Below are 57,671 nucleotides of genomic sequence, written 5' to 3'. Positions count from 1 at the left end.
GTTATCCATTGCAATACCGTGTTTCAGGTGAAGATCAGAATTTAGTCCGTCAATGGGCACACAAAGTGGCAGCAGTGGTGGGAGATAATCCGAATACCAAGAATGTGCATTTGGATTGGGGAGAGCCAAGCAAAATCATTCATTTAAATATTGATCAAGATCGTGCCCGTCAAATGGGGGTATCCAGTCTGGATCTGGCAAATTTCCTGAATAGTTCAATTAGTGGTGCCACCATTAATCAATACCGTGAGAAGCGTGAATTGATTGAAATTCGTTTGCGTGGTGACCAAGCCGAACGGGTCGATGTTGGATCATTATCCAGTTTGGCCGTACCGACTGCAAGTGGTGGATCTGTACCGTTGGCGCAAATTGCTAAAATTGAATATAGCTTTGAAGATGGTTTGATTTGGCATCGTAACCGCTTACCGACCATTACGGTACGTGCAGATATTCGCAGCAAATTACAACCTGCGACAGTGGTGGGCGAGCTGGCAGAAAAAATGGATCAATTGCGTGCCGAGCTACCTAGTGGTTATTTGATTGAAGTGGGCGGAACAGTTGAAGAGTCAGCACGTGGACAAAACTCGGTCAATGCCGGTATGCCATTTTTCTTGGCTGTGGTGATGACCTTATTGATGATTCAGCTGAAAAGTATGTCACGCGCCACGATCGTTTTATTAACTGCACCTTTAGGCTTAATTGGAGTGGTGTTGTTCTTGTTATTGTTCAATAAACCTTTTGGTTTTGTCGCGATGCTGGGAACGATTGCGCTGTCGGGTATGATTATGCGCAATTCTTTAATTCTGATTGATCAGATTGAACAAGATATTCAAGCAGGACATGATCCTTGGTCGGCAATTATTGATGCGACAGCACGTCGTTGTCGCCCAATTGTGCTGACTGCATTGGCTGCAGTCTTGGCTATGATTCCGTTATCGCGCAGTATTTTCTTTGGTCCAATGGCCGTTGCGATTATGGGGGGATTGATTGTCGCCACCCTGTTGACGCTGTTCTTTTTACCTGCATTATATGCACAATGCTTTAAAGTGAAAAAAAATACTCAGAGTACATAGTTTTTGATAATAATAAGGTGCGAAATATTGAAAACTTCAATATAGTAGCACCTTATATTCTTATACATTTCTATAAAGCAATTTACTGCATATTAAAAAACTAAACATGCGAGTAGATGGGGTTGAAACACACATGAAGCGAGATAACTTAAGCCGACTTCGCCGCTCTATTGCGATTTCTTATGTCTTCATGTTTTTTGCTTTATTTACTGTGATTAGTGGTGTATTTGCATACTGGTATGCGCGTAAAATCACACAAGTAGATAATGCCGAAGTTTGGTTACAAGCCCAAGCACTTTGGATTATGCGTAATATTGTGATTTATTCTATTTTGGTTCTTTTTGCTGCACTTTGGTTTATTCCACTCATTTTCTTTTATTGGGATAGCGCACTTTGGGTAACAGGTTGTACCGTTGCTGGTGTGGTCTTCTCATTTATCGCCTTTTTGTTTTTGCTTAATGCGTGGCTGAAAGGTCTGTCTCGCTTTTTCAAAAATAAAGCCGTTTTCTAATCAAACTCAACTTTTTTACACTGTCCCCCTTGTAAAATTTGGATTGACCCCCAATTTCAGTCCACAGTTAAGTATTATCAAAATTCCGTGAGGAGCATCGCCAGACATGGCTAAACGTGATTATTATGAGGTTTTGGGTGTCGCTAAAACCGCTAGTGATGATGAAATTAAGAAAGCCTACCGTAAGTTGGCGATGAAATATCATCCAGATCGTAACCCAGACAATCCTGAAGCTGAAGATAAATTTAAAGAAGCTGCTGAAGCTTATGAAATTTTATCGGATGGCGAAAAACGCAGTATGTATGACCGTATGGGGCACAGTGCCTTTGAAGGTGGTATGGGCGGCGGTGGCGGCTTTGGTGGTGGTTTCAGCGCAGAAGATATCTTTAGCCAATTTGGTGATATCTTTGGTGGCGCTTTTGGTGGCGGTGGTGGGCGTGGTCAACAACGCGCTCGTCGTGGATCAGACCTTCGCTATGTAATGGAGCTGACCCTTGAAGAAGCGGTTAAGGGCGTGAAAAAAACCGTTACTTTTACCGCACCAGCACCGTGTGATGCTTGTGATGGTAAAGGTTCAAAAAATCCTAAAGATGTTCAAACTTGTCCGACCTGTCATGGTGCGGGCCAAGTGCGTATGCAACAGGGTTTCTTCTCTGTGCAGCAAACCTGTAGCAGCTGTCGTGGTCAAGGCACCATGATTAAGAATCCATGTACTAAATGTCATGGTTCTGGTGTGTCTGATCGTCAACAAACTCTTGAAGTAACGATTCCTGCAGGCGTAGACAATGGCGACCGCGTCCGTTTAACGGGCAAAGGCGAAGCCATTCGTGACGGTCAGTCAGGTGATTTGTACGTCGAAGTTGTAGTACGTGAGCATGAAATTTTCCAACGTGATGGCGCAGACCTATATATGGATGTGCCAGTCAGTATTGCTGATGCTGCGTTGGGTAAAGAAATTGAAATTCCAACACTGGAAGGTCGTGTTAGTTTGAAAATTCCTGAAGGAACTCAAACTGGCAAAATGTTCCGCTTACGTGGTAAAGGGGTTAAACCTGTACGTACCAGTATGCAAGGTGACTTACTCTGCCGTATCGTGGTTGAAACACCAGTGAATTTAACCGCCCGCCAACGTGAGTTGTTAAAAGAATTGCAAGAAACCATGGATGATGACAACAGCAAGTCATCACCGAAGAAAAAATCATTCTTTGGCTTATTTGATTAATTCAAATTATCAAGATGTAGAGTAAAAAGGGGGAATATTCAATATTCCCCCTTTTTTATGCGCACTTAACTTGGCTAAATTAGTTATTCAATTTAGTTATTCAATCATGGGCTGATCAATCGCATTGACATCCACCATTTGCGCTGCTGCTTCAGCAGTCGATTCTTGCTTGGTCGTTGCCTGATTATTGTCAGCTTGATATGGTCTAGTGCTACGGGTCTGAATACTGATTTTGACTTGTGACAGGCTTTCTAAAGTATCTCCCGTTTGGATTGCCGGTTCTGCCCAAGCCGTGCTGACGAGGGTTGCTATAAAAATAGTTAACGCGATTTTTTTCGAATGCATCCTGATCTCCTTATAATTCATCTTTTTATCATTCGTGATGCGTAGTCTGCGTCGCGATGTTTACAATCAGATGAAAATAAGTAGCTAAAAGCATTTATTTTTCAGGCTGAAATTTGCATACCTCATCTGTTTGGTTTATGTCGCTCTTGCTGTATTTAATTGGGTATTAATTTCAAAATAAGTAGGCTGAGCTGATCTATTTTTGGTGAAATATTTTGCCTTGTAACTTAGTCTCCGTACAGAGTTTTGCTATAGTAAGGACAATTTAGAAGCAAGATTAGGAATATGTTATGTCAGCAGCTCCACGCATTGGTGTATTGGGTGCAGGCGGTCGTATGGGACGCATCCTTATTCAGGCAGTCCATGAGGCAGGTTACCAGCTTGCAGCCGCAGTTGAACGCCCTGAAAGTAGCTTGATTGGTGCAGATGCAGGCGAGCTTGCAGGTATTGGTGCTGTGGGTGTCAAGGTGGTGGGGCATCTACAAGATGTCTTAAAAGACTGCGATGTGGTGGTTGATTTTACTGCACCCGTAGCGACTCAACAGCATTTAAAATTGTGCCGTGAAGCGGGTGTTGCAATTGTGATCGGCACCACGGGTATGGACGATGAACAAAAAGCCTTCCTGAATGAAAGCGCAATGCAAACCCCTGTAGTGTATGCAGCAAATTATTCAGTCGGTGTAAATGTATCGATTAAACTGTTAGAGCTTGCGTCTAAAGTCTTTGGCGACACGGTTGATATTGAAGTGATTGAAGCACATCACCGTCATAAAGTTGATGCACCATCAGGTACTGCACTGATGATGGGCGAAGCGATTGCGGGTGCCTTGGGGCGTGATCTTAAAGAAGATGCCGTGTATTGCCGTGAAGGTCATACTGGTCCGCGTGAGCGCAAAAGTATTGGTTTCCAAACCATTCGTGGTGGCGACATTGTTGGCGAGCACACAGTAATGTTTATTGCAGATGGTGAACGTGTTGAAATTACCCATAAAGCGACCAATCGGATGAACTTTGCTGCGGGTGCTATACGTGCTGCTGCATGGGTGGTGGGTCGTGAAGCGCGTAAATATGATATGAAAGATGTACTTGGTTTTAATGATATTCAAGTATAAAAATTCAGCAAAATCATTTATAACAAGATAACAAAACTAAAATAAGCAGTTCAACGGAATGAAAAAAGTGATCTTGATGGCTTGTGCTGTAGCAATATTCGCTACAGCACAAGCTAAACCGCTTGATAATGCCAAGCTCAGTATGAATAAAAATAACATTAAAGTTTGGACCTATCAAAATAGTCAAAACCCAGTCTTTTTATACAAAGCTGAAACTACTTACGATACGCCTTTAGAGAAAGCCGTTGCGCTGATTTTAGATGTTGATCATGCGGTACAATGGGTGCCGTATATGGGCAGCGTCAAAGTCCTTTCGCGTGATGATAAAAAAGGCGAATTTTTGTTGTATATGGTGCTCGACTTTCCTTTTCCATTGAAAGACCGTGATTTAGTGGTACAAGGCAAAATGGTCAAAGATGCCCAAGGCGTGATTAGCATTAAAAATAAAGCCATCGATAAAGGCTATGCCAAAAATCCAGATTATGTCCGTTTGACCCATTATGAAGGGGATTGGAGCTTTCAAAAATTAGCCAATAATAAAGTTAAAGTCTCGACTTATGGCTATGCGAATCCTGAAGGCTCGATTCCTTTAACCTTTGTGAATATGTTTGTACAACAACAACCGTATCAGATGCTACAGAAGATGAAGATGGAATTGGCTAAACGGAGCAGCATTCCTGCTTTGCCCGAAGCTTTGCGTTAAGGTTAAAAATTAAAAAAGTCCGCAGCATGCGGACTTTTTTCTCACAATAATGCATCAGCATTGTTGATAGTTCAAAGTTTTGTTGGCTACAAGTTTCATTTGTATCAGTACCAAAATTAATGCAAGCATGCTTAATCCTGCGCCGACAAATGAGACCGCTGTATAGCTCAGCCCCATATTCAATACACTTGCGCCCGCTATGGCACCTAAAGCATTACCTAAGTTAAAGGCACCAATATTTACCGAAGAAGCCAAGCCTGGTGCATCATGGGCGACTGACATGACACGCATTTGTAAGGCTGGAACCACGGCAAAAGCTGCTGCTCCCCAAATAATTAATGCCAGTGCCGCCCCTAGTGTGGTACTTGCTAAAATAGGGAACAATAACATCATCACAATAAGCAGTAATAAAAAGCCAATCAAGGTTTTATCTAAGGACAGATCGGCACATTTCCCGCCTAAATGATTACCGATAGAAAAGCCAACCCCGATGAGAACTAACATAAAGGTAATCAGTTCAGGTGAAGCATGGCTAAAGGCTTTTAAGCTTGGTGCAATATAAGTGTATAACGTGAACATTGCACCTGCACTCATCACCGTGGTCATTAATGCCAGCACAACGGGCAAACGGGTTAAAACTTTTAACTCTTGTTTTACATTGGGTTGATGACTGGCTGTACTTTCAGGTAAGGCTTTCCAGAGTGCAAACATGGTGATTAATCCCAGTAGAGAGATCCCCATAAAGGACATACGCCAACCGATATTTTGTCCAATCCAAGTGGCGAGGGGAACACCGCCAATATTGGCAATGGTGAGTCCCATAAACATCATGGCGACAGCACTGGCTTGTTTATCTTTAGGAACAATACTGGCAGCCACCACTGAACCAATGCCAAAAAATGCACCGTGGTTTAAACTAGTAATGATTCGTGCACCCATTAGTCCCAAATAACTGGGTGCAAGCATGGCCAAAATATTACCAATGGTAAAAATAGCCATCAATAAAATTAAGGATTGACGTTTTGGGTAGCGACTCAGCCACAAGGTCATGAGGGGTGCACCCAACATCACCCCCAAAGCATAGGCACTAATCAGCATGCCAGCGCGTGGAATGGAAATGTCGAAGCCTTGAGTAATTTCAGGCAAAAAACCCATCGGTGAAAATTCGGTGGTGCCAATGGCAAAGGCACCGATTGCAAGTGCTAGTAACGGGAAATTAATTTTCATCAGTGAGTCTTAATCCCATAGCGGTACAAGTTGTTCAGGATCGACTTCACGTGCATTTCGATCTAGTGTTGCAATAGCCATCATTTGCTCTGCTGTTAATTCAATCTCTTGCGCGCGCAAATTCGCGATTAAATGCTCACGTTTGGTTGAAGATGGAATCACGGCAAAGCCTTTTTGTAATGCCCATGCTAAAGCAATTTGTGCACTCGAGGCTTGATGCTGTGCAGCAATATCTTGCAGTATTGGATCATTCAGCACTTTGCCATAAGCTAAAGTCATATAAGAAGTGACATCAATATGCTGTGACTGTAAAAAATTGACGAGACGCTGATTTTGTAAATAAGGGCTGAGTTCAATTTGATTGGTCGCAATATGCTCTAGACCAATGCTCTCGATCGCTTGCTTAGTGAGTTCAATATTAAAGTTAGAAATGCCTATGTGTTCGGTCAATCCTTGTTTTTTTGCTTCCAAAAGGGCTTGCATCACCTCTGGTATAGATACCCCCATTTTAGGTGCAGGCCAATGAATTAAGGTCAGATTGACCGTATCAGTACGTAGCTTGTGTAAACTGTCTTTTAGAGTGGGAATGAGTTTTTCTGGGGCATAATTTTCTGTCCAGATTTTAGTGGTGATAAATAAATCTTGACGATTGACTTGGCTTTCAACGATTGCCTGACCCACTTCAGTTTCATTGCCATAAATTTGCGCTGTATCTACAGCACGATAACCGACCTCAAGTGCTGTTTGGACTGAATTAATTAGGGTTGGTCCAGACAAGCGAAATGTACCAAGACCAAATTGGGGAACAATCATGTTTTACTCAATATTTAAGTTTTTAAGATCGTGCTATTTTGGTGATTTTATTGTTGCTAAAAAATGCACTAATTTGCAAAATATTATTGATTAAAAATCAATAAATGGACTGAAGATGAAGTCAACCATTGAAGAATTACATGCTTTTGTCACGATTGTGGATAGCGGCTCGATTGTGATGGCAGCAGAGCGTTTAGCACAAACCACATCAGGGGTAAGCCGTGCTTTACAACGTCTTGAGAATAAGTTGCATGTGACCTTACTCGAACGCACCACGCGTAAACTGAAACTCACTCAAGAAGGACAATTATTTTTAGATAGAGCACGCAAAATTTTAAATGATTTAACTGAAGCAGAAGATGCATTATTAAAATCAGATACCGATACTTCTGGGCTCATTCGAGTTGATTCAGCGACACCATTTGTCTTGCATGTGATCGTGCCATTGATGCGTGAATTTACACAGCTTTACCCCAATATTGAAATCGAATTGAATAGTAATGATCAAATTATTGACTTGTTGGAACATAAAACGGATGTTGCAATCCGCTTTGGGCAGCTGAATGATTCAAGTTTACATGCCAAATTATTATGTAAAAGCCGTTTGTATATTGTCGCAAGCCCTGAATATTTAGAAAATCACGGCTATCCCAAAATGCCTAGCGATATTTTGAATCATGCCCAAATTGGCTTTAGCAAAGTGAATCATTTAAATACTTGGCCCATTCTTGTGAATGGAGAACAGCTGACAGTTCATCCAAAAATTAAAGCATCCAATGGGGAAACCGTACGTCAAATGGCATTGGATGGTTTAGGCATAACCTGTTTGTCTGCTTTTTTAGTGCAGCAAGATCTGGAACAAAAACGACTGGTTGCTTTATTTGAAGATCAAATTGAGCACTATGAACAGAGCATCCATGCTGTTTACTATCAACAAGAACATTTGCCAAAGCGTGTCCGTTTATTTATTCAGTTTTTAGTGCAAAAGCTGTCAAATCATCAATAGTTTGCTGTGGTAGCAAATCTAAAGTGAGCAAGCTTTGTATTTCCTGCTGTTCATGATTCAGTAGCTTTAATTCAAAATGTTGTGCAGAGGTTTGATTGCATTGAAAGTTTAAATCCTGCTGCTGTGGCATATTGATCCGCATCTGCTGATCTGAACTGATCTGATATTTATACAAACGTTGTGCTGATGTTTGGTGTAGTGTGGGTTGAATATGCAGCAATTGGTATTGTCCCAATAGCTGTGTTTTTAAAAATCCTTCTATTAAAGACTTACACACAAAGTTCTGTTTTTGTGCCAATGTATTTCTTGCTTGAGGTTGGCACGCCATTAATAAAAAACTGATACTCAAGATGACTATACTGAGTTTAATTATTTTCATGCATGACTCCTTTTTATGATGATGGACTGTGAATGCAGCATAAATCTGTTATGTTGATAGATACAGATACACAAAATTCTAAAAAATGAGTACAGATGTATGGCATTTCAATATCAAGTTTTGGCTGAACAAATTGCCGATAAAATTAAGCAAGGTGAATTAGAAGCAGAGCAACGACTTATTTCGCTACGGCAATGTGCCGAACAGCAAAATGTCAGTATCAATACGGTCAAAAAATGCTATGAATTATTAGAAGCGCAAGGGCTGATCTTTGTGAAAAATAAGTCAGGCTATTTTGTCAGTGCGGAAAAATCGGAGGTACAGCACACTCAGTGCCCGACCCATCCAGATTTTCAATCTCAGCCGAGGGATGTGTCTAATTTAGAATTACAAATTAAAATTCAAGAAGCCTCGATCAATAATAAATTGATTCAGTTGGGGGCTATTCAAATTTCCCCTCATTTAGTGCCAACCGAAGCTTTACGCCGTTCAATTCAGCGTGCTTTAAAGCATAGCAAGCCTGAAGATTTTTTATATAGCGATAAGCAGGGACATATTCGCCTTCGAGAAGCCTTATCTGAACATTGGGCAGAAGATGGTTTCTACATTGGCAAAGATGATATTTATATCAGTAATGGTTGTATGCCTGCACTATCGGTGATGATTCAGAGTCTGACTGAAATAGGCGATAGTATTATTGTACCCACGCCTAACTTTAATGGTCAGTTGCAATTATTGGCGACTTTAAAGCGTAAAATTGTAGAAATTCCAGCGGATACTCATGGTTTTGATTTAGCACGTTTAGAACAGGCTATGCAAAGCTCTGGTGCAAAGGTGTGTTTGCTGACGGTTAATTATCAAAACCCTTTGGGTTTTTGTTTAAGCAATGCACAAAAAGAAAAAATTGCACAGTTGGCAGCGCAGTATCAATGTTATGTGATTGAAGATGATATCTATGCCGAATGTAGTTTTAGTTTAAAACGACCACTGCCGATTCAATATTGGGATCGACAAGGCTATGTGATTTTTTGTGGTTCAGTGTCCAAATCATTGTCGCCGGCGTATCGTGTCGGTTGGTTCTGTATTCATTCACGTTTACAGCATCTCAGAGCAAAAATCATGATGCTGAATGTTTCGGTGAATACGCCTTTGCAATTGGGTTTAGCCGATTTAATTTATAGTCGTGCTTATCGCGAGCATTTAACGTCGCTAAAACCGATTCTTATGGCGCAGGTTGAACAGTATCGACAATTCGTGATGACCGCTTTTCATCAGGTTGAAATTCGGTTAAATCAACCGAGTGGTGGTTATGCACTCTGGATTCAATTGCCTGCCCAGATTGATGGTTTAGAGATGTATCATTTTGCGCAACAGCAGGGGATTAACATTGTACCTGGTGAGGTCTTTGGTGAAGATGGACGCTATAAGAATTGTATTCGCTTAAATGCGGGGCATGAATTGTCAGATGAAATTCGTGATGCGATTGTGCTCTTGGCGGATTGGAGTAGAGAACAATTAACGTCGGCACAGGTTGCTTAAATTTCCCAGAAGAAAGTGTTGTGCGGCTTAACTGATTTTGAGTGATAGCGTTGTCAGTTGATGAGTCTTACCTAAACATAGGGTATTTTTCCAAATCCAAACCAACAAAGTATTTTGTTGATTTGGATATCATTTTATTTTAAAAATCAGCTTTTAATACGATTCGGTAACGGGCTTTGCCAGAATGTAAATGTTGCAGTGCGACATTTAATTGTGACATTGGAAAGACTTCAATTTGTGGTGCAAAATTTTTACGTGCCGCAAATTTTAATAATTGACGTAACGCAGCAGGCGAACCCGTTGGTGAGCCTGTAATGGATTTCGAACCGCCAATTAAACTACCCGCATGAATTTTTAGTGGTTCAAGGACTAAGCCTAACATGTGAATACTGCCATTAGGTGCCAGTGTACTGATAAAGGCAGGCCAGTTGAGTGTGACGTTGACGGTACTGAGCAGTAAATCAAACTTTCCACGTTGCGCTTTGATGGCATCTATATCGCGGCTATTGACCACATGGTCTGCGCCCATGGCTTTAAGCTCGTCAGTTTTATCTAAACTTGAAGTAAATGCAGTAATTTCACAGCCCCAAGCTTTGAGTAATTTAATCGCTATATGCCCTAAACCACCAATCCCAATCACGCCTACATGGTGAGTGGCTTGAATCTGATGTTTTAACAGTGGATCAAAAACAGTAATTCCACCACAGAGCAGCGGCCCCGCACTTTCTGGATCTAAATCTTCGGGTAAGGGAATAATCCATTGCCAACCAGCACGAACTTTGTTGGCAAAACCACCAGCATGCCCGACAATCGTTGCAGTTGAACCACCTGTGCAAAGGACTTGTTGTCCTGAAATACAGGGATCACAATATTGACAACTTTCTGCTGTCCAGCCAATGCCAACACGTTGCCCCACTTTTAGTCCTTTGGCTTCTGAACCCAACTGTGTGATGATGCCAATAATTTCATGACCTGCAACAACAGGATAAACAGAAGAATTCCATTCGTTATTAATCACAGAAACATCGGAATGGCATAAACCGCAGTATTCAACTTTGACTTCAACTTGGTGGGGAAGGAGTCCTCCAGCATCAAATTGATAAGGTTCAAGTGCTGCGCCCGCTTGCATAGCGGCATAGGCATGGATGATGTTGTCATGCATGGTGGAACCCTCTTATTATCATATTGAAGTATTAATTTGATTTAAAAGCACAGTGATTTTCATGATCATTGACCATACCGACTGCCTGCATAAAGGCATAACAGGTGGTCGGTCCAATAAATTTAAAACCGTTCTTTTTTAATGCTTTGGACAGTGCCAGGCTCAGGTCAGTTTGGGCGGGTGCTTGACGATAATCAGCAACATCATTATCTAGGCTTTGATGTTCGACAAACCCCCATAGCCAATCCACAACATCAATGTTTTGTTGTTTTAAATGTTGCCAAGCAATGGCATTGTCACGGATGGCTTTAAGTTTACCGATATGTCGAATTAAACCAGCATCTTGTAGCATTTGTTCTAATTTGAGATCACTAAATTGGGCAATTTCTGCAATGTTGTACTGAAAAAAATGCTGCCGATAGCTGTCACGCTTTTTCAGTACTGTAATCCAAGATAGCCCTGCTTGTTGTCCTTCTAAGCACAACATTTCAAATAAGTGTGCTTCATCATGGCTGGCTTTGCCCCACTCATGATCATGATAGGCCATATACAGTGGGTCGTTGGAACACCAACCACAACGTTGAATTGACATTTTTGGTGCTCCTGAAGTGATTAAAGTTTAAATTCTGCCCACTGATCTTGTTGATTATCCCAATAAAACAGTTCAGCTTGTGGCAAATCTGTGAATTGAATCCACATGTCTTGTCCCGTTTTTTCTGCAAAACCCGTGCTAATCAAAAGCGCTTCCTCAGTGATTTCCATCACCCAGCCTTGGTGGCTTTGTCCAGCCAAAACTATTTTTTGTTGATTGCCTGATTCAGCAAATTCGACCAAACGATTGATCAGCGCTTCTGACATGAATAGTTCCTAAAAAATTAACGTAAATAAGGATAAGGGTTGACCACACCACGACCTTTACCGTCAAGGTAAATACCATAATGTAAATGCGGTGCCGTATGACGTGCATTGCCGGTATTGCCGACATAACCAATCAGATCACCTTTTTTGACATAATCTCCGACATTTAAGCCGCGTTTATGCTCATCAAGGTGGGCATAATAATGCCAAGTTGCAGCAGGCCCCATAATCCAAACCACTTTACCACCCAAATTGTTATTGCGTAAGTCAGCAATGATGCCTTCTGTGGCACTTAACACTTTTGTTCCACGTGGAGCCATGATGTCAATGCCTTCATGCTTGCGTCCATGACTACGCGCGGCAGCCCAAGTATCACGTAACTGTTTGGCTTTTATATTATGCACTGGGATAGGCAGCGAAGATTTTAGCTGCATATTTTTCAGCTTTTGCACTTGATTCAGCGGGAGTGGGTTAGTGGCAGGCTTTTTAGGCGTTGAAGTACATGCTGCCATCCAGAGGATGCTAAAACTCAATAATAATGTAGCAATAAAACGCAGCACTGTTCATCCTTTTTTCATTCTAATAGGCGTGAAAATTCTTTGAATCACAGTGCCTGACTATGTCATAAACTAAGGGCAGAGATCAATTTTTTCATTGCCGTTGGAATTCCGATTTCTGTTGCAATTTGTGTCGCGAGCCATGTGCCATTTAGTTCAATCGCAAGATGTTCCTGTTGATCCACATCGACCTCAAAACAAATGGCTTCAAGTTGCCAAGTGAAATGGGTAAAGCTATGGCTGATTTCAGTCCGTTGAATGACTTTTTTCAGTCCTAAAACTTGGCACTGTATTTCAAATTCAGTGGGATTTTCAATAACAGGTAAACACCATAAACCACCCCATAAGCCACTATTTGGACGTTGTTGCCATAACCATTGTTGATTCGATTGAATCACTAAAACCTGTGCTGATTTGATGGGTACGGCTTTTTTCGGTTTTTTAAAGGGCAACTCTGTTTCCAAACCTTGCTGATGCGCTTTGCAGTGTTGTTGCATTGGGCAATATAAACACAGTGGTTTTTTCGGTGTGCAGACTGTTGCACCTAAGTCCATAATCGCTTGGGTATAATCATGATTACGTTCGGTTGGGCACAATGTTTCAGCCAATTGCCACATGGCACGTTCATGAATAGGTTTAGACAGATCATCTTCAATGGCAAAACAACGTGCTAAAACCCGTTTCACATTGCCATCCATAATCACGCCATATTGACGTAAACCCAGTGACATCAATGCGCCACCCGTTGAAGGGCCAATCCCCGGCAGCTCAATCCATTGTTCTAATGTACTTGGGAAATGTCCTTGTTGGCTAACGATGCCCGCAGCTTTATGCAAATTGCGTGCTCGTGCGTAGTAGCCTAGACCTGCCCAATAAGGCGCAACATCATCCCAGCTAGCTTGCCCTAAATCTTCAACGGTTGGGAATCGGGAGATAAAGCGTTCAAAATATTGCAGCACTGTTTTAACTTGGGTTTGCTGTAACATAATTTCAGATACCCAAACCTGATAGGGGTTATCGACCACTTGCCATGGCAAGTCATGACGACCATGAACATCGAACCAAGCAAGCAGGGTTTCGGCAAAAGAAAACTGTGACATACGAACCGCATATTTGGAATAGATGAATAGTATAGCGAAAATGGGGTGGGACTGTGGCTTAGGACGGCGATAAAAATAAAGACATAAAAAATGATGCCGAAGCATCATTTTTTAATGGGCTTTGAGTCGAATGTTTTATTCGCTGATCATACCCCAGCGCTCGTCTAGCTTTAAGCTTTGGCCTTCATAGCGCGGAATAATATGTAGGTGTAAGTGTTCAGATGCTTCACCAAATACAGTTCCATCATTAAATCCAACATGGAAGCCTGAGGGCTGATGACGCAACTGAAGTTCATTACGCGCAAGCTCAAGTAAAGACATTAAGCTTTTACGTTCTTTGTCGGTGATATCAAAAAAAGAGCTCGCATGGCGTAGCGGGACAATCACACAATGACCTTTAGATAATGCATTTGGCTCAGGTAAAATTACACCAAAGTCATTTTTATCAATGATGTCATATTCATCAAAGTTGCAATATGGGCAGTTGTTTTCAGTCATTGTTGTATCCTCTTCAAAAATATAGTTTTTAAAATATTCATGTCATTGGATTGGTCAATATAGCACAACCATATTAACCTCGTTGTTATTCACCAAGTCGGTCTTTTAATAAAGCGTACATGGCAGATAAACCTTTTTGTTCTGCATCGACGTTATAGCCTAAATCAACACCATTGGCTTTAGCACGTTCATCTGCAAGTGGGTTACTAAAACCATGCTTTGCATCTTCAAAGATAATGACTTCATGCTCAACCTGAGCTGCGTACATTTCTTCTTTAAAGCGAGCAACATCATCTAAGCTGACCATGCTGTCGAGTTCGCCGTGAAGGACTAAAATCTCAGCTTTGACTGCTCCCAGTTGAGCTGGTGCTTTCGGAGTTAATGTGCCGTGGAAAGTGATTACTGCTTGTAAAGGTGCACCAGAACGGGCCAGATCAAGCACCACTTTGCCACCATAACAGAAGCCTACCGCTGCCAGTTTATCTGCATTTACTTCTTCTTGCACAGCTAATGTTGCTAAACCCGCAGACGCACGAGTCACAATCGTTTCAGGGTCATTAAAGGTTTGCATCATCCATTCACTGGCTTGAGGGACAGTGGTGGTGACTTTTTTATCACCATACATGTCAATGGCAAGGGCTGCATAGCCGTGTTCAGCAAGTTCACGCGCACGCTGTTCGGTATACTCATTTCGCCCCCACCATTCAGGCGCTACAATCACCCCCGCGACAGGTTTTTCTGATTCAGGTGCTGCAAAATATCCAATTAAAGTTGTTCCATCTTGAGCAGTGTACTGAATTTCGCGAGTTTTGATGGTGAGCGCCATTTATTTTATCCTTGTATTTTATGTTGAGTGAAAAATATACTGATTAAAGCATAGCAATTAACGTATTTGCTGATTGTACAAGATTGCTCTATTTTGACTGTACACTATTCTAAATAAATTGAAATAGGCTTTTAATGAGCGGTTTTTGAAGTTTAAGTGATTCATAAATATTAAATATATTTTTATTATATTAAGCAGAAAAAGCAGATGATTTATACACTTCAATGAACGAATGCTGTTGATATTGCAAGCAAGAGTTACCGTGGAGTAGATTAGAGTATAAAAAATAGCGAGTCGAAATCAGTATGATCATTGCTCTATTCGCTATTCTTATATATGTGCTTAATTGATTATTTACTCGGTTTGGCTAAAATTTCAATCAGTTCTACATCAAAAATTAAAATACTATTCGGTTCTATTACATCACCCGAGCCAATTTGACCATAGCCAAGTTGTGCTGGAATGAAGAAGCGATATTTAGCGCCTTCTTTCATCAGTTGTAGGCCTTCAGTCCAACCTTGAATGACTTGGCTTACTTGAAATTCAGCTGCTTGATTTCGTGCAATTGAACTATCAAAAACAGTACCATCAATTAAACGACCTTCGTAATTCACTTTAACAAGAGAATTGGCCTTAGGTAATTTACCTGTACCTTGTTGGAGTATTTGGTATTGCAAACCAGATTTAGTGGTTTGAACGCCTTGTTTTTTTGCATTGGCTGCTAAAAATTCAGCTCCAATTTTTGCATTGGTATCTGCTTTCTTTTTTAACTCAATGAGTTGTTTTGCATCACTTTGTTTTTTATGTTGGGTCAGGACACGTGCCATTTCTTCATCAGTAAGTGCAGATTTACCGCCTTGAGCTGCTGTTTTCAAACCCAGTATAAATGCATCTAAGTCCAAATCTTTGACCGATTCGGCATTGCTGCGCCCCATTAAGTAACCAAAACTGTAGCCGACTTGTTCATTCAAACTGCTACTGTTGGTCACAGTTTTTGCAAAACTTGTTGTAGTAAACATGCATAAACAAAGTAATGTAATCGGTGTTTTCATACGCTTATCTCAAGATAAATCAGGAGAGCAAAAGCTCTCCTTCAATTTTTATTTTACTTTGATCAGTTCAACATCAAAAATAAGGGTGCTGTTTGCAGGAATCATGCCGGGAACACCTTGTTCACCATAGCCTAATTGCGAAGGGATATAAAGTGTGGCTTTGCCACCCTCTTTCATCAATTGCAGACCTTCTGTCCAGCCCGGAATGACTTGATTCAATGGGAACTCAATCGGTTCACCACGCTCAATTGAGCTATCAAATACTTTGCCGTCAACCAGTTGACCTTTGTAATGTACGGTCACCATAGAGGTCGCAGCAGGTTGTTTGCCTGTACCTTCGGTGATGATTTTGTACTGTAATCCAGAAGCCGTTGTTTTTACACCCGGTTTTTTTGCATTTTCAGTTAAGAAAGAATCACTCGCAGTTTGGACTTGTTGTTCTTGTTGAACTTGCTTTTGCTGCATTTCTTTTTGGAACTGCTCATATGCTTTTTGCAATTCTTCTTCATTATAAGCCGGTTTATTTCGGGCATGGCCTTCGCGTACGCCTGTAACAAAGCTATTAATATCTAATTCAGGAGGTGTTTGATGTGCAACTTCATAGCCCAGTGCATAACTAATTTTTTCAACAGCAGAAGCATTTTTTGAAGCTTTTGATGTCACAGTAGCAGGATTTTGAGTTGCATAGTAAACAGGTACAAGTGCAGCACCGCCTAAAAGAACAGCGACAGCGATGGGTAAGGCTTTACTCATAGGTTTTCCCAAATTCATTTTATATAAAAAAAGTTGCAGTAATTTTAGCAGACTTTTCTATCCAACACGTTTCGAGCGACTGGTATTGTATAGAAATCCAATATATTCTGATTAACCTCATTATTCTATAATTGGCTGAATAATAAAAACATTTTTAATACATTAAAATAGCAAATTTTTATTGATTTAGATAATCAATGATAAACTTTTGTTTTAAATATTATTTATAGATCAAATCCTTTTTGCCGTAAATCAAATTAAAAAAGTCAGAGAAGATCTCTGACTTTTTTTAATTACAATTTATTAATCATTGTCTTTCGCAGCTGCATAAGCATAAGCATAGTTATAGCCGTATCCACCAATGTCGCGTTGAATATCATTCAGAATAAAGCCATTAACTTTAACACCTGCTTGCTCAAAACGATTGAGTGTAATTTCAAGCTCTTTCATTTGTGTCTTCGCATAACGTGCAATCACGAGATTCACGCCAGCATATTGGGAAATGATAATCCCATCAGTCACTGCAAGTATAGGTGGTGTATCAACCAAAATATGATCATATTGAGCTGATAATTGTTCCAGCACCTCTGCAAATTTAGCAGTACTTAATAATTCAGATGGGTTTGCTGGGCTTTTACCACGAGACATACTGTCTAAACCTGAGACTTCAGTTGACTTAATGACTTGGCTTAATTCGGATTGACCATTTAAATATTCAGCTAAACCGGGTTGATAGTCTTGGTTAAAATATTTATGTAAATAACCACGACGTAAATCGGCATCAATAATCAGTACACGCTTATTACTTTGCGCCAAAATAGTCGCTAAGTTAGTTGAAATAAAAGATTTACCGACTTCTGGAGCAGGTCCTGAAATCATAATGATATTGTTCTTGGCATTACTGAGTGCAAAGTGAATGGCTGTACGCATACTACGCAAGCTTTCAATAGCAATATCTTCACTATTTTTAATGGCTAAAATAGGAATCTGTTTTTTCTTTTTCAATAATTGAATGCGGCTTTCCTGAGCAGGTGAGCGAGGAACAGTGGCATATACCGGTAAACCTAACTCATTTTCAATCTGATTTGAATCTTTAATCCCTGAACGCATCATATTACGTAATAAAGCCAATAAGGTTCCAAGGAAACCACCCAAGAACATGGCTGCAATTAATACAATTAGTTTTTTGGGTTTGATCGGTTCAATTGGCAGTACCGCTGTATCGACAATGCGTACATTACCAATTTCACCTGCTTTGGCAATACGTAATTGTTGGTACGAATTCAGTAAAGTAGTATAAAGCTGCGTTTTTACTTCGACTTCGCGGTACAGTTGTAAATAGCGACGTTGTAAGTCTGGAAGTTGTTTAAGCGTACTATTTAACTCGCCAATTTTTTTATTGATAGCACCCAGTTGAGCATTCATTTGCTGCATTACTGGATGTTCACCAGTATATTTTGCCGCAACTTCTGCAAGCTTTTGCTCCAGTTCCACCTTAGATGTTTCCAGCGTAATACTTTGCTTCAAATACAATTCAGATTCTTGGGTTACATCCACTGTATTGTATTGTTGGCGGAATTTATTAAATTCACGCTCTGCAACATCTAACTGTTGTTTGAGTTCTGGTAATTGTTCATCTAAAAAATTCAGTGTTTGCGCTGTTTCAGCCGAGCGGCGTTCAATATTTTGCTGGCTATAGGCGACTAGAATAGAGTTAAGAACCTTCGTAATATGCTCTTTATCTTCACCTTGATAACTTAATCCTAAAACACCAGACAATTTACCTTTTTCCACCACAGAGTAATTATCTGTGATTGATTTCACTGCAGCAGGCAAGGACATTTTTTCAATATTATAGGTATCTTGAAGTTGATCTTGCGTATAGAGAGCAATGTTCCAAGTACCATATTCCGATGTATGCTGGCTTTCCTGGTTGGTTGCTGCACTAAAAATGATTTGCTTGGTTTTTTCATCAGTTAATGTGAATTTATTGCCATTAAAGTTCAGCAGTAGATTCTTATCTAAATAATACGTTGGAACTTCAAATTTACGTACTTCAAAAGATTTTGAGTCATCTGTAAAAGAGATAAATTGGGGACTATAAGTCGTTTGATAATTATGTGGATTGAATAAACGATCAAAAAAACCATTTTCAGTACTAGAAATTTTGATATCTAGATTTAATGTTTTAATCACAGAACCAAGTACTAAACGGGAGTTAAGAATTTCGATTTCGGCTTGAGCAGGTTGTTTCTGCTCAATCATGCTCGACAGTTCACCCAGTAATGCTGCAGAGGTTCCTTTGCTTTCTTCGACTTGTACTAAGGCATCGACAGCGTAAGTATTTGGCGTGGTTCTTAAATAAAGTAATGCACAGACTAAACTTAAAATTATACAGAGTGCAATGAGTTTCCATTGTGCAATGAGTGAAAAAAATAGTTCTTTTAAATCAATTGTATCTTCAGTATTGGTATTTTGGCTCATAATTTTGCTATCAAAAAGTTAAATATGTTGTTTCCAATCAGTCACACAAGCTTGTATTAACTGACAAGTTTCATCGAATACAGTTTGGTCATGTTGAAAAGGGTCAGGTACATTTTTGCTTTGCCAGTGCCCTAATCGGAACGTTTTTCCTTTCGCAAAAGGCCAAGTCTGTTCTATATGCTTTTGCTGATTTTGACTCATAACCAATATTAAATCAGCCTTTTTTATCAAATCATTATTCAGTTTTTTTGCAATATGGGGCTGCATATCGATGCCTAAACGTTGCATACAAAGTACAGCTTTTTGATCTGCAGCATGGCCGATTAAACCAGAAATACCAGCAGATTCAATATGCAGTTTTGGATACTCTTGTTTTAAAAAGTATTCAGCCATTGGACTGCGACAGATATTTCCTACGCACACTACCAGAATATTTTGAATTTGCATTATTGTCCCAAGTTATCCAACTGATAAAGCACGCTAGAGAATGGAATCATTTGATTTACAACACGTTGCCAGCGTGCTAATCCAGAAGCATCTACATAAACAATATCGTTACTGCGCATTTTAAACTGATTGGCTAAGCCAAAGTCGCCAATACTGGTTAAATCTAAATGATACACTTCTGTACCATTGTCATTTGGATTGCTACGCACGACATAAATTTTACTGCGGCTTGCAGAGAGAGGGTTTAAACCTAAACTTTCACCCAACACATCACTCAGGCTCATGCTTTGGTCACGTAACTGGACTGGTTTATTCTGACCTGACTCACCCATGACATAAATTTTTTGATTTTCTTTAGAGTTGATATACAGGGTGTCATTCGGCTGAATGAGTAGGTTGTGTAAAGAATAACCAGATTTTTCTAATTCAATATTATTTAGATTATAGGTTTTGCCTTGGCGCACCAAGGTAATAGACGTATTATCGCCCTTGTCTGTATTCACACCACCAGCAAGACCTAAGGCAGTATAAATACTGGTTGGTTGGTCACTTAAGAAGAATTGACCACCCTTCATAACGTTACCTTGTACCGAAAATCGTTGTCCTTGATAAGAAAGGACTCGTGCAATCACATCGGGTGTTTTTAAATAACGCGAAAGATGACTGCGTAACTCTTTATTGATTTGTGAAAGTGATTTTCCTGCCGCTTTATAGCGACCAATCATAGGGAACTGAATATATCCGTTTTGATCAATTTGATAGCCATTGGCTAGGATAGACTGTTCACTACTAACAGCACTGGTTGGAGGCGTTATATCGGGATAGGCCCAAAGATAAATAGAAAGAATATCACCAGCACTCAATTTATAATTTTTATGAGAGGTATTAAACAAATGTGCATAGTCTTGTCGGATATTAATTTGTGCAGGTTGTACAGCAGGGAGTGATTCTTGAGTCAGTTTGACAACATTGACCGATGTTCCGAGTTCAGTTTGATATATCCCCTCACTTGGTAAATCATAAGTTTGTAGCCCTGATGTAATGGCACATCCTGTTGTTCCTACACTCAGCGCACAAAGTAGAAAATATGGGTAATATTTCACTCGAAATCCTGTTTATAAAAATAATTTGATTTTAAAAATAATCGATATTTTACCTTGTAATAGGTAAAGAATAACAGCAAATCGTTGCTTTTTATATTATACCGAGGCAGGGTAGCTATAGCTATTATTTGTGTGATTTTTGAATGTAATTTAATGTATGCTTATTTTGATAAAATAATTCATAAATTAAACCGTAAAGATGCAATTTTTTTAAATCAATCGTTAATATTTAATAATGAAAATGAAAAAATTCTTTCTTAAAGTTAATAGATATCAATTTCTTACTTTATTTGCCTTTGAGTCTTGTCAGAGGGGGCTCATGAGTGGACTTGTTTATTTATTTAAATGGTAAGAAGGGGGGCACTTTTTCATCAAAATAATTTTTTTCAAGATTTGGGTCATTAAAAAAAAATCTTTTCTGGTAATATTGGCTTCGGCTAAATTTAGCTCATTTTTATTAACACACAAATAAACAAGATAAGGCTTTGGAATGTTACAGCTCTCTGAACTAAGAATTGCAATTATTGGACTAGGGTATGTTGGACTTCCATTAGCAGTGGAATTTGGCAAACAAGTACCTGTGGTTGGTTTCGATATTCATCAAAAACGTATTGATGAATTAAAAAATGGTCAAGATCATACTTTGGAGGTTTCTCCTGATGAATTGGTAGAAGCCTGTCATTTGAGTTATTCGGCAAACTTAGAAGAATTAAAAGACTGTAACTTTTTTATTGTGACGGTACCTACTCCTATTGATGACTTTAAACAGCCAGATTTAACGCCTTTGGTGAAAGCATCGCAAAGTATTGCTCAAGTGCTTAAAAAGGGGGATGTTGTAGTATATGAATCGACAGTTTATCCTGGCGCAACAGAAGAAGTGTGTATTCCTGTTTTAGAGCAAATATCGGATTTAACGTTTAATCAGGATTTTTATGTAGGGTATAGCCCCGAACGTATTAATCCAGGTGATAAACTACATCGTGTAACCAATATTTTAAAAATCACATCAGGTTCAACCCCTGAAGTTGCTGATTTTGTGGATCAGGTCTACAATTTAATTATTGAAGCGGGTACACACAAAGCACCAAGCATTAAAGTCGCTGAAGCTGCAAAAGTGATTGAAAATACGCAACGTGATGTAAACATTGCCTTAATCAATGAGTTAGCAGTGATCTTCAATAAAATGGGGATTGATACTGAAGCGGTACTTCAAGCGGCAGGGACGAAGTGGAATTTCTTGCCGTTTCGTCCAGGTCTAGTCGGGGGTCACTGTATTGGTGTGGATCCTTACTACCTTACTCATAAAGCACAATCGATAGGCTATCATCCCGAAATTATTCTAGCAGGTCGTCGTTTGAATGATGGTATGGGGGTCTATGTGGTGACTCAGCTTGTGAAAGGCATGGTGAAGAAAAAGATTCAAGTTGAAGGTGCTAAAGTTTTAGTGCTTGGATTGAGTTTTAAAGAAAACTGTCCTGATATTCGGAATACTCGTATTATTGATATTGTCAAAGAACTTGAAGAATATCATATTGATGTAGATGTCTGTGATCCATGGGTAGATGCAACAGAAGCTCACCATGAATATGGAATTACCTTAGTCGATACACCAAGTGAAGGCATTTATGATGCCGTAATCTTGGCTGTTGCACATGAGCAATTTAAAGCGATGGGTGTAGATCAAATTCGTGCACTCGGTAAAGCCAATCACGTCTTGTATGACCTGAAATATGTGCTTACTCAATCTGAATCTGATCTTCGTTTATAATAGGATATGCCCTTATGAATCAATATCAACAGGTATGTGCCAATTTAAAAACTGAACCGAAAACATGGTTGGTGACAGGTGTTGCTGGCTTTATTGGGTCTAACCTTTTAGAAACTTTATTAAAGTTAAATCAAACAGTGGTTGGTTTAGATAACTTTGCTACAGGTCATCAGTATAACTTAGATGCCGTGCAGCAAGCTGTAACACCTGAACAATGGTCGAAATTTAGCTTCAATGAAGGTGATATTCGTAAACTTGAAGATTGTCAAAAGGTGTGTACTGGCGTGGACTATGTATTGCATGAGGCAGCGCTTGGCTCTGTGCCGCGTTCAATTGCAGATCCCATCACGACTAATGACACCAATATTAGCGGTTTTTTAAATATGTTGATGGCTGCGCGTGATGCCAGCGTATCAAGCTTTACTTATGCAGCCAGTAGTTCCACGTATGGTGATCATCCTGCCTTGCCTAAAGTCGAAGAAAATATTGGCAAACCACTTTCACCGTATGCAGTAACCAAATATGTGAACGAGCTATATGCCGATGTGTTTGCTCGCAGTTATGGTTTTAAGACAATCGGTTTACGTTATTTTAACGTTTTTGGTCAGCGCCAAGATCCAAACGGTGCTTATGCGGCGGTCATTCCTAAGTGGACCGCAGCCATGATTGCCAACGAAGATATTTTTATCAATGGTGATGGTGAAACCAGTCGTGATTTTTGTTTTATCGATAACACTGTGCAAGCCAATATTTTGGCAGCGACTACGACGAATGAAAATGCCAAAAATCAAGTTTACAATGTGGCAGTCGGTGATCGAACCACATTAAATGATCTATTTCGTACCATTCAGGCCGCACTTGCAGACAATACCGTGAACTATGACAAAGCTGCGATTTACCGTGATTTTCGGGCGGGTGATGTGCGTCATTCACAAGCCAGTATTGTCAAAATTCAGCAAAATTTGGGTTATGACGCGAAATTCAAAATTGTTGAAGGAATTCAGTTGGTCATGCCTTGGTATATTGCCCACAAGCATTTAGGATAAATATTTTGTGGCGCTCAAGCTCAATCTAGCTGTTAATTACCTTAGCCAAATTTATAGTGGTCTTATTGGTATTCTGGTAATGCCGATGTACTTGGCTTATTTGGGCGGCGAAGCTTATGGCTTGATTGCTTTTTTTACGCTAATGCAGTCTTGGTTTTATTTGCTGGATGTTGGTTTAAGTCAGACTTTGGTTCGTGAAACAGTGCGTTATAAAAGTGGGCAGCTAAACACATATTCCTATCAAAAACTTTATCGTACTATCCATTGGATTTTTTTAGGCCTATCTATTACTGCTGTCAGCTTACTATTGCTGATGTCACAACAAATTGCTTTTTCTTGGCTCAAAATTTCTACTTTAGTACTCGATGATGTAATTAGCTGTTTGCAAATCATGTTTGTCAGCATTGGACTGCGTTGTCTGGGCGGAATTTATCGCGGTGTACTACAAGGTTTCGAAAAAATTGTCTGGATTAGCAGCTTTAATATCATTATTAACACGCTACGTTTTGTTGTCGTATTACCAGTAATGTATTTTACTGAGTACAGTATTCTGGTGTTCTTTCAATATCAATTGCTGATCGCAATACTGGAATTTACCGTATTATTATTTGCACATCTGCGTCTGCTTAAGATCACGGAAATAATATCGGATAAACACCAAGTCATTGAAGCGGGTTATTTAGAAACAGTGCTCAAGTTCATGCTGTTTTCTGGAGCGAGTAGCATGTTATGGGTATTCGTATCGCAATCAGATAAAATGCTACTGTCCGGTATTCTACCTTTAATAGAATATAGCTATTTCTCGATTGCTGTTTTGTTGGCGAGCGTCATTTATATGGTGTCGACTCCAGTCAGTAATGTGATTTTACCCCGCCTTACAGCACTGTATGCTGAACAGCAGCTTAATAAGCTAAACCAGACCTATCTGCAGATAGCTCAATTCGTAACTGTGCTGGTCAGTGCGATTACAATGACCGTATTCTGGAATGCTGAAAGTATCATTACATTGTGGTCAGGAAATCCACAGTTAAGTCCACATGTTGCAGATATATTGCGGCTATATATGATTGGCAATACTTTTCTGATACTGAATACTTTTACTTATTATATTCAATATGCTTTCGGCCAGATTAAATATCACTTTTGGGGGAATGTCATTCTTGTCAGTCTGATGTTGCCAGCTATGTATTATGCAGTGCAGCATTATGGTGGAATCGGTGCGGCTTATGTCTGGATGGGATTGCATGTATTATGGTTCTTTAGTTGGACCATTTTGATTAACCGGAAGTTTCTAGAACAGCCTTTATATTGGACTTGGTCGGTATTCAATATTCTGCTAGGTAGCTTTGTTTTTTCTTATCTTTTATATCATGCAACTGCTTGGTTACAACCTTTGCTGGTGAATAAACTTATGCATCTTGTCCAGTTGATGGTTTTTGGTGGGCTAGTCCTGCTGTGTGCACTGTGTTTTCTTGAAGTCTTCAGGAAAAAAATAAAAATCTGGTTGAAGCTGGGACACTAAATGAAAGGGCAAAAACTGGCATTTTTTATGCGTTGGGCGCAGGGTGGAGGTGCCGAGCGCGTTATGATCTCATTGGCCAATCAGTTTGCTGAAGCTGGCTATATTGTAGATTTTGTTTTTGTGAATGCTCAAGGTAAGTTTATTCAAGATATTGATCCTCGTATCCAGATTATTGATTTAAAAGCACATCGGGCAGCATTTTCCAGTTGGCATTTCTATCGTTACCTCCGCAAGGAACAACCGCATACCGTAATTTCTGCCTTGAACTATATTAATATTTTTGCAATTTTGGCTACTTTATTGATGCCTTCACATAAACCCAAGCTGATTGTTACCGAGCATGGGACTTTGGGTGCGACCAGCCAAAATTTAAAAGGTCGGGCGCGTTTGGTGCCGAAACTGATGCAATGGTTATATCCTTTTGCTCAACATGTGATTGCTGTTTCTGATGGGGTTGCAGATGACTTGGCTCAGCAAATTGCTTTACCACGTCAAAATATTATGACCATCTATAATCCAATTAATTTTACAAGTATTGAGCAGTTAAAAGTACAGCCCTTACAGCATCCATGGGGTGAGCAGAATATTCCAATTGTATTGGGTGTAGGTCGTCTAGTAGAAGTAAAAAACTTCCCTCTGTTGATTCAGGCTTTTCTACAGGTACGCAAGACCATGCCTTGTCGTCTGGTTATTCTGGGTGAAGGGGAAAAACGTAATGAACTAGAGCAGCTGGTACAAGCCAGTGTGTATGCTGAAGATATCTGTTTGATGGGATTTAGTGAGAACCCTTATCCATGGATGGTACGTGCTGATGTATTTGTGTTGAGTTCAGATAGTGAGGGTTTACCTACGGTGCTGATCGAGGCGATAGCATGTGGGGCATCAGTGATAAGTACGGATTGTCCACACGGACCTCGGGAAATCTTGCAAGATGGCGCTTATGGAATACTGGTGCCAGTCAATGATGTGCAACAAATGGTGCAGGCGATGACTAATATTTTACAACAGCCCACACAATCTCAAATCAACGTTCAGCCGTTATTGGAAAAATTCCAGCAGAAACGGGCCTTTCAGGCATATCAGCAATTACTGGATTAATTACACTCCAATACCGTTGGTAGCGTAGATTTTGTTTTATAATATGCTGGTGATTACATTGTCCCAATGAGATTGTACCGTGAAGAAAGTTTTGCATATTATTACCAGTTTTGCAGCGGTAGGCGGTGCAGAAATGATGCTTTCACGATTAATCCAGACTCAGCCAGATTACAAACATTATGTGGTTGCACTCATTGATATCAATGACACATATCAATCCGCATTACAATGCTGTGAAGCGTATTATGCACTGCACTGGAATGGTGTTAATACCATACAGAGTATTTTAAAACTTCGAAAAATTATTAAAGCTCTTCAGCCTGATGTTATTCAGGGCTGGATGTATCATGCCAATGTTCTGACCAGCCTGAGTGTGATGGGTCTACACAATAAGCCGAATATATTTTGGGGCATTCACCATTCATTGGCTTCGCCAAAAGATGAATCAATCAGTACCAAAATTGCTTTGGTGCTCAGTAAAATTTTGGCATCACAGCCGACAGGCATTATTTATTGTGCTTATTCATCTTTAGAGCAGCACCAGAACTTTGGCTTAAACAACGCGAATTCACATGTGATTGCCAATGGTGTTTTTCTTGATAAATTTCAACCGAATTTTGAGCTTAATAGTCCAACAGTCATTGGTTTTGCTGGGCGTTATCACGCGGCCAAAGGCTATCCTTATTTATTTGAGGCGATGGCCAAACTGAAAGATGAGCCAATTATTTTCAAGATTGCAGGACGGGGTGCGAGCGTAGAAAATCCCGAAGTGAAAGCGCTATTTGAGCAATATCAACTGAGTACAAATAAAGTCCAATTGTTGGGTCAAATCTCAGATATGCCTGCTTTTTATCAGTCTATCGATGCTTTTTTGATGACATCTATTACTGAAGGTTTTCCGAATGTGCTGGTTGAAGCCATGGCTTCTGGGCTACCTTGCATTAGCACTGATGTTGGCGATGCCCGATACATTGTGCAGGAATTTGGTTCGATTGTTCCACCACGGGATGCTGATGCACTAGCAACCGCCATTCTTAATTATGTCAATTTATCGGTAACTGAAAAGCTAGAATTGAAACAATTAACCCGCCAGCGAGTGGAACAAAATTTTAGTATTGGAAATGTCAGTCAGCAGTATGCGGCAACGTGGAGACAGCAGGCATGAAGTTTTTAATGATCAGCAGTTTTCTGCCATCTGCTTTGAACTTTCGTGGCAAACTGCTGGAAGCGGTGCGTGCTCAAGGTTTTGATATTCATATTTTTGCGCCTGATATACAGGAATTTCCAGAAGAGCTGAAACAATTGCAGGCGCTTGGCTATCAGGTGCATGAAATTCCAATGCAGCGCACGGGTACTAATCCTATTTCTGACCTAAAAACATTAAAATCCATGTATCAGTTGATTTGCAGCATACAGCCAGATTACGTATTGTCTTATACCATTAAGCCCGTAATTTACGGCACATTAGCGGCGTGGCTGGCCAAAGTGCCGCATCGCTTTGCATTGATTACTGGACTTGGCTATGCTTTTCAAAATATTGAATGCGGCAAACGCAGTTTTTTCCAAAAAATGGTGCATGGTCTCTATGCGCAGGCATTGAAACATGCTGGAAAGGTTTTCTTTCAAAATCCAGATGATTTAAAACTGTTCCAAACGATGCAATTGCTAGATCCGCAAAAACCAGCAGTCGTAGTGAATGGTTCAGGTGTGAATGTGCAGGATTTTGAGGTTATGCCATTACCGCTGAACCAAAAAGGTGAAGTCAAAGCATCCTTCCTTTTGATTGCCCGTTTGTTGGGTGACAAAGGCGTACGTGAATATGCAAAGGCAGCTGAAATCATTAAAGCGCAGCATCTTGATGTCGAATTTCATTTGGTTGGTTGGATTGATGATAATCCCTCTGCGATTTCTCCGCAGGAATTAGATCGCTGGATAGCAGATAAAACCCTAAATTATTGGGGTAAGCTAAGCGACGTTCGTCCTGCGATTGCAGCGAGTTCGGTCTATGTGTTGCCTTCATACCGCGAGGGTACACCGCGTACGGTGCTAGAGGCAATGGCAATGGGCCGTGCAGTGATTACCACAGATGCACCGGGTTGTCGTGAAACAGTAGTGAATGGCAATAATGGTTATTTGGTTGCAGTTAAATCGGTGGATGAGTTGGTAGAAGCAATGCAATACTTTATTGCAGATCCGAAACTGATCGTCTATATGGGGCAGCGTTCACGTGAAATGGCTTTAAATAAATATGATGTGCATCAAGTGAATAAACACATGATGACTGAAATGGGGATGTTGTGATGTTGAAACGCGCCTTAGATATCATGATTGCAACCGCTGCTTTGGTGCTGCTTTCGCCTTTATATGCCATAGTAGCTTATAAGGTGAAAAAGAACCTAGGTTCACCTGTGCTATTTCGTCAGGTGCGTCCGGGTTTAAATGGTAAGCCTTTTGAAATGATTAAGTTTCGTAGTATGAAAGATGCTATGGATGCACAAGGCAATTCTCTTCCAGACAGTGATCGTTTGACTGCTTTCGGTAAAATGCTGCGGGCTTCGAGTTTGGATGAAATGCCAGAACTGTGGAATGTGATTAAAGGTGATATGAGTATTGTTGGGCCACGCCCACTGCTCATGGAATATTTGCCTTTATATAATCAAGAACAAGCTAAGCGTCATGATGTACGCCCAGGCATTACGGGACATGCACAAGTAAATGGTCGAAATGCCATTTCATGGGAAGAAAAATTTAAACTGGATACTTGGTATATCGAAAATCAATCCCTTTGGCTCGACTTTAAAATTATGCTAAAAACAGTGAAAAAAGTGTTGGCTAAAAATGATATTAGTGCCGAAGGTGAAGTGACTATGACTAAATTTACTGGTACATCGAAACATCAAAATGACTAAGCTCTATGCCATTTATGGCGCTTCTGGTTGTGGTCGCAGTTTAATGCCTGTGGCGCGCCAACAATTAGCGCGTGAACACGACACCTCGGAAATCGTGTTTATTGATGATGCTTTAACGCAGCAAAGTTTTGTGAATGGCCACCGTGCGATAAATTACAGCATATTTAAAGCGGAGCCAGCTGCTGAAAAAGCGGTACTGATTGCGATTGCCAACAGTCATATTCGTGAAAAGCTGGCTCATCAGCTGGAATTGGATGGTATTTCGCTATGGTCAGTTCAGGCAGATAATAGCGTAATTATGGATGAAGCGCAGATTGCAGCAGGCGCTGCGCTCAGCCCATTTGTCACAGTGACTTCCAATATTAAAATTGGAAAATGTTTCCATGCTAATTTATACAGTTATGTGGAGCATGATTGTGTAATTGGTGATTTTGTTACTTTTGCACCAGGCGTAAAATGTAACGGCAATATTCATATTGAAGACCATGCATATATTGGCGCTGGTGCCATGATTAAACAGGGCACACCAGATCAGCCTTTGGTGATTGGACGTGGCGCAATTGTTGGTATGGGCGCTGTGGTCACCAAAAATGTGCCGGCTGGAGTCACTGTAGTCGGGAATCCTGCTCATATTGTTGAGCAAAAATAAATATTAACGCTAGGAAAATTCAATGTTAAACAGTGCATTTGAGCCGTGGCCAAGTTTCACGCAAAGCGAGGCAGATGCTGTTTCAAAAGTTCTATTGTCGAATAAAGTGAATTATTGGACAGGTCAAGAATGCCGCGAATTTGAAAAAGAATTCGCACAATTTGCAGGCACGGAATATGCGGTTGCTGTGGCGAATGGGACTGTGGCACTTGATTTAGCATTGAAGGCGCTTGGTATTGCAGTAGGTGACGATGTGATTGTCACTTCACGGACTTTTTTGGCTTCGGCAAGTGCAATTGTGACTGCGGGGGCAAACCCAATCTTTGCAGATGTGGAACTCGACTCACAAAATATTTCACGTCGTACGATTGACGCTGTGATCACACCAAAGACTAAAGCCATTATTTGTGTGCATTTGGCTGGGTGGATGTGTGATATGGATCCAATCATGCAGTTGGCTAATGAAAAAGGTCTCTTTGTGATTGAGGACTGCGCCCAAGCACATGGTGCACAATATAAAGGAAAACTTGCAGGTTCTATTGGACATATTGCGGCATGGTCATTTTGTCAGGATAAAATTATGACCACTGGTGGTGAAGGTGGTATGGTCACGACCAACGATGAGTCTTTGTGGAAAAAAATGTGGTCTTATAAAGACCATGGTAAAAATTTTGACAGTATCTATAACAAACAACACCCGCCCGGATTCCGTTGGTTACATGATTCCTTTGGGACCAATTGGCGCATGATGGAAATGCAGGCTGTGATTGGGCGTATTCAGCTTAGACACATGTCTGAATGGACAAAAAAACGGACGGATAATACCAATATTATTTTAAACGCTTTTGAAAATAGTCCTTATTTTACCGTACATCGTCCGTCAAATGATTATGTGCATGCATGTTATAAATGTTATGTCCAAGTGAATATTGGAAAATTGCCTGAAACTTGGTCGCGTGATCGTATTATTCGAGAAATCAATGCCTTGAATATACCGTGTTTCAGTGGTTCATGTTCAGAAGTGTATTTAGAACACGCATTTGATCATACGCCTTGGCGACCTGAAAAGCGTTTGGAAAATGCCAAAAAACTCGGTGAAAGCAGTTTGATGTTCTTGGTGCATCCAACCTTATCGGAACAGAGCATGCAAAGAACCATTGCGGCTATTCACACTGTAATCGCAAAAATTTAAAGTGAAATTGGCGTATAATCTGCGCCATTGCGTGTTCTGACGTTTATCCAATTTAGAGCTTTTAGTGAAAGACATTATTCGATATTTAGCATCTTTGCCACGTCGTCAAAAACAAGTTGTTTTCGTGGCGATGGATGTCTGTGTCTTACCTTTAATCATGTGGCTGGTGTATGCCATACGTTTGGCAAAGCCCAATGTGCCTGTAATGCAAGGGCTTGATTTTTGGTATCTCTATGTCGGAATGTTTGGTGTTTTAATCTTTGCCTTGCTTGGCATTTATAGTGCGATTGTTCGTTCATTTAATGAAGATTATTTACTGCGGATCTCCATCGCGACATTTCTCCAAATTGTGGGTTTATATGCCATTAAAAAGCTAGATTTGGCTTTTATCCCGATGAGTATTCCACTCATGTATGGTTTCTTATTGTTTTCATGGATGTGGTGGAGTCGTGCATTAATCCGCCTTTTAACGGTTCGGACTTTATATAAAAAGCAGAATAGAAAACGGGTCGCAATTTATGGTGCAGGTTTAGCGGGTCAGCAAATGGCTGCAGCATTGAATCGTTCAGATGATTATTTACCGATATGTTTTATTGATGACAAAAAATCATTGCATGGACGGGTATTGGGTGGTTTAAGAGTTTTTGCGCCGAAACGCGCGTTATCATTATTATCTAAATATCATGTCGACGAAATTCTATTGGCAATGCCCTCTGTGACACGTTCACGAAAGAGTGAAATTTTACAGTCTTTTGATGGTTCCAAAGTCAAAATTATGGAGCTGCCAGGCGTCACACAATTAGTGGGTGGTCGAGTGAGCGTTTCCGATATTAAAGAAGTTGATATTATTGATTTATTGGGACGAGATTCAGTACCGCCTAAACCTGAATTATTGCGTAAAAATATTGAAAATAAAGTGGTGATGGTAACAGGGGCGGGAGGTTCTATTGGTTCTGAGCTCTGTCGTCAAATTATAAAAAATCAGCCCAAAATGTTGGTGCTATATGAAATATCCGAATTTGGACTGTATTCCATAGACCGTGAATTGCAAGGTCAGAATATTGATATTGTTCCCATTTTAGGTTCGGTGACCAATCAAGATAAATTGGAACGTATTTTGCAGCAATATCATGTGCAAACGGTTTATCACGCTGCTGCGTATAAACATGTGCCTTTGATCGAAGCGAATCCATTTGAAGGGATTTATAATACCTCCATTGGTACTGCGCGTAGTGTGGATGCAGCAGTGAATCAAGGGGTTGAAACCTTTGTTTTGATTTCAACAGATAAAGCTGTGCGTCCCACCAATGTCATGGGCGCATCTAAACGTATGGCTGAGTTGTATTGCCAAGGCTTGGCATCCACTCATCCCAAAACTCAAATTAGTATTGTGCGTTTTGGTAATGTGCTAGGTTCTTCTGGTTCTGTTGTCCCTTTGTTTAAAAAGCAGATTGCTAAAGGTGGGCCTGTTACAGTCACGCATCCTGACGTGACACGTTACTTCATGACGATTCCAGAGGCAGCGCAATTGGTGATTCAAGCAGGTGCAATGGGTATAGGTGGCGACGTATTTTTATTGGATATGGGGGAACCCGTTAAGATTGTCGATTTAGCTAAACAGATGATTACCTTGAGTGGGTTTAGCCATTATGAGCAAAGTAAAAATAATGGTGATATTGAGATAAAATATACGGGTTTACGTCCGGGTGAAAAGCTGTATGAGGAATTGTTAATTGATCAGGAAAATGTTGAAAAAACTGAGCATGAACGAATTTTAAAATCTTTTGAGACTTCTTATAGTTTTTCTGAAATTTCGAGCGTTTTTATTGAATTGGTACGAGAATCTAAATTGGGAGATAATCAGAGGATTATTACTAATATATTAAATACTTATGTTGAAGGATATGCTGCAATAAATTCAAGTGATGTTTAATCATATTGAATGAAAAAGCTTAAGATTGGATGCTGCTATATAGCTATATATAGTAAATAATTTTTTTTATACAATGTGTTAATATGTTTTATATAAAACTAAGATACTATTTTATATAAATATATAGCATATTCTTAATATGTTATATAAATTTTAAAGTTTGTTGCTGTCAAAAATTTAAATTAAGAGCAGGGAAAATATGAAGTTTGTTGTAACAGGCGGTGCAGGTTTTATTGGGTCAGCTGTTGTTCGTCATATTATAAAAAATACAACTCATCAAGTACTTAACATTGATAAGTTAACTTATGCTGGAAATTTAGAATCATTAGCATTGGTTGAAAATAATGATCGTTATCAATTTTCCCAAACAGATATTTGTGATCGTGCTGCATTAGATCAATTGTTTGAAAGTTTTAAACCAGATGCGGTAATGCATTTGGCGGCAGAATCACATGTCGATCGTTCAATTACAGGCCCAGCAACATTTGTTGAAACCAATATCATTGGGACGTATCAGTTATTAGAAGCGACTCGTCATTATTGGAATGGCTTGAATGAAAATAAAAAACAAGCATTTCGTTTCCATCATATTTCAACCGATGAAGTTTATGGTGATTTAGAAGGTACAGAAGATTTATTTTTAGAAACAACATCTTATGCTCCAAGTTCACCTTATTCGGCAAGTAAGGCCAGTTCAGATCATTTGGTTCGTGCATGGCATAGAACTTACGGTTTACCTGTTGTTTTAACGAATTGCTCGAATAATTATGGACCTTATCATTTCCCAGAAAAATTGATTCCACTGATCATTTTGAATGCCCTCAATGGTAAAGCATTACCTGTATACGGCAATGGGCATCAAATCCGTGATTGGTTATTTGTCGAAGACCATGCACGTGCTTTATATAAAGTAGTGACTGAAGCTAAGGTAGGTGAAACCTATAATATTGGTGGTCATAATGAACAGAAAAATATAGATGTGGTAAAAGCAATCTGTGTGCTTTTAGAAGAGTTAGCACCAAACAAATTAAATGGTGTTGCCCATTATGAAGATTTGATTACTTATGTGACGGATCGTCCTGGTCATGATTTACGTTATGCTATTGATGCGAGCAAAATTCAAAAAGATTTAGGTTGGGTGCCTGAAGAAAGTTTTGAGACAGGTTTAAGAAAAACCGTAAAGTGGTATTTAAATAATCAAGAATGGGTTCAACATATTCAAAGTGGTGAATATCAGAACTGGATCAATCAACAGTATCAGGCTACAGAAGAAATAAATTAAGTTGCGTAATACTATGAAAATACTGTTGCTAGGAAAAAATGGTCAAGTTGGGTGGGAGTTGCAACGTGCACTTCAACCACTTGGAGAGGTGATTGCTTTAGATCGCCAAGTGAGCCCAGAAGGGTGGTGTGGCGATGTTGCAAATTTTATTGCAATTTCAAATGCGTTTGAGCAAATTCGTCCTGATGTTGTTATTAATGCAACTGCGTATACGGCAGTCGACAAAGCCGAGTCCGATCTAGAGCAAGCACATCTAATCAACTGTTTAGCTGTAAAACATTTGGCTGAAGAGTGCCAAAAGCATCATGCATTATTGATTCATTATTCGACCGACTATGTGTTTAATGGCACAGATGTGTTGGCGTGGAAAGAAGATGACAAAACCATGCCTGTCAATTTATACGGTAAAACAAAACGAGACGGTGAAATTGCCTTAGAGCAAAACGGTGTATCGTTTTTAAACTTCCGTACATGTTGGGTCTATGCTACGCGGGGTCATAATTTTATTAAGACCATGCTTAAACTGGGTCAGATGAAAGATGAATTAAATATCATTCAAGATCAAGTTGGGGTTCCAACAGGTGCTGCGCTCATTGCAGATGTAACGGCTCAAGCTATTCGTTATTACACTTTACAATCTGCTGAACAAAAAGAATTGCTACATGGTCATTATCATTTAGCACCTACAGGCGAAACGACATGGTATGACTATGCTCAGTTTGTTTTTGCTCAGGCGCGTGAACATGGTCAGCAACTGACTTTAAAACAAGTACATCCAATAGAAACACAGGCGTATCCAACACCAGCAAAGCGCCCTTTAAATTCACGTTTAAATACAGATAAGTTACAACAAAATTTTAAATTACACCTTCCACATTGGCAACAAGGTGTAGCACAAGTATTAGAGGAACTTCTTCCATGAGTCAAATAAAACGAAAAGGCATTATTCTTGCGGGTGGGTCAGGTACACGTTTATATCCGATCACGATGGGAACATCAAAACAGCTCCTCCCAATTTATGATAAGCCTATGATTTACTACCCGTTGTCAGTTCTTATGCTGGCAGGGATTAATGAAATTTTGATTATTTCTACACCAGAAGATCTGCCAAATTTTGAAAAACTATTAGGTACGGGTGAGGAGTTAGGGATTAAACTTTCTTACAAAGTACAACCTTCACCAGATGGACTTGCTCAAGCCTTTATTTTAGGTGAAGAGTTTATTGGTGACGACAATGTATGCCTCATTTTGGGGGATAATATTTTCTACGGTCAACATTTTAGTAACCAACTGAAACGTGCTACATCTCAACCTGAAGGTGCTACGGTCTTTGGTTATTATGTGAATGATCCTGAGCGTTTCGGTGTAGTAGATTTTGATGCTGAAGGTAAGGCTTTGAGTATTGAGGAAAAGCCTGAACATCCGAAGTCAAATTATGCGGTGACAGGTCTGTATTTTTATGACAATAAAGTCGTTGAAATCGCTAAAAGTATTAAGCCATCACACCGTGGTGAGTTGGAAATTACCGATGTGAATAATATTTATTTACAGCAAAATGAGTTGAATGTTGAGGTGCTTGGTCGTGGTTTTGCATGGCTAGATACAGGCACACATGACTCATTACTTGAAGCAAGCCAATTTGTGCAAACCATTGAACACCGTCAAGGTTTAAAGGTCGCGAGTCTGGAAGAAATTTCATTTAATAATAAATGGATTAATGCAGACCAACTGAAAGCACGTGGTGAGTTCTTCAAAAAAACAGGCTATGGTCAGTATTTATTGAAGTTGCACCAAGAGCACCAAGCATAAATATATTTATATAAAAGATTAGATAAAATTGAGCGATACGAATGAATATTATTGAAACAAAAATTAAAGGCTTACTGATTCTTGAACCACGTGTCTTTGGTGATGATCGCGGTTGGTTTATGGAGAGCTTTAACCAGAAGAACTTTGAGCAAGTTTTAATCGAACGTGGTCTTGAGGTTCCAAATTTTGTTCAAGATAATCATTCGTTCTCGCAAAAAGGTGTACTCAGAGGTTTACATTATCAGTTGACCCCACATGCACAAGGTAAACTTGTACGTGTCGTACAGGGTCGTGCTTGGGATGTCGCTGTTGATATTCGAGAAGATTCAGAAACATATGGGCAGTGGGTTGGAGTCGAACTTTCAGGCGATAATCATAAACAATTTTGGATTCCAGAAGGTTTTGCTCATGGATTTGTTGCGTTGGAAGATAATACTCAATTTTTGTATAAAGCAACAAATTACTATAATAAAGCAAGCGAACGCGCAATTATCTGGAATGATGAAGACTTAGCTATAGATTGGCAAGTGAATGGCTTAACGGAAATATTAGTGAGTGAAAAAGATCAAGAGGCAAATCAATTTTCCAATATTTAAAGTTTTGGAAATTTTTGATCAATAAATTGTGTTTGATGAAGCAGTACGAAAAATATTACTGTCATCTAAATAGTTATAACATACCTATGATTGAAATCACTGATCAAAATAGATTTCAATATTTTACATAGATAATGAAACAAAAAATTGAGGACAAAATGGAAACCAAACAAGTTCAAGAACTATCTGATATGTTTAAAGGTAAAACGCTTTTGATTACGGGCGGTACAGGTTCATTTGGTAACGCTATGATTAAAGGTTTTTTAGATTCACAACTTAAAGAAATAAGAATCTTTAGCCGTGATGAAAAAAAGCAAGAAGATATGAGAATTGAGTATAAAAATGAAAAACTTGATTTTATTCTTGGAGATGTTCGGAATTTTAATGATATAAATCAAGCGATGATGGGGGTAGATTTTGTTTTTCATGCGGCTGCTTTAAAACAAGTTCCATCATGTGAATTTTACCCAATGCAAGCGGTTCAAACGAATATTTTAGGTGCAGAAAATGTGCTTGAAGCTGCCGCTCGCAACAATGTACAACGTGTAGTCGTTTTGAGTACAGACAAAGCTGTCTATCCAATTAATACTATGGGTATGTCAAAAGCTTTAATGGAAAAATTAGCGGTATCAAAAGCAAGAGATACCCGAGTAAAAAATATAGAGGCGGTCTATACTGCAACGCGTTATGGTAATGTAATGTGCTCACGTGGCTCTATCATTCCATTATTCATTAAACAAATTAAAGAGGGTTTACCTTTAACCATTACGAATCCCAATATGACTCGTTTTATGATGTCACTGCAAGATTCTGTAGAGCTAGTCATGTTTGCTTTCAGTCAGGGTAATCCAGGCGATATTTTGGTACAAAAATCACCAGGAGCAACAATTGAAGTTTTAGGTCAGGCACTTAAAGAGCTCTTTAATGCAGATAATGAGATTAAAATTATTGGCGAGCGTCACGGTGAGAAGCTGTTTGAAACTCTTTGCTCTAAAGAGGAAATGGCGAAAGCCAATGATTTAGGGGGGTTTTACAGGATCCCTGCTGATTTTAGAGACCTAAATTATAGTAAATACGTACAAGAAAATGCGCCTGCTTTTCTTGATGAAGAATATAATTCACATAATACACATAGATTGAGCGTTGAAGAGTTAAAAGAATTATTGCTCACTTTGGATTATGTTCAAGATGAATTAAAATCACATCAAGGATAAAAAAATGTTGCCACTTATAAAAACCTCTTTACCTGATAGAGAGCTTTTGATGCCTCGCTTAGAACAAGTTTTGTATAGCGGCTATATTGCTCAAGGTGATGTTGTTGAAAGTTTTGAAAGAAAATTTGAAGAATATATCGGAAGTGGAAATACCCTGTCATTAAATTCAGGCACTGCAGCATTACATATCGCACTGATATTAGCTGGGGTTGGGCAAGGTGATGAAGTGATCAGTACGGCATTAACAGCAGAGCCTACCAATGTAGCGATTAAAATGGTTGGGGCGAAAGTTCGTTGGGCAGATATCGATTATAATACTGGGAATATATCTCCTGAATCGATTGAAAAAGCAATTAACTCTAAAACGAAAGCAATCATAGTTGTAGATTATGCGGGTATTCCTGTCGATGTAAAAAAAATTAAGGAAATTTCTGAAAAGTATAATATTCCTGTAATTGAAGATGCCGCACACGCACTTGGTGCTAAATTTGATGGTAAAAAAACAGGAAATCACTTTCCATTTACAGTATTTTCTTTTCAAGCAATAAAACATCTAACAACAATAGATGGTGGGGCTTTGCAAATTCAAGATAAGGCACTTTATGAGCAAGGGAAAGTTATCAGATGGTTTGGACTAGATAAAAAGAAAACCAGATTAGATAATAATATAACTGAGCAGGGCTATAAGTATCACATGAACAATGTGAATGCTTGCGTAGGCCTTCTACAGTTGGAAGGAATCAATAAAATTGTTGATAAATATATAGAAAATGGTAAATATCTTGATCAAAATTTAAAGGATATACAAGGTGTAGAGTTAATTAAGTACTATGATAACTCAGAGCCATCTTATTGGTTATACACATTAAAAGTGGATAATAGAGCTGGTTTTATCAAAATGATGGAAGCAAATGGTATTGCTGCATCTGAACTTCATAAGCGGAATGATTTACATGAATATTTGAATGATCATCCAACGACATTGGTTAATTTAGATGAATTTTATGAAAAGATGGTACACATCCCGTGTGGATGGTGGGTAACCAAAGATGATTGCGATAAGATGATTGGATTGATTAGGAAAGGCTGGTAATGATTCCGATCTTTAAACCTTATATGCCTAATGATATTTTACCTGAATTAGAAAATATTCTTTATTCAGGTCAATTAGCATATGGAAAATATGGAAAATTATTTGAATCAGAGTTAGCTAAATTTATAGGGACTCCGTACTTACTTTCGGTAAATTCTTATAATCAAGCTATGCTGTTAGCACTATCAATATTAAATCTAAATCCAGGCGATGAGGTAATCGCTTCTCCTGTAAGTTGTTTGGCATCGAATCAGCCTTTTGTCATTAAGGGATTAAAAGTAATTTGGGCAGATGTTGATCCAAATACTGGTTCGCTATGTGTTGAGGATGTTAAGAAAAGAATCACTGCAAAAACAAAAGCAATATTTCATAATCATTTTTGCGGTTATTTAGGTGACATAGCAGCAATCAATCAATTAGCTAGAGACCATGGTCTTTGGGTTGTTGATGATTGTATTGAAGCATTTGGCTCAGAGTATAATACTCAAAAAGCAGGAAATTTAGGTGCTGATTTAACGGTATTTTCTTTTCAAACGGTTAGACTGCCAAATACTGTTGATGGCGCAGCGATAAGTTTTGGATCTAAAGACTTATACGAGAAAGCGATTCTGATGCGTGATTATGGTATAGATCGGAAGAACTTTAGAACATCTACAGGCGAAATTAATCCAAATTGCGATATCGTTTTAGAAGGTTATGGTGCAACTCTTAGCGAAATTAATTCATATATTGGTTTAAAGCAAATGGATGATTTACCCAATTTGTTAGAGAAGCAAAGAAAAAACGCTGTATATTGGAATGATCAAGTTCAAGAAATTTCATCAATAAAACCACTAAATTTAACACCAAATACTCAGCCGAATTATTGGGTTTTTGGTATTTTATGTGAGAATAAAGCACAAGCATTACAAGACTTTCGTAATCAAAATTGGTATGCAACTGGCGTTCATATCAATAATAATATTTACTCCATTTTTAATAATTTTGAAAACTTAAATGGAGTGAATGAATTTATGAATAAGTTTTTAGCTTTGCCATGTGGGTGGTGGATTCACTCTAATGAATGAGAAAGTTTAAATGAATCAAATGGTTTGGTCATGGGGGTGAGTAATTAAAATGTTTCAGATCAGATTGATAAAACATCAAGATGCAACAGGTCAAGATATTAAAGAAATTGTCGATTTAAAATCTAAGCAATGGGATTTTAGTTTAGATAAGCAGCTGCAATGGATAAAAGACAATATTAAAAATTCAGATTTTCATATGCTGTTACTTTTAGATAATAAAAGTGTTGCTTATTTGAATTTAATTGATATCGATTTGGTTGTAAATGATATTTCTAAAAAAGGTTTAGGAATAGGCAATGTATGTGCAATAGAGAAAGGTAAGGGATATGGTTTCGAGTTGATGAAAGAGGCAAATAAAACTATTTCTGATTTAAATCAAATCGGATTGTTATTTTGTAAAGAGCCTTTGTTGAAATATTATAGTTCTTTAAATTGGAAAGAATTGAAGCGGAATGAATATCGGATTAAATGTGAAAATAGTAAAGTGATGGTTTTTAATATTAATATGAGTGAAAAACTAATTGTAGATTATGATGGAATTCTATTTTAAAGGATAAGTAAAATAATTAGCTTTAAAGTTAATTCAAATTTTATTGAAATTTAGATAATAGTTCAAGTATTCGTCATTAATAATAAATCAGTTTAAGATATTTGGTTTGCTAGTTTTATGAAATCAATTGCAATGAAAATGAATGAAGGTTTTTAATAAAGTGAACAAGGTAACTAAAAATATCATTGCAAATTATATAGGTAAATTATGGGGTTTTATATCCATATTTATTTTTATAAGATTTTATCTTGATTTATTGGGTATAGAGTCTTACGCAATTATAAGTTTCTATACTGTAATATTAGGCTTATTAGTGTTTGCTGATGGTGGGTTAACGGCTACTTTAACACGTGAATTGGCAAGAGATATTTCTTTAATTGAAAAATCTAATCTTGTATATACTTTTGAGCGCTTATATGTAGTAGTTTGTGCAACAATTATTGTGGTGGTTTTACTTTCAGCTGACCAAATTTCACAATTTTTTTTGCATTCAAGTCATTACTCAACATATGAAGTGGCTTATTATATTCGGTTAATGGGTGTTGGCGTAGCTTTTCAGTTGTTTTCAACTTTATATGATGGTGGTTTGCAGGGATTGCAATATCAAGTTCTATCAAACAAGATAAAAATTATTTGGGGGGTATTTCGTTCTGGCATGGTTTTATTACCACTCTATTTTTTTCCGAAATTGGAAGTATATTTCTGGTGGCAAATAATATGTAATGTTGTATTGGTTTTAATATTCAGAAATAGGCTATATAATTTATTGCTAAAAGAAAAATTATTTTTTTCATCTCAGTTATTAAAAGATAATTATAAATATGCATTGGGTATGATGGGAATCGCATTTATTTCTGCTATAAATATGCAAATTGATAAGTTAGTAACTAGTAAATACCTAGGTCTTACAGAGTTTGGCTATTATTCAATAGCAAGTATACTTGCACAAGTTCCAACTGTCATAGCGAGTCCAATAATCATATCTGTTTTTCCATTATTTACTGGCTATGTTTCACAATCCAATATTAATGAAGTAAGCAAAAGTTATCATAAATATTCTTTTCTAATTAGTGCAGTAGTTGCTCCCGTTGCATTTTGCATTGCATTTTATTCTATTCAATTGGTAACATTATGGACTGGTAAGCCTGAAATTGCACAAGCTACTAATTACGTAGTTAAACTTTTGGTTTTAGGCGGATTGTTTTTATGCATGCAGTTGACTCCTTTTTATCTTGCTTTAGCCAATGGTTTTACAAAAATTAATTTATATTTAGGATGTGTTTGCTTGCTAATAGCTATTCCACTAATGATTTTTTGTATTAAAAACTATGGTATGTTAGGGGCGGCTATTCCTTGGTTATTTATTAATTTGATTAGCTTTTTTATTATGGGGCTGTACGTTACTAATAGGTTTTTAGTAGGGCATACTGTTAAGTGGTTGTCCTTTGATGTTTTTTTACCTGTGCTAATCACTATGGCAGTAGGAATTGTTGTAATGATGCTATCTATGTTTACGAAATTTCATTATGCATTTATTGTTGAGTCAGTAATTATTGGTTTTATCAGTATTATTATTAACCTAATGATTTATAATAGGTGTAATCCGTCAAATAAGTTATTTAATTTTTCTATGAAGCAAAATCTTATAAGGAGTGATAATAAATGAGGCCTCTTTTAAGTATAGTTATACCTACAAAAAATAGATATTCAACTTTAATTAATTTAGTTGAGAAACTTTTAGACTGGAATAGCGCTGATTATGAAGTCGTAGTTCAAGATAACTCCGAAAATAATACTCCAATTAAAAATTTTTTACTCAACTATAGCAATGATCCGCGGCTAAAATATTTTCACAATATTAATCCTGTTACAGTTTGTCAGAATGCTGAGGATGCAATTGATAATTCTATAGGTGAATATGTTTGTTTCTTGGGTGATGATGATGGAATCATTAAACAATCTTTAGATGTAGTGAAATGGATGAAGGAAAATGATGTCGATTCATTGAATTGCAAACAGGGTTCATATTGCTGGCCAGAATTTAGGAACAAGAATTATGGGAAAAGAAAATCTTTAGCTGGGATGCTGATCTATCATTCTCATAATGGAGATTTATACAGTCAGGATGCTGTTTCAGGATTGAATTCTTTACTGGAAAATGGTTGTTTGACTCTAAATGGAATAACTAGACTTTATCATGGTATCGTTTCTAGAAAAACTTTAAATTTATTGAAGGAAAAAACAGGAACCTATTTCCCTGGTGCTATAGCTGATATGTCTTCAGCTGTTGGATTGGTTTTTTTTGCAAAGAAACATTATTATTTAAACTTTCCCCTTATAATTTCAGGGGCTTCCGGTGCAAGTTATGCTGGTAATAGTGGAAAAAAGAATAATCATACTGTTTTTGAGCATCAGCCTTGGTTCGCTAAAGAAACATTAACACAATGGTCAAATAAACTTCCAAAACGTATCGTTGCGCAAACTGTATGGCCAGATTCAGCAATGAAGGCTTTAAAGAAAGTAGGTCATGCTGATTTAATTTCTAAAATTAGTTTTTCAATAATTTATGCTGAATATTTGTCAGAATTTCCCGAGTTTGCTGAAGAGTTTGAATTATTTTTACAATTGCAGTATGAGCTTGAAGAAATCCAAGCAATAAAAGTTCAGATGAATGCACATTCAAAAAAAATTGTTAGAGCAAAATGGCGATATTGGGCAAAAGTCTATAGTATTTACTTTGGTATCAATAAATTTCTAAACATTGAACGCCTTGATGCTAATACGGTTGGGGAGGCTTTACATAAGCTAGAGTCAAAAGTTGAAAATGAAAGAAAAACTGGAAATGGTCATTTTTACCAGATATTAAATAGTTAATTTATATTTAATTGATCGATTAATGTTTATGTTTCTATAAATATCTAGGTACTATAAAGATGATTCAAATGCTTTGTTTGACAGTTCAAAAATTAGAGTATTTAAAGTGACAATTTATATCCTTTTTGTTGCTATTATTATAGCTTTGCTCATATTAAATTCATCTATAAAAACGAATGTTCAGCTTTTTCAAATATTTGCTCTAATGCTGTTGGTGTTTTTTGTTGGGTTCCGATTTGAAACTGGCTATGATTGGGCAATGTATCGCAATTTTTATGAATATGATACTTTTCATAGTGGTATTGAGTTTGGTTATGTTTTCTTTATAAAAATATTAAGATATCTTTTTGATGATTATCAAAGCTTATTTTTTTTTACTGCTTTAGCAACGTACATATTCTTATATCTTGGAATTAGAAAATATACTAAACATTCTAGTATAGCATTAGCATTGTTTATACTAATACCTGGTTTATTTTTAAATTCTTTAAATATTATTAGGCAGGAATTAGCAATTGCAATTGCTTTTTATGCTTTTTCATTTTTAGTAGATAAAAAATTCTTTAATTATTTGTTTTTAATGATTTTGGCTTTTTCTATTCATTATTCTATAGTTATTGTTTTTTTTACTCACCTTGTTGTATGGCAATATTCTTCAAAGGTTAAATATAGCTTCTATTATTTTTTAATTTTATTTTCATTATTATTTTTAAAATTTGATATTGGAAATCTGGTATATTATTTTGCGAAAGGTGCGCGTTATGAATTCTATCAGACTGGTGAATCTGTAAGTCTACTGAAAATTTTAATTTTAAATTCTTTAGCACTAGTATATGTTTATTTTTCTCCAAAAATTATTGATAAGAGTAAATATAATATTTATATTGTTGCGCTGGTTGTTATGAATGTAGTTTATCTAAATGTATTTTCTTCTGTAATTGCACTGTCTCGTATTGCATATTATTTTAAAATATTCGAAATAGTATTAGTGGCTCAGCTATTATTCGTATTTGATAAAAAGATTCGTGTTTTAGCTTTACTATTATTAGTTGCTTTCTATTCAATACAATTTTTAGGTGCTCTTAAAGTTGATATGGCCGAGACAAGAACAGAAAATAATTTAATACCTTACAAAAATGTTTTATTCAAGTAGGTAAGTATATGAAAAAACCATTAATATCTGTGGTTATACCAATGTACAACTCGACAAAGACGATCGTTAAGGCTTTAGACTCTATTAAGAATCAATCTTATAAAGGTGGCTATCAAATTATAGTAGTAAATGATGGTTCTAAAGATGATTCTTATGAAGTGGTGGGTGATTACCTTCTTAAAAATCCAAACTTAAATATTAAGCTAGTAGATCAAGTTAATGGTGGGGTATCAAAAGCAAGAAATGTTGGACTGAAACTAGCTGATGGAGATTTCGTAGCCTTTCTCGATAGTGATGATGAGTGGTTATCTGATAAAATTGAAAAACAACTTTTAGTATTTGAAAAAAATCCAGATATAGATGTTTTAGCGACTAATCGAAATAATGAATATTTTGAGACTTTCTTAGGTCACAAATTTACTAATGTGACAAAGATTAGTTCTAGATTGCTTTTATTAAAAAATTTCCTCTCACCACCAACTGTTATGATGAGGAATAGTGTAGTTTCTGAAGTTGGTTTTTTTGATGAAGGTCAAAAATATGCTGAGGAAGGCAATTATTGGATAAGAGTCTGCGATAAAAGTAATTGTTATTTATTAAATGAGAGTCTAGTCGTAACAGGTGGAGGAAAGCCGAGTTTTGGTCATTCAGGTCTTTCAGCCAATTTGTGGGAAATGGAAAAAGGTGAGTTGAAAAATATTACTTTAGCTTTAAGAATGAAAATTATAAATATCTTTGAATTTTCTTTTTTATGTATGTTCTCTCTTTTAAAATATATTAGAAGATTGTTAATTGTCGGTATGCGAAAATGAAAAAATATAGCCTGTCACAATTGCTTTATCTTATTTATTGTAAGATTAGAACGTATCTCACATTTTCTAAAGCTAGAATTATTCGCTTTCCCATAGATATCCGTGGGAAAAAGTTTATAAAAATTGATGAAGGTTTTACAACTGGTGTTGGTTGTAGAATAGAGGCCTATCCTCAAGAGAATAATAAAACGTTATTTATTGGAAAAAATTTCCAAATGAATGACTATGTACATATTACTGCAATTAAAAGTGTCAACATAGGTAATAATGTATTACTAGCTAGCAAAATTTATATATCTGATTGCGCACATGGTAGTTATGCTGGTAATGAGCACGATAGTCACCCAGATACTCCTCCTGATCAACGCCCATTATTTTCAAAATCAGTGGTTATTGAAGACAATGTTTGGTTAGGTGAGTTTGTATCCGTTTTGCCTGGTGTAACAATTGGAAAGGGAACAATTGTTGGAGCAAATTCTGTTGTATCAAAAAGTTTACCTCCTTATGTGATTGCTGTGGGTTCTCCAGCAAAACCTATTAAATGCTATAACTTTGAGAGCCAAAGATGGGAAAAAATATGTTAATTAAAAATGTACTAATTACTGGTGGTGCTGGTTTTATTGGTTCTAATTTGGCTTTGAAACTGATTAAAAAAGGTTATCAAGTTACAGTGTTGGATAATTTATCTCCTCAAATTCATGGAGATAATCCTACGGAAACGTCACCATTATTTTTAAGTATTAAAGATAAAGTTAGATTTATACACGGTTCAGTTACAAATAGGGCTGATTGGGAAGCTGCACTTGAAGAGCAAGATGCCATAGTACATTATGCTGCTGAGACAGGGACAGGGCAGTCAATGTATGAGGTTGAAAAATATGTTGATGTGAATATTAATGGCACTGCATTAATGCTCAATTTATTGGTCAATGGCGCTTATAATGTTAAAAAAGTAGTTGTTGCTTCATCACGGTCAATTTACGGTGAAGGTAAGTATATGAGTAAAGAGTTGGGTGCGGTCTATCCAACTCAGCGAACTGCTGAATTTATGGATGAAAATGATTTCGAAGTGAAATATTCTGGTTCATCTGCTTTGACATTGGTCGGTACAGATGAAGAATCTAAAATTCATCCATCTTCAGTTTATGGAATTACTAAACAAAACCAAGAACAGATGGTATTAACCGTATGTCCTACTGTAGGAATTGCAGGTGTAGCTTTTAGATACCAGAACGTTTATGGTCCAGGGCAGTCATTAAAAAACCCGTATACTGGAATCTTATCTATTTTTTCTACTCAAATTAAAAATGGAAATAATATTAATATTTTTGAGGATGGTAAGGAAAGCCGTGATTTTGTCTATATTGATGATGTGGTAGACGCAACAATTTTGGGTCTGGAAAAGAATGAAGCCAATAATCAGGTATTCAATGTAGGAACGGGTGTAGCAGTAGATGTGCTGACAGTGGCAAATGAGTTAGTTAAAAACTATGGTGTCAATGTCGCTATAAATGTTTCTGGTAATTACCGTTTGGGTGATATTCGCCACAATTTCGCTGACCTAACGAAGATTAATAAATTATTGGGCTTTACTCCTAAAATTACGTTTGAGGTAGGGCTGAAAAACTTTGCTGAATGGGTTAATACTCAGGAAGTTCAGGAAGATAAATATCAAAAATCTATTGATGAAATGAAGGCTAAAGGGTTATATAAATAATATGAATAACTTAGAGCACCTAAACGGGAAAAAAATTCTATTTTTTTGCGTACAAACGTTTAATTTGGAAAAGGATATCGTTAAACAGTTGGAAAAACATGGTGCTCATGTTACTTATTTTGATGAAAGGCCTGCGAATAATAATTTTACGAAAGGTCTGATTCGTATTAATAGAAATTTATTGCAAAAAAGAATTCATAAATATTATAAAAATATTTTAAAATTAATAAAAAATGAAGAGTTTGATTTCTTTTTTGTTAATCGTGGAGAGGTTATCCCTAGGTTTTTTTTGGAAAAATTTATAAAATTACAACCAAAATGTCAGCGTATATTTTATACGTGGGATAGTTTTGGAAATCATAGTCATGGTTTATCAATTTTAAAATATTTTCATAAAAAATTTACTTTTGATAAAAAAGATGCTGAAAAATATAATATTGGTTTCAGACCACTCTATTTTACCGATAATTATCGTCAAATTTATAAGAGTGCAACTAATCAGTCCATTGATCTCTTATTTTTGGGAACTGCCCATTCAGATCGTTATATTATTAGCAATCAAATTGCAGATTGGTGTATGGAAAACAGTCTCACTCCATTTAATTACTATTATATGCAAGGAAAGTTCGTTTATTTGTATAAAAAGTATTTTGATCCTAGTTTTAAAAATTTTGATTTCAAAAAACTAAGCTTTAAAAGTTTAACCATTGAAAATATTATTGAATATTATGACCAGAGTAATGTTGTACTTGATATCAGTCACCCTGACCAGTCAGGACTGACCTTGAGAACTTTTGAAACAATAGGTGCAGGAAAAAAACTTATAACTACGAATATAAATATCAAGGATTATCCTTTTTTTAACCCGCATAATATTTTTTTAATAGATCGTAATAATATTGAGTTGGATAAAGATTTTTTTAGTAATGAATATGAATCTATACCTAAAGATTTATATGAAAAGTGTTCCATTGATGGTTGGGTAGAAGATATCTTTCTTGGTAATGAAATTAATTATTGGAATATTAATTAACCCGAATCCTGCTTGAGCCAATGATTTCATTATTTGAATCGTTGGTTTATTTTGATGACATCATAAAGATACGTAAATTCCTACCAAATAACGATAAACATCATTTTAGAAACTTTCAATTGAGAAGATCGTATTCTCAAACGTTGTTACTTTGTTTTAGACATTCCCAATAGGTTGCTTCGAACTTTTGAAAAAATCTCAATTGTGCAGAATAAAGCTGTATGAGCCATATATGGCTGTGGTAACTCCCTAATAGCTTTCAGTCATCTTTTTCAAGTCAATTCTTATCCGCGATTTGGGGTAATTAGTTAGGTTGTACGTTTAAATTATGATGTGATTTAACGTATTTAAATAGATAATACTCGTAGACAGTAAATTTAGTTTTATTGATAGTAGTTTTAACTTAATGGATTTTATTTCTTAATACCGAACATTGAGGATCAAAGAGGAAATATGTTACTTTATTAGATATTGAAATAAATTAGTGCTCATTGCGTGGTAAATTAGGCCGTACAGACAATTAGGTTAATCTTATTTTTAAATAAAAATATTTTAAATCATAGGTTTAGAAGATATAAATGAAAAGATTTGTTGATGTTATTATTGCATCTATTGCTGTAATTCTACTTTTCCCAATTTTCATATTAGTTGGCTATAAAGTTAAAAAAAATCTAGGTTCACCAATTTTTTTCAACCAAGAACGGCCGGGCAAAGATGGAAAATTGTTTAAAATGATTAAGTTCCGCTCCATGAAAGATGCTATGGATAAAGAGGGGAACTTTCTGCCAGATGATCAAAGGATTACACCATTTGGGCATAAATTACGTTCAACAACTTTAGATGAAATGCCTCAGTTAATTAATGTGTTAAAAGGCGATATGAGCATTGTTGGTCCACGTCCGCAAATGAAAGACTTTTTGGAACACTATACTGCAGATCAAATGCGCCGACATGAAGTCAAGCCAGGCATGACTGGGCTGGCTCAAGTGAGCGGACGTAATAATTTGTCTTGGGAAGAAAAATTTGGGTTGGATATAGAATACGTTGAAAATCAATCAATATTTCTAGATTTTAAAATTATGCTTAAAACTATTAAAGTAATGTTAGCAAAAGAAGGGATTAATGCACCTGATCAAGCAGTAGGAGCAGCACGTTTTTGTAACTCAAAGACATCGAAAGGGGCTGAGTCCGAATCTAAATCAACTTCATTGTAATATTTTCTTCTATTTATATGGTTTGTCATGATCAAAAAAGCAATTCTCCCTGTTGCTGGGCTCGGTACACGTTTTTTACCAGCAAGTAAATCGATTCCCAAAGAAATGGTGACTGTAGTTGATCGTCCAGCCATTGAGTACGTTGTCCGTGAAGCCGTGGCTGCCGGTATTGAACAAATTATTCTTGTGACACACTCATCAAAAGCATCGATTGAAAATTATTTTGACCGCAATTTTGAGCTTGAAACAACTTTAGAAAATAAAAAAAAATATGATTTACTTAAAGAAATTACTGAAATTTTACCTGCTCACGTTAGTGTAGTTAGTGTGCGCCAACCACAACCCCTCGGTTTAGGGCATGCAGTGCTTTGTGCCAAAGATATTATTGGTAATGAGCCTTTTGCCGTACTTTTACCTGATGTGTTGGTTAAGGACTCAGACATTGAAAATGATCTTAGTTTAATGATTCAACGGTTTAATGCATCACAAGCCTCACAAATTATGGTTGAAGCGGTGCCAGATCATTTGGTTGATCAATACGGTATTGTGGATGTTGAACAATCTCCTACAGAAGGTCAGAGTATTGTCATGCAGGGGATTGTTGAAAAACCACCAACGGGTACAGCACCCTCTAATCTTTCGGTGGTTGGTCGCTATATTTTGCCTGCCAAAATAATGCAATTGCTTGAACAAATACCAAAAGGTGCAGGTAATGAGATTCAACTAACTGACGCGATTGCAATATTACAACAAACAGATAATGTTGAGGCCTATCATGTGAAAGGTCAGACTTTTGATTGCGGTAGTAAAATTGGTTATTTAAAAGCCGTATTGCATTATGGGGTAGATCATCCACAATTGGGTGAAGATTTTAAAGCGCTGATTAAAGAACTTGCGTTATAAATTGGTGAATATATGAAGGTTGCAATATTTGGGAAAACATTATATTCAGGTGTGATGGCTGCATTATTGGCTGAATGTGGGCATCAAGTTTTTTGGTGTGAATTACTTAAAAAGCCAATGCTTGAGCAAGCATACATACAAGATGAAGCTGTAAAACAACTGATTGATAAACAGCAGAATAATAGTTTTTTAAAATATTGTAAATTCAAAGATGTTGATTTAGATATCGATGCTTATTTCTTTAGTTTTAATCCAACTGAAGAAAATCAAGTCATTGAGATTTTAAAAGAACTGAAACAGCGTCCGATTCTTCATCCGAAATTGATGATCAATGCTTCAACTTTAGGTTTGCATGGTACTAAAAAATTCGAAAAAATCTTGCCAGAAGATGATTGGATCTATTTACCAGATATTATTCAAGAAGGTAATGCACTGCAAAGTTTGACTCAAACCAAACAGTTGGTAGTCGGCTGTGCTTCACATTCAAGCCAAATCAAAATTAGAGAGTTACTGCGCCCATTATTTCCACGTGAACAGCAATATTTGTTTATGCCGATTTTAGATGCTGAATTTACCAAACTTAGTATTTCTGGCATGTTGGCAACGCGTATCAGTTATATCAATGATTTGGCATTGGTTGCGGAAAAGTTGGGGATTGATATTGAACATGTCCGTCAGGGCATGGCGGCAGATAGTCGTATAGGCTCATCTTATTTAAGCCCAGGAGCTGGCTTTGGTGGAGAAAATTTCTCACATGATATTTTGACCCTTTCCAGTACTGTGTCAGATACAGGTACGAAAAGTCAGTTACTTTCTCAAGTGTGGAATATAAATGAGCAGCAAAAAGAGATTTTATTCCGTAAACTTTGGAATTATTACCATGGCGATTTAAAGGATAAAACGGTCGCTATTTGGGGTGCTTCGTTTAAGGAAAATACAGCAAGTATTCAACAGTCTCCTATTCATGCGATGCTGGAAGCTTTGTGGGCACAAGGTGTTAAAGTACAATTGCATGATCCGCAAGCTTTATCTGAAATAGAAAAAGTATATGGGCGTCGTTCAGATTTAATCTATTGCACAGACCAATATGAAGCGACTCAAGATGCAGATGCCCTTTGCCTATTAACGGCATGGAAACAATATTGGAGCCCGAATTATTCTGATTTACTCAAAATAATGAAGTATCCACTGATTTTGGATGGTCGTAATATTTATGATCCTGAATATATTAAAAATCAAGGTTTTTCTTATATGGGGGTTGGGCGTTAATGACAAATCCTATACAGCATTTCCCAGCTAAAAATAATGCCTCTATTTTAATGAAACTCAATGATTTAAAAAAACAGTATGAGCACGCCCATTTAAATGAATTGTTTGCTCAAGATGATCAGCGTTTTCAAAAGTTCTCAGTGCAGTTCGAGCAGATTGTTTTAGATTATAGTAAACATCGTATTGACCAGAATGTATTGAATACTTTAATTCAGTGGGCTGAAACACAAGATTTGGGTAGTTGGATTAAACAACTTTTTTCAGAACAAAAAATCAATTATACCGAACAGCGTGCAGCAATGCATTGGGCTCTACGTCTTCCTGAACAGGATGATATGCACCCAAAACTTTCAAATCAGGTACATGATCAATTACAACGCATGTATGCCTTGGTTGAAAAAATTCATGCTGGGCAATATCGTGGTGCTACAGGTGAAGTGATTCAGGATATTGTCAATATTGGAGTCGGTGGGTCAGATCTCGGGCCCCTGATGGTGGTGCGTGCTTTATCTGACTTTAAGCAAGCCACGGCAAAACCACTTAATGTACATTTTGTTTCTACGATTGATGGTAGTCAACTTTCAGATTTGTTACATCAGCTTCGTCCTGAAACGACTCTGTTTATTATCTCATCAAAGTCATTTGGCACTATTGATACGCTATCGAATGCTCAGACAGCGAGGTTGTGGTTAGAAAAATCATTTGGTCAAGACTCTAAAATTTTAAAACATCATTTTATTGGTGTTTCGACTAAACCTGAGAAAATGACCGCGTGGGGAATTGCTCCTGAAAATCAGTTCTTGCTTTGGGATTGGGTCGGTGGTCGTTATTCACTATGGTCATGTATTGGTTTGCCGATTGCTTTAACTGTAGGTGTAGAAGGTTTTAAGCATTTCTTAGCAGGCGCACATGCAATCGATCAACATTTCCAAACAGCGCCATTTGAGCAGAACATTCCTGTACTGATGGCTTTACTGGGTGTTTGGAACAATAATTTTTTAGATATTCAAACCCATGCAGTTTTGCCATACGATGGCAGATTAAAATATTTTGCACCATATTTACAGCAACTCGAAATGGAATCGAATGGTAAGTCGATTCAACGTAATGGTGAAAAAGTACAATTTGATACTTGCCCCATTGTTTGGGGCGAAGTTGGTCCCAATGCGCAACATGCGTTCTATCAATTGTTACATCAAGGGACACATGCGGTAAGTTGTGACTTTATTGCACCTGTACACCGTTATAATACTAATCAGTTTACCTATGCGGAAAATGCAGAAGCATTAGTAGAGCAACATCATTTAGCTTTATCTAACTGCTTGGCACAGTCGCGTTTATTGGCTTTTGGTAATCAGGCATTAGATCAAGCTGAATTAGCAGCTTTACCTATGTATAAACAATACGTCGGTAATCAACCCAGCAGCACCATTCTACTGCAAGAGTTAAATCCTTATAGTCTAGGCATGTTGATTGCGATGTATGAACATAAGGTATTTGTGCAGTCCGTGCTGTGGAATATTAATCCATTTGATCAATGGGGCGTGGAAAAAGGCAAAGAAATTGCCAACCAACTGCTACCGATTTTAAATGGTGAGCTTCAAGATATAGCAAGTCTAGATACCTCGACCCAAGGTTTAATCCGAATTTTATTAGGAAAAACAAATGGCTAAAATTTTAGTAACAGGTGGCGCAGGTTATATAGGATCACATACTTGTGTTGAACTGTTAAATTCTGGGCATGAGGTTATTGTTCTTGATAATCTTTCTAATAGTTCTGAAGAGTCTTTAAAGCGTGTACAAAAGCTTACAGGAAAAACCTTAACCTTTGTTGAAGGCGATATTCGAGATGGGCAAGTTTTAGGCCAAGTTTTTCAGCAACATCAAATAGATGCGGTCATTCATTTTGCTGGATTAAAAGCTGTTGGAGAGAGTCAGAAAATTCCACTCACATATTTTGATCACAATATTGCAGGTTCTATTCAATTGGTTAAGGCCATGGAGCGAGCTAGTGTCTTTACTTTAGTCTTTAGTTCTTCTGCGACGGTTTATGATGAAGCCAATGTTTCACCATTGAGTGAAGAGATGCCAACAGGCACACCAACCAATAATTATGGCTACACTAAACTGATTGTAGAACAGCTCTTACAAAAGCTTTCTATCGCGGATGAACGCTGGTCAATTGCATTACTGCGTTATTTTAACCCTGTTGGTGCACACAAAAGTGGTTGCATTGGCGAAGACCCACAAGGTATTCCTAATAATCTGATGCCTTATGTGACTCAAGTTGCAGTGGGACGACGTGAGAAATTATCGATCTTTGGTAATGATTACGATACGGTTGATGGGACTGGTGTACGTGATTATATTCATGTGGTCGATTTAGCCAATGCACATTTATGTGCTTTGAATAATCGTTTAAAGGCTCAAGGTTGTCGTGTTTGGAATATTGGCACAGGCAACGGTTCATCAGTTTTACAAGTCAAAAATACCTTTGAACAGGTCAATGGTATAGCCGTTGCTTTTGAGTTTGTAGCGCGTCGTGAAGGTGATGTGGCAACGTCATTTGCCGATAATGCACGTGCTGTAGCAGAATTGGGTTGGCAGCCACAATATGCTCTAGAAGATATGTTGGCAGACAGTTGGAATTGGCAAAAACAAAACCCAGCGGGTTATAAAAATTAAACCATATCCATTAAAAATGGGAGCAAATTTGCTCCCATTTTTAATTTCAACGCTAGGGTTAGCCCTGAATTAATGCGGTGAGTTCAGCGACATAGTCTTGCATCGGTTTAGGATTGTGATCTAAACGACTTTCAATATTTAAACGCAGTAATGGTTCGGTATTAGAAGCACGGACATTAAAACGCCATGTTCCAAAGTCTAAACTTACCCCATCCGTTTGATCTGTTTCTGGTTTTTGATCGGCATAATGATCAAAAATCTTTTGAATGGTTTGGTCAGTATTAGCAACTTTAAAATTGATTTCGCCACTACACGGGAATTTGGCAATCATATTTTCTACTAGCGCAGAAAGAGACTGTTTGGTTTCTGATAACACGACAATGGCCAATAGCCATGGAATCATGCCGCTATCACAATAAGAAAAATCACGGAAATAATGGTGTGCACTCATTTCACCGCCATATACGGCATTGTGTTCACGCATCATCTCTTTAATGAATGAATGCCCAGATTGCGACTGCACGGCAATCCCTTGCAGTTCATCGACGATGGCTAGAGTATTCCAAACCAAGCGTGGATCATGCACGATTTTTTCGCCTGACTGCTTCAGCAAGAAGGCTTGAGCCAGTAGGCCGACAATATAGTAGCCTTCAATAAATTGACCTTTTTCATCAAAAAGGAAACAGCGGTCAAAGTCACCATCCCAAGCAATGCCCATATCAGCTTGATGAGTGATCACTGCCTGAGAAGTACTGGCACGATTTTCCACTAAGATAGGATTAGGGATACCATTTGGAAAAGTACCATCTGGCTGATGATTGATTTTGATAAATTCAACAGGGATATTGAGTTGCTTAAATTTTTCTTCAATCGCATCAATTGCATGACCTGCCGCACCATGACCTGCGTTCACCACCAGCTTTAAAGGACTGATTTTTTCAGGCTCAATATAGGTCATTAAATGTTCAATAAACTCAGGCACAATATTATAATTTTGCACAGTACCTTTGTTTTCAACGTCTATAAATTTGCCAGATTCAGCAAGTGCTTGAATTTCTTTTAAACCTGAATCGGCACCAATCGGGCGGGCATTTTCACGGACCAATTTCATCCCGTTATAGTCCATTGGATTATGACTTGCAGTAATTTCGATACCACCTTGAACATCGAGATGGAATGCACCGAAATAGACTTCTTCTGTGCCTGTCATGCCTAAATCGAGGACATCAACGCCTGCATCATTTAAACCACGGATGGTGGCTTGTTTTAATACTTCACTGCTTAGACGAATATCCGCACCGACAACAATTGTTTTAGGTTGATAAATTTGACCATAAGCTCGACCGACCTTATAGGCAATGTCTTCATTTAGTTCTGTACCAAGTTTGCCACGAATATCGTAGGCTTTAAAACAAGTGAGTTGGGTCATGACTTTTCTCATTAATGCATAATAAAAAGGTCAGTTTAAACCGACCTTTTTATTCGAAGTTATTCTACAGTGACTGATTTTGCCAGATTACGTGGCTGGTCAACATCGGTACCACGCAGTACAGCGACATGATAAGACAGCAATTGAACAGGGATACTGTAAACAATGGGCGCAAGAATGGGGCTGATACTTGGAACATGAACCACGTGTTGACGATCTTTTTCTTTAATACCGCTATTTTCATCGGCAAAGACAAACAGCTCTCCACCTCGGGCTTGGACTTCTTCCATATTCGATTTCAGCTTATCCAGCATGTCGTCTTGCGGTGCAAGAATCACCACAGGCATATCATTGTCGACCAATGCAAGCGGGCCATGTTTCAGTTCGCCTGCTGCATAGCCTTCTGCATGAATATAAGAAATCTCTTTCAGCTTTAATGCACCTTCAAGCGCAATCGGGAATTCTGTGCCACGACCAAGGAATAGGCAGTGTTGTTTTTCGACAAACAATTCAGATAAACGTAAAATATCTTTATTTTGCTGTAAGGTGTCTAAAATAACTTTTGGTGTATGCCATAGATCAGTAATGATTTTCGTCATTTCTTCCACAGCAATACTTTGCTTCACTTGACCAATTTTTAAAACCAACAACATCAGTGCAGCAAGTTGAGTGGTAAATGCTTTGGTTGAAGCCACCCCAATTTCAGGTCCAGCTAAAGTGAGTAGACTATGCTTGGTTTCACGTACCATTGAAGAGGTTGCCACATTACAAATAGTCATGGTGACAATGTCTAAGTTTTTTGCCAATGCACGTTTCTGAGTATCACGCAGCGCGGCTAAAGTATCGGCTGTTTCACCAGACTGAGAAATACAGACATATAGTGTGTGATTGACAATAACTGGTGTGCGATAGCGGAATTCACTGGCAATTTCCACCTGACAAGGCAGATTAATCAGTTGCTCAAACCAATATTTTGCAATCATACCAGCATGGTAGCTAGTACCACAGGCAATGATTTGTATTTGTTGAATGCTTTCAAAATCGGCAACTGCTTCTTTTAAGAAATCGTCACGTAATGCATTGTCATTGAGTGCTTGGGAAATGGTTTGTTGAATGGCTTCTGGCTGCTCATAAATTTCTTTGAGCATGTAATGTTTATATTCGCCTTTAGATGCCGTGCTCACGGTTGCATCTAGCTCTTTCACAGGACGCTGAACCAATTGACCGTCAACAAATACTTCAATACTGCTGCGGGTTAGGCGTGCGATATCACCTTCTTCAAGGTAAATAAAACGATTGGTGATTGGCAGTAAAGCCAATTGGTCAGAGCTAATAAAGTTCTCACCAATACCGACACCAATCACCAGCGGCGAACCTTCACGAACCGTGATTAGTTCATCTGGATGCTCTGTATGCACGATTCCGAGTGCATAAGCACCTCTTAATTGTGGAACAACTTGTTGCACTGCGGTTAAAAGACTAGAGGTGTATTTTAAGGCATCATTGATTAAATGCGCCACAACTTCGGTATCTGTTTGTGAAGTGAAAACATAACCGAGAGCTTCAAGATCATCTTTGAGTTCTTGATAATTTTCAATAATACCGTTATGTACCACCGCAACTGTACCGGAAAGATGCGGATGGGCATTGTTTTCGGTCGGTTTGCCATGGGTTGCCCAGCGGGTATGAGCAATTCCCAATGAACCGATTAAATCTGCTTCATGTACTGCTTGTTCTAAATTAACCACTTTACCGACACGACGTTCGCGTAAAACTTGACCTTGATTAATCAGCGCAACACCTGCTGAATCATAGCCACGGTATTCAAGGCGTTTTAGACCTTCAATTAAAATATTGATAATATTACGTTCAGCAACGCCACCAACAATTCCGCACATATTTAAATCCTCTTATTTTTTCACTTTTTCGGGGCGTTGATAGTTTTCTTTGGTCACTTGTTTTGAACGCTCGAAAGCTAAACTATTTTCTGCAACATCATGAGTAATCACCGATCCTGCACCAACCGTTGCACCATTGCCAATATTGACTGGAGCAACTAACGAGCTATTTGAACCGATAAAAGC

At 37.9% G+C, this 57,671-nt stretch carries 56 protein-coding genes (2 of these 56 running past the window's edge); 37 read left to right on the top strand and 19 right to left on the bottom strand.

From position 1 onward, the window contains the following. From B9T25_RS09090 to dnaJ, 3 genes are all read left to right on the top strand, one after another. On the top strand, positions 1-1,073 hold the final stretch of the coding sequence (locus B9T25_RS09090) for an efflux RND transporter permease subunit (protein WP_086188251.1). Its footprint begins 2,062 nt before the window's first position; only the last 1,073 of its 3,135 coding nucleotides appear in the window; its start codon lies beyond the left edge, outside the window; it ends in the stop codon at positions 1,071-1,073. Positions 1,074-1,206: 133 nt separating this feature from the next. Further along, positions 1,207-1,584, top strand: coding sequence for a hypothetical protein (locus B9T25_RS09085; protein WP_086188122.1), 378 nt, complete (start codon positions 1,207-1,209; stop codon positions 1,582-1,584). 106 nt (positions 1,585-1,690) lie between these two features. Beyond that, entirely contained in the window at positions 1,691-2,806 is a 1,116-nt protein-coding gene (dnaJ, locus tag B9T25_RS09080) for a molecular chaperone DnaJ (RefSeq protein WP_086188121.1), read from the top strand. 96 nt (positions 2,807-2,902) lie between these two features. Here the strand turns inward: dnaJ and B9T25_RS09075 are convergent, their stop codons facing one another. Further along, on the bottom strand, positions 2,903-3,151 hold the full coding sequence (locus B9T25_RS09075) for a hypothetical protein (protein WP_086188120.1): 249 nt from the start codon (positions 3,149-3,151) through the stop codon (positions 2,903-2,905). A 290-nt stretch (positions 3,152-3,441) separates the two neighbouring features. Here B9T25_RS09075 and dapB point away from each other — a divergent pair, with 290 nt between their 5' ends. Together dapB and B9T25_RS09065 are read left to right on the top strand one after the other, a co-directional pair. After that, positions 3,442-4,263: a 4-hydroxy-tetrahydrodipicolinate reductase gene (gene dapB, locus B9T25_RS09070; protein WP_086188119.1), complete on the top strand. Its 822-nt coding sequence runs from the start codon at positions 3,442-3,444 to the stop codon at positions 4,261-4,263. 58 nt (positions 4,264-4,321) lie between these two features. Continuing rightward, positions 4,322-4,966 (top strand): START domain-containing protein, encoded by a 645-nt coding sequence (locus B9T25_RS09065; RefSeq protein WP_086188118.1) that lies wholly within the window; start codon positions 4,322-4,324, stop codon positions 4,964-4,966. 54 nt (positions 4,967-5,020) lie between these two features. On the opposite strand, the gene B9T25_RS09060 is transcribed toward B9T25_RS09065, so the two are convergent. Next, positions 5,021-6,193, bottom strand: a complete 1,173-nt coding sequence (locus B9T25_RS09060) for an MFS transporter (protein WP_086188117.1) — start codon at positions 6,191-6,193, stop codon at positions 5,021-5,023. A 9-nt stretch (positions 6,194-6,202) separates the two neighbouring features. Next, positions 6,203-7,006: a 2,5-didehydrogluconate reductase DkgB gene (dkgB, locus tag B9T25_RS09055; RefSeq protein ID WP_086188116.1), complete on the bottom strand. Its 804-nt coding sequence runs from the start codon at positions 7,004-7,006 to the stop codon at positions 6,203-6,205. Between the two features lie 115 nt (positions 7,007-7,121). Between dkgB and B9T25_RS09050 the strand changes: the two genes are divergently transcribed. Then, on the top strand, positions 7,122-8,012 hold the full coding sequence (locus B9T25_RS09050; RefSeq protein ID WP_086188115.1) for a LysR family transcriptional regulator: 891 nt from the start codon (positions 7,122-7,124) through the stop codon (positions 8,010-8,012). Here B9T25_RS09050 and B9T25_RS09045 read toward each other — a convergent pair. Beyond that, entirely contained in the window at positions 7,972-8,391 is a 420-nt protein-coding gene (locus B9T25_RS09045) for a hypothetical protein (protein ID WP_086188114.1), read from the bottom strand. The genes B9T25_RS09050 and B9T25_RS09045 overlap by 41 nt on opposite strands. Positions 8,392-8,490: 99 nt before the next feature. Here B9T25_RS09045 and B9T25_RS09040 point away from each other — a divergent pair, with 99 nt between their 5' ends. Further along, positions 8,491-9,930: a PLP-dependent aminotransferase family protein gene (locus B9T25_RS09040; protein WP_086188113.1), complete on the top strand. Its 1,440-nt coding sequence runs from the start codon at positions 8,491-8,493 to the stop codon at positions 9,928-9,930. Positions 9,931-10,069: 139 nt separating this feature from the next. Here the strand turns inward: B9T25_RS09040 and ahr are convergent, their stop codons facing one another. The 12 genes from ahr to B9T25_RS08980 all read right to left on the bottom strand — a co-directional run bounded on the left by ahr (position 10,070) and on the right by B9T25_RS08980 (position 20,770). Next, positions 10,070-11,092 carry an NADPH-dependent aldehyde reductase Ahr gene (gene ahr / locus B9T25_RS09035; protein ID WP_086188112.1) on the bottom strand — a complete coding sequence of 341 codons (1,023 nt, stop codon included), beginning with the start codon at positions 11,090-11,092 and terminating at the stop codon, positions 10,070-10,072. Between the two features lie 31 nt (positions 11,093-11,123). After that, complete coding sequence (locus B9T25_RS09030) at positions 11,124-11,684, bottom strand: DNA-3-methyladenine glycosylase I (protein WP_086188111.1); 561 nt, start codon at positions 11,682-11,684, stop codon at positions 11,124-11,126. Between the two features lie 20 nt (positions 11,685-11,704). Beyond that, positions 11,705-11,950: a hypothetical protein gene (locus tag B9T25_RS09025; protein ID WP_086188110.1), complete on the bottom strand. Its 246-nt coding sequence runs from the start codon at positions 11,948-11,950 to the stop codon at positions 11,705-11,707. 17 nt (positions 11,951-11,967) lie between these two features. Continuing rightward, a complete protein-coding gene (locus tag B9T25_RS09020) occupies positions 11,968-12,462 on the bottom strand; it encodes a M23 family metallopeptidase (RefSeq protein ID WP_416202361.1) in 495 nt (164 codons plus the stop codon). A 110-nt stretch (positions 12,463-12,572) separates the two neighbouring features. After that, positions 12,573-13,607 carry an A/G-specific adenine glycosylase gene (gene mutY / locus B9T25_RS09015; protein ID WP_086188108.1) on the bottom strand — a complete coding sequence of 345 codons (1,035 nt, stop codon included), beginning with the start codon at positions 13,605-13,607 and terminating at the stop codon, positions 12,573-12,575. A gap of 135 nt (positions 13,608-13,742) precedes the next feature. After that, positions 13,743-14,105 (bottom strand): HIT family protein, encoded by a 363-nt coding sequence (locus B9T25_RS09010; RefSeq protein WP_086188107.1) that lies wholly within the window; start codon positions 14,103-14,105, stop codon positions 13,743-13,745. A gap of 85 nt (positions 14,106-14,190) precedes the next feature. Next, complete coding sequence (locus B9T25_RS09005; protein WP_086188106.1) at positions 14,191-14,931, bottom strand: dienelactone hydrolase family protein; 741 nt, start codon at positions 14,929-14,931, stop codon at positions 14,191-14,193. Positions 14,932-15,281: 350 nt separating this feature from the next. After that, on the bottom strand, positions 15,282-15,983 hold the full coding sequence (locus B9T25_RS09000; RefSeq protein WP_086188105.1) for an FKBP-type peptidyl-prolyl cis-trans isomerase: 702 nt from the start codon (positions 15,981-15,983) through the stop codon (positions 15,282-15,284). Between the two features lie 48 nt (positions 15,984-16,031). Then, entirely contained in the window at positions 16,032-16,736 is a 705-nt protein-coding gene (locus tag B9T25_RS08995) for an FKBP-type peptidyl-prolyl cis-trans isomerase (protein WP_086188104.1), read from the bottom strand. A 303-nt stretch (positions 16,737-17,039) separates the two neighbouring features. Beyond that, positions 17,040-19,220 carry a polysaccharide biosynthesis tyrosine autokinase gene (locus tag B9T25_RS08990; RefSeq protein ID WP_086188103.1) on the bottom strand — a complete coding sequence of 727 codons (2,181 nt, stop codon included), beginning with the start codon at positions 19,218-19,220 and terminating at the stop codon, positions 17,040-17,042. An 18-nt stretch (positions 19,221-19,238) separates the two neighbouring features. Further along, positions 19,239-19,667 carry a low molecular weight protein-tyrosine-phosphatase gene (locus B9T25_RS08985; RefSeq protein WP_086188102.1) on the bottom strand — a complete coding sequence of 143 codons (429 nt, stop codon included), beginning with the start codon at positions 19,665-19,667 and terminating at the stop codon, positions 19,239-19,241. Then, positions 19,667-20,770, bottom strand: coding sequence for a polysaccharide biosynthesis/export family protein (locus B9T25_RS08980; protein ID WP_086188101.1), 1,104 nt, complete (start codon positions 20,768-20,770; stop codon positions 19,667-19,669). The genes B9T25_RS08985 and B9T25_RS08980 overlap by 1 nt, the downstream gene beginning before the upstream one ends. 490 nt (positions 20,771-21,260) lie before the next feature. Between B9T25_RS08980 and tviB the strand changes: the two genes are divergently transcribed. The 30 genes from tviB to galE all read left to right on the top strand — a co-directional run bounded on the left by tviB (position 21,261) and on the right by galE (position 54,158). Beyond that, the gene (gene tviB, locus B9T25_RS08975; RefSeq protein WP_086188100.1) at positions 21,261-22,538 is read left to right on the top strand and encodes a Vi polysaccharide biosynthesis UDP-N-acetylglucosamine C-6 dehydrogenase TviB; all 1,278 of its coding nucleotides are present in this window, start codon (positions 21,261-21,263) and stop codon (positions 22,536-22,538) included. A gap of 14 nt (positions 22,539-22,552) precedes the next feature. Then, complete coding sequence (locus tag B9T25_RS08970; RefSeq protein ID WP_086188099.1) at positions 22,553-23,584, top strand: NAD-dependent epimerase/dehydratase family protein; 1,032 nt, start codon at positions 22,553-22,555, stop codon at positions 23,582-23,584. 7 nt (positions 23,585-23,591) lie between these two features. Beyond that, positions 23,592-25,106: a lipopolysaccharide biosynthesis protein gene (locus B9T25_RS08965; RefSeq protein WP_086188098.1), complete on the top strand. Its 1,515-nt coding sequence runs from the start codon at positions 23,592-23,594 to the stop codon at positions 25,104-25,106. Further along, entirely contained in the window at positions 25,107-26,204 is a 1,098-nt protein-coding gene (locus B9T25_RS08960) for a glycosyltransferase (RefSeq protein ID WP_086188097.1), read from the top strand. A 79-nt stretch (positions 26,205-26,283) separates the two neighbouring features. Then, the gene (locus B9T25_RS08955; protein WP_228146872.1) at positions 26,284-27,369 is read left to right on the top strand and encodes a glycosyltransferase; all 1,086 of its coding nucleotides are present in this window, start codon (positions 26,284-26,286) and stop codon (positions 27,367-27,369) included. After that, the gene (locus B9T25_RS08950) at positions 27,366-28,505 is read left to right on the top strand and encodes a glycosyltransferase family 4 protein (RefSeq protein ID WP_086188096.1); all 1,140 of its coding nucleotides are present in this window, start codon (positions 27,366-27,368) and stop codon (positions 28,503-28,505) included. Before B9T25_RS08955 ends, B9T25_RS08950 begins: the two co-directional genes overlap by 4 nt. After that, on the top strand, positions 28,505-29,113 hold the full coding sequence (locus tag B9T25_RS08945) for a sugar transferase (RefSeq protein ID WP_086188095.1): 609 nt from the start codon (positions 28,505-28,507) through the stop codon (positions 29,111-29,113). The genes B9T25_RS08950 and B9T25_RS08945 overlap by 1 nt, the downstream gene beginning before the upstream one ends. Further along, positions 29,106-29,762 (top strand): acetyltransferase, encoded by a 657-nt coding sequence (locus tag B9T25_RS08940; RefSeq protein ID WP_086188094.1) that lies wholly within the window; start codon positions 29,106-29,108, stop codon positions 29,760-29,762. The genes B9T25_RS08945 and B9T25_RS08940 overlap by 8 nt, the downstream gene beginning before the upstream one ends. A 22-nt stretch (positions 29,763-29,784) precedes the next feature. Then, the gene (locus tag B9T25_RS08935; RefSeq protein ID WP_086188093.1) at positions 29,785-30,954 is read left to right on the top strand and encodes a DegT/DnrJ/EryC1/StrS family aminotransferase; all 1,170 of its coding nucleotides are present in this window, start codon (positions 29,785-29,787) and stop codon (positions 30,952-30,954) included. Between the two features lie 64 nt (positions 30,955-31,018). Beyond that, on the top strand, positions 31,019-32,887 hold the full coding sequence (locus B9T25_RS08930; protein ID WP_086188092.1) for a polysaccharide biosynthesis protein: 1,869 nt from the start codon (positions 31,019-31,021) through the stop codon (positions 32,885-32,887). Positions 32,888-33,086: 199 nt separating this feature from the next. After that, a complete protein-coding gene (gene rfbB, locus B9T25_RS08925; protein ID WP_086188091.1) occupies positions 33,087-34,169 on the top strand; it encodes a dTDP-glucose 4,6-dehydratase in 1,083 nt (360 codons plus the stop codon). Positions 34,170-34,182: 13 nt separating this feature from the next. Then, positions 34,183-35,091, top strand: a complete 909-nt coding sequence (gene rfbD, locus B9T25_RS08920) for a dTDP-4-dehydrorhamnose reductase (protein ID WP_086188090.1) — start codon at positions 34,183-34,185, stop codon at positions 35,089-35,091. Continuing rightward, positions 35,088-35,978 carry a glucose-1-phosphate thymidylyltransferase RfbA gene (rfbA, locus tag B9T25_RS08915; protein ID WP_086188089.1) on the top strand — a complete coding sequence of 297 codons (891 nt, stop codon included), beginning with the start codon at positions 35,088-35,090 and terminating at the stop codon, positions 35,976-35,978. The genes rfbD and rfbA overlap by 4 nt, the downstream gene beginning before the upstream one ends. A 41-nt stretch (positions 35,979-36,019) precedes the next feature. Beyond that, positions 36,020-36,574, top strand: coding sequence for a dTDP-4-dehydrorhamnose 3,5-epimerase (gene rfbC, locus B9T25_RS08910; protein ID WP_086188088.1), 555 nt, complete (start codon positions 36,020-36,022; stop codon positions 36,572-36,574). A gap of 191 nt (positions 36,575-36,765) precedes the next feature. Continuing rightward, complete coding sequence (locus tag B9T25_RS08905; RefSeq protein ID WP_086188249.1) at positions 36,766-37,788, top strand: polysaccharide biosynthesis protein; 1,023 nt, start codon at positions 36,766-36,768, stop codon at positions 37,786-37,788. A 4-nt stretch (positions 37,789-37,792) separates the two neighbouring features. Continuing rightward, positions 37,793-38,881 (top strand): DegT/DnrJ/EryC1/StrS family aminotransferase, encoded by a 1,089-nt coding sequence (locus B9T25_RS08900; protein ID WP_086188087.1) that lies wholly within the window; start codon positions 37,793-37,795, stop codon positions 38,879-38,881. Beyond that, positions 38,881-39,948 carry a DegT/DnrJ/EryC1/StrS family aminotransferase gene (locus tag B9T25_RS08895; protein WP_086188086.1) on the top strand — a complete coding sequence of 356 codons (1,068 nt, stop codon included), beginning with the start codon at positions 38,881-38,883 and terminating at the stop codon, positions 39,946-39,948. Before B9T25_RS08900 ends, B9T25_RS08895 begins: the two co-directional genes overlap by 1 nt. 49 nt (positions 39,949-39,997) lie before the next feature. Next, entirely contained in the window at positions 39,998-40,498 is a 501-nt protein-coding gene (locus B9T25_RS08890) for a hypothetical protein (protein ID WP_086188085.1), read from the top strand. Positions 40,499-40,658: 160 nt separating this feature from the next. Next, positions 40,659-42,164, top strand: coding sequence for a lipopolysaccharide biosynthesis protein (locus B9T25_RS08885; RefSeq protein ID WP_086188248.1), 1,506 nt, complete (start codon positions 40,659-40,661; stop codon positions 42,162-42,164). Continuing rightward, on the top strand, positions 42,161-43,372 hold the full coding sequence (locus B9T25_RS08880; RefSeq protein WP_086188084.1) for a glycosyltransferase family 2 protein: 1,212 nt from the start codon (positions 42,161-42,163) through the stop codon (positions 43,370-43,372). Before B9T25_RS08885 ends, B9T25_RS08880 begins: the two co-directional genes overlap by 4 nt. Positions 43,373-43,478: 106 nt before the next feature. Continuing rightward, positions 43,479-44,525 carry an EpsG family protein gene (locus B9T25_RS08875; RefSeq protein WP_086188083.1) on the top strand — a complete coding sequence of 349 codons (1,047 nt, stop codon included), beginning with the start codon at positions 43,479-43,481 and terminating at the stop codon, positions 44,523-44,525. Between the two features lie 8 nt (positions 44,526-44,533). Continuing rightward, positions 44,534-45,337 (top strand): glycosyltransferase family 2 protein, encoded by an 804-nt coding sequence (locus B9T25_RS08870; RefSeq protein ID WP_086188082.1) that lies wholly within the window; start codon positions 44,534-44,536, stop codon positions 45,335-45,337. Next, positions 45,334-45,921, top strand: a complete 588-nt coding sequence (locus tag B9T25_RS08865; RefSeq protein ID WP_086188081.1) for an acetyltransferase — start codon at positions 45,334-45,336, stop codon at positions 45,919-45,921. The genes B9T25_RS08870 and B9T25_RS08865 overlap by 4 nt, the downstream gene beginning before the upstream one ends. Beyond that, complete coding sequence (locus B9T25_RS08860; protein WP_086188247.1) at positions 45,915-47,054, top strand: NAD-dependent epimerase/dehydratase family protein; 1,140 nt, start codon at positions 45,915-45,917, stop codon at positions 47,052-47,054. Before B9T25_RS08865 ends, B9T25_RS08860 begins: the two co-directional genes overlap by 7 nt. Position 47,055: 1 nt before the next feature. Further along, a complete protein-coding gene (locus B9T25_RS08855) occupies positions 47,056-48,087 on the top strand; it encodes a lipopolysaccharide biosynthesis protein (protein WP_086188080.1) in 1,032 nt (343 codons plus the stop codon). Between the two features lie 578 nt (positions 48,088-48,665). After that, positions 48,666-49,301, top strand: a complete 636-nt coding sequence (locus tag B9T25_RS08850; RefSeq protein ID WP_086188079.1) for a sugar transferase — start codon at positions 48,666-48,668, stop codon at positions 49,299-49,301. A 27-nt stretch (positions 49,302-49,328) separates the two neighbouring features. Next, positions 49,329-50,204 (top strand): UTP--glucose-1-phosphate uridylyltransferase GalU, encoded by an 876-nt coding sequence (gene galU / locus B9T25_RS08845; RefSeq protein WP_086188078.1) that lies wholly within the window; start codon positions 49,329-49,331, stop codon positions 50,202-50,204. Positions 50,205-50,216: 12 nt separating this feature from the next. Next, positions 50,217-51,473 (top strand): nucleotide sugar dehydrogenase, encoded by a 1,257-nt coding sequence (locus B9T25_RS08840; RefSeq protein ID WP_086188077.1) that lies wholly within the window; start codon positions 50,217-50,219, stop codon positions 51,471-51,473. Next, positions 51,473-53,146, top strand: coding sequence for a glucose-6-phosphate isomerase (gene pgi, locus B9T25_RS08835; RefSeq protein ID WP_086188076.1), 1,674 nt, complete (start codon positions 51,473-51,475; stop codon positions 53,144-53,146). The genes B9T25_RS08840 and pgi overlap by 1 nt, the downstream gene beginning before the upstream one ends. After that, a complete protein-coding gene (gene galE, locus B9T25_RS08830) occupies positions 53,139-54,158 on the top strand; it encodes a UDP-glucose 4-epimerase GalE (protein ID WP_086188075.1) in 1,020 nt (339 codons plus the stop codon). Before pgi ends, galE begins: the two co-directional genes overlap by 8 nt. Before the next feature lie 58 nt (positions 54,159-54,216). Here galE and B9T25_RS08825 read toward each other — a convergent pair whose 3' ends face one another. The 3 genes in view from B9T25_RS08825 to glmU are tightly spaced (at most 59 nt apart) and all read right to left on the bottom strand, a layout consistent with a single transcriptional unit that may run on beyond the window. Further along, positions 54,217-55,587 carry a phosphomannomutase gene (locus tag B9T25_RS08825; RefSeq protein ID WP_086188074.1) on the bottom strand — a complete coding sequence of 457 codons (1,371 nt, stop codon included), beginning with the start codon at positions 55,585-55,587 and terminating at the stop codon, positions 54,217-54,219. A 59-nt stretch (positions 55,588-55,646) separates the two neighbouring features. After that, a complete protein-coding gene (gene glmS, locus B9T25_RS08820; RefSeq protein WP_086188073.1) occupies positions 55,647-57,485 on the bottom strand; it encodes a glutamine--fructose-6-phosphate transaminase (isomerizing) in 1,839 nt (612 codons plus the stop codon). A gap of 12 nt (positions 57,486-57,497) precedes the next feature. Continuing rightward, positions 57,498-57,671 carry the 3' end of a bifunctional UDP-N-acetylglucosamine diphosphorylase/glucosamine-1-phosphate N-acetyltransferase GlmU gene (glmU, locus tag B9T25_RS08815; protein WP_086188072.1) on the bottom strand. The gene runs 1,191 nt beyond the window's last position, so 174 of the gene's 1,365 nt are visible here — the last part of the coding sequence; its start codon lies beyond the right edge, outside the window; the stop codon is at positions 57,498-57,500.

Source organism: Acinetobacter sp. ANC 4470, from assembly GCF_002135335.1.
Classification (GTDB): Bacteria; Pseudomonadota; Gammaproteobacteria; order Pseudomonadales; family Moraxellaceae; genus Acinetobacter.
This window is presented reverse-complemented; position numbering and strand designations above follow the sequence as displayed.

Bases quoted from the DNA above. Each gene is read 5' to 3' on its own strand.
- B9T25_RS09085 (WP_086188122.1), top strand. From the start codon at position 1,207: ATGAAGCGAGATAACTTAAGCCGACTTCGCCGCTCTATTGCGATTTCT.
- dnaJ (WP_086188121.1), top strand. From the start codon at position 1,691: ATGGCTAAACGTGATTATTATGAGGTTTTGGGTGTCGCTAAAACCGCT.
- B9T25_RS09075 (WP_086188120.1), bottom strand. From the start codon at position 3,151: ATGCATTCGAAAAAAATCGCGTTAACTATTTTTATAGCAACCCTCGTC.
- dapB (WP_086188119.1), top strand. From the start codon at position 3,442: ATGTCAGCAGCTCCACGCATTGGTGTATTGGGTGCAGGCGGTCGTATG.
- B9T25_RS09065 (WP_086188118.1), top strand. From the start codon at position 4,322: ATGAAAAAAGTGATCTTGATGGCTTGTGCTGTAGCAATATTCGCTACA.
- B9T25_RS09060 (WP_086188117.1), bottom strand. From the start codon at position 6,193: ATGAAAATTAATTTCCCGTTACTAGCACTTGCAATCGGTGCCTTTGCC.
- dkgB (WP_086188116.1), bottom strand. From the start codon at position 7,006: ATGATTGTTCCCCAATTTGGTCTTGGTACATTTCGCTTGTCTGGACCA.
- B9T25_RS09050 (WP_086188115.1), top strand. From the start codon at position 7,122: ATGAAGTCAACCATTGAAGAATTACATGCTTTTGTCACGATTGTGGAT.
- B9T25_RS09045 (WP_086188114.1), bottom strand. From the start codon at position 8,391: ATGAAAATAATTAAACTCAGTATAGTCATCTTGAGTATCAGTTTTTTA.
- B9T25_RS09040 (WP_086188113.1), top strand. From the start codon at position 8,491: ATGGCATTTCAATATCAAGTTTTGGCTGAACAAATTGCCGATAAAATT.
- ahr (WP_086188112.1), bottom strand. From the start codon at position 11,092: ATGCATGACAACATCATCCATGCCTATGCCGCTATGCAAGCGGGCGCA.
- B9T25_RS09030 (WP_086188111.1), bottom strand. From the start codon at position 11,684: ATGTCAATTCAACGTTGTGGTTGGTGTTCCAACGACCCACTGTATATG.
- B9T25_RS09025 (WP_086188110.1), bottom strand. From the start codon at position 11,950: ATGTCAGAAGCGCTGATCAATCGTTTGGTCGAATTTGCTGAATCAGGC.
- B9T25_RS09020 (WP_416202361.1), bottom strand. From the start codon at position 12,462: ATGGCAGCATGTACTTCAACGCCTAAAAAGCCTGCCACTAACCCACTC.
- mutY (WP_086188108.1), bottom strand. From the start codon at position 13,607: ATGTCACAGTTTTCTTTTGCCGAAACCCTGCTTGCTTGGTTCGATGTT.
- B9T25_RS09010 (WP_086188107.1), bottom strand. From the start codon at position 14,105: ATGACTGAAAACAACTGCCCATATTGCAACTTTGATGAATATGACATC.
- B9T25_RS09005 (WP_086188106.1), bottom strand. From the start codon at position 14,931: ATGGCGCTCACCATCAAAACTCGCGAAATTCAGTACACTGCTCAAGAT.
- B9T25_RS09000 (WP_086188105.1), bottom strand. From the start codon at position 15,983: ATGAAAACACCGATTACATTACTTTGTTTATGCATGTTTACTACAACA.
- B9T25_RS08995 (WP_086188104.1), bottom strand. From the start codon at position 16,736: ATGAGTAAAGCCTTACCCATCGCTGTCGCTGTTCTTTTAGGCGGTGCT.
- B9T25_RS08990 (WP_086188103.1), bottom strand. From the start codon at position 19,220: ATGAGCCAAAATACCAATACTGAAGATACAATTGATTTAAAAGAACTA.
- B9T25_RS08985 (WP_086188102.1), bottom strand. From the start codon at position 19,667: ATGCAAATTCAAAATATTCTGGTAGTGTGCGTAGGAAATATCTGTCGC.
- tviB (WP_086188100.1), top strand. From the start codon at position 21,261: ATGTTACAGCTCTCTGAACTAAGAATTGCAATTATTGGACTAGGGTAT.
- B9T25_RS08970 (WP_086188099.1), top strand. From the start codon at position 22,553: ATGAATCAATATCAACAGGTATGTGCCAATTTAAAAACTGAACCGAAA.
- B9T25_RS08960 (WP_086188097.1), top strand. From the start codon at position 25,107: ATGAAAGGGCAAAAACTGGCATTTTTTATGCGTTGGGCGCAGGGTGGA.
- B9T25_RS08950 (WP_086188096.1), top strand. From the start codon at position 27,366: ATGAAGTTTTTAATGATCAGCAGTTTTCTGCCATCTGCTTTGAACTTT.
- B9T25_RS08945 (WP_086188095.1), top strand. From the start codon at position 28,505: ATGTTGAAACGCGCCTTAGATATCATGATTGCAACCGCTGCTTTGGTG.
- B9T25_RS08940 (WP_086188094.1), top strand. From the start codon at position 29,106: ATGACTAAGCTCTATGCCATTTATGGCGCTTCTGGTTGTGGTCGCAGT.
- B9T25_RS08935 (WP_086188093.1), top strand. From the start codon at position 29,785: ATGTTAAACAGTGCATTTGAGCCGTGGCCAAGTTTCACGCAAAGCGAG.
- rfbB (WP_086188091.1), top strand. From the start codon at position 33,087: ATGAAGTTTGTTGTAACAGGCGGTGCAGGTTTTATTGGGTCAGCTGTT.
- rfbD (WP_086188090.1), top strand. From the start codon at position 34,183: ATGAAAATACTGTTGCTAGGAAAAAATGGTCAAGTTGGGTGGGAGTTG.
- rfbA (WP_086188089.1), top strand. From the start codon at position 35,088: ATGAGTCAAATAAAACGAAAAGGCATTATTCTTGCGGGTGGGTCAGGT.
- rfbC (WP_086188088.1), top strand. From the start codon at position 36,020: ATGAATATTATTGAAACAAAAATTAAAGGCTTACTGATTCTTGAACCA.
- B9T25_RS08905 (WP_086188249.1), top strand. From the start codon at position 36,766: ATGTTTAAAGGTAAAACGCTTTTGATTACGGGCGGTACAGGTTCATTT.
- B9T25_RS08900 (WP_086188087.1), top strand. From the start codon at position 37,793: ATGTTGCCACTTATAAAAACCTCTTTACCTGATAGAGAGCTTTTGATG.
- B9T25_RS08895 (WP_086188086.1), top strand. From the start codon at position 38,881: ATGATTCCGATCTTTAAACCTTATATGCCTAATGATATTTTACCTGAA.
- B9T25_RS08890 (WP_086188085.1), top strand. From the start codon at position 39,998: ATGTTTCAGATCAGATTGATAAAACATCAAGATGCAACAGGTCAAGAT.
- B9T25_RS08880 (WP_086188084.1), top strand. From the start codon at position 42,161: ATGAGGCCTCTTTTAAGTATAGTTATACCTACAAAAAATAGATATTCA.
- B9T25_RS08870 (WP_086188082.1), top strand. From the start codon at position 44,534: ATGAAAAAACCATTAATATCTGTGGTTATACCAATGTACAACTCGACA.
- B9T25_RS08865 (WP_086188081.1), top strand. From the start codon at position 45,334: ATGAAAAAATATAGCCTGTCACAATTGCTTTATCTTATTTATTGTAAG.
- B9T25_RS08860 (WP_086188247.1), top strand. From the start codon at position 45,915: ATGTTAATTAAAAATGTACTAATTACTGGTGGTGCTGGTTTTATTGGT.
- B9T25_RS08855 (WP_086188080.1), top strand. From the start codon at position 47,056: ATGAATAACTTAGAGCACCTAAACGGGAAAAAAATTCTATTTTTTTGC.
- B9T25_RS08850 (WP_086188079.1), top strand. From the start codon at position 48,666: ATGAAAAGATTTGTTGATGTTATTATTGCATCTATTGCTGTAATTCTA.
- galU (WP_086188078.1), top strand. From the start codon at position 49,329: ATGATCAAAAAAGCAATTCTCCCTGTTGCTGGGCTCGGTACACGTTTT.
- B9T25_RS08840 (WP_086188077.1), top strand. From the start codon at position 50,217: ATGAAGGTTGCAATATTTGGGAAAACATTATATTCAGGTGTGATGGCT.
- pgi (WP_086188076.1), top strand. From the start codon at position 51,473: ATGACAAATCCTATACAGCATTTCCCAGCTAAAAATAATGCCTCTATT.
- galE (WP_086188075.1), top strand. From the start codon at position 53,139: ATGGCTAAAATTTTAGTAACAGGTGGCGCAGGTTATATAGGATCACAT.
- B9T25_RS08825 (WP_086188074.1), bottom strand. From the start codon at position 55,587: ATGACCCAACTCACTTGTTTTAAAGCCTACGATATTCGTGGCAAACTT.
- glmS (WP_086188073.1), bottom strand. From the start codon at position 57,485: ATGTGCGGAATTGTTGGTGGCGTTGCTGAACGTAATATTATCAATATT.